48 protein-coding genes (1 of these 48 only partly in view) are annotated in these 57,671 nt (G+C 61.3%); 20 read left to right on the forward strand and 28 right to left on the reverse strand.

Annotation, left to right across the window (positions count from 1 at the left end; all coding sequences use genetic code 11):
• Positions 1 to 23: 23 nt before the first annotated feature.
• A complete protein-coding gene (gene copI / locus KHP07_RS00510; protein WP_078047443.1) occupies positions 24 to 536 on the reverse strand; it encodes a copper-resistant cuproprotein CopI in 513 nt (170 codons plus the stop codon).
• Positions 537 to 691: 155 nt separating this feature from the next.
• Between copI and KHP07_RS00515 the strand changes: the two genes are divergently transcribed.
• Complete coding sequence (locus tag KHP07_RS00515) at positions 692 to 1,372, forward strand: heavy metal response regulator transcription factor (protein WP_099494409.1); 681 nt, start codon at positions 692 to 694, stop codon at positions 1,370 to 1,372.
• A complete protein-coding gene (locus KHP07_RS00520; protein ID WP_214496420.1) occupies positions 1,369 to 2,715 on the forward strand; it encodes a heavy metal sensor histidine kinase in 1,347 nt (448 codons plus the stop codon). Before KHP07_RS00515 ends, KHP07_RS00520 begins: the two co-directional genes overlap by 4 nt.
• A 105-nt stretch (positions 2,716 to 2,820) precedes the next feature.
• On the opposite strand, the gene KHP07_RS00525 is transcribed toward KHP07_RS00520, so the two are convergent.
• The 3 genes from KHP07_RS00525 to KHP07_RS00535 all read right to left on the reverse strand — a co-directional run bounded on the left by KHP07_RS00525 (position 2,821) and on the right by KHP07_RS00535 (position 6,069).
• A complete protein-coding gene (locus KHP07_RS00525; RefSeq protein WP_214496421.1) occupies positions 2,821 to 4,065 on the reverse strand; it encodes a lipoprotein-releasing ABC transporter permease subunit in 1,245 nt (414 codons plus the stop codon).
• A gap of 62 nt (positions 4,066 to 4,127) precedes the next feature.
• Positions 4,128 to 4,811, reverse strand: a complete 684-nt coding sequence (gene lolD, locus KHP07_RS00530) for a lipoprotein-releasing ABC transporter ATP-binding protein LolD (RefSeq protein WP_177409467.1) — start codon at positions 4,809 to 4,811, stop codon at positions 4,128 to 4,130.
• 7 nt (positions 4,812 to 4,818) lie between these two features.
• A complete protein-coding gene (locus tag KHP07_RS00535) occupies positions 4,819 to 6,069 on the reverse strand; it encodes a lipoprotein-releasing ABC transporter permease subunit (protein WP_078047438.1) in 1,251 nt (416 codons plus the stop codon).
• 94 nt (positions 6,070 to 6,163) lie between these two features.
• Here KHP07_RS00535 and KHP07_RS00540 point away from each other — a divergent pair, with 94 nt between their 5' ends.
• Positions 6,164 to 6,748 (forward strand): PilZ domain-containing protein, encoded by a 585-nt coding sequence (locus KHP07_RS00540; protein WP_078047437.1) that lies wholly within the window; start codon positions 6,164 to 6,166, stop codon positions 6,746 to 6,748.
• 46 nt (positions 6,749 to 6,794) lie between these two features.
• Positions 6,795 to 7,517 (forward strand): glycerophosphodiester phosphodiesterase, encoded by a 723-nt coding sequence (locus KHP07_RS00545; RefSeq protein WP_025856983.1) that lies wholly within the window; start codon positions 6,795 to 6,797, stop codon positions 7,515 to 7,517.
• 42 nt (positions 7,518 to 7,559) lie between these two features.
• Here KHP07_RS00545 and sthA read toward each other — a convergent pair whose 3' ends face one another.
• On the reverse strand, positions 7,560 to 8,954 hold the full coding sequence (gene sthA, locus KHP07_RS00550) for a Si-specific NAD(P)(+) transhydrogenase (RefSeq protein WP_078047436.1): 1,395 nt from the start codon (positions 8,952 to 8,954) through the stop codon (positions 7,560 to 7,562).
• Between the two features lie 234 nt (positions 8,955 to 9,188).
• On the opposite strand from sthA, the gene KHP07_RS00555 reads away from it, so the two are divergent.
• Positions 9,189 to 9,722 (forward strand): chalcone isomerase family protein, encoded by a 534-nt coding sequence (locus KHP07_RS00555; RefSeq protein ID WP_078047435.1) that lies wholly within the window; start codon positions 9,189 to 9,191, stop codon positions 9,720 to 9,722.
• A 173-nt stretch (positions 9,723 to 9,895) separates the two neighbouring features.
• Here KHP07_RS00555 and KHP07_RS00560 read toward each other — a convergent pair whose 3' ends face one another.
• On the reverse strand, positions 9,896 to 11,359 hold the full coding sequence (locus tag KHP07_RS00560; RefSeq protein WP_214496422.1) for a glyceraldehyde-3-phosphate dehydrogenase: 1,464 nt from the start codon (positions 11,357 to 11,359) through the stop codon (positions 9,896 to 9,898).
• Positions 11,360 to 11,699: 340 nt separating this feature from the next.
• Here KHP07_RS00560 and mfd point away from each other — a divergent pair, with 340 nt between their 5' ends.
• Genes mfd through KHP07_RS00575 form a run of 3 tightly spaced genes read left to right on the forward strand, consistent with a single transcriptional unit; the run spans position 11,700 to position 18,430 of the window.
• Positions 11,700 to 15,149 carry a transcription-repair coupling factor gene (gene mfd, locus KHP07_RS00565; protein WP_078047433.1) on the forward strand — a complete coding sequence of 1,150 codons (3,450 nt, stop codon included), beginning with the start codon at positions 11,700 to 11,702 and terminating at the stop codon, positions 15,147 to 15,149.
• Positions 15,150 to 15,160: 11 nt separating this feature from the next.
• Positions 15,161 to 15,727: a CsiV family protein gene (locus KHP07_RS00570; protein ID WP_100491279.1), complete on the forward strand. Its 567-nt coding sequence runs from the start codon at positions 15,161 to 15,163 to the stop codon at positions 15,725 to 15,727.
• Positions 15,728 to 15,736: 9 nt separating this feature from the next.
• The gene (locus tag KHP07_RS00575) at positions 15,737 to 18,430 is read left to right on the forward strand and encodes a DEAD/DEAH box helicase (protein ID WP_100491280.1); all 2,694 of its coding nucleotides are present in this window, start codon (positions 15,737 to 15,739) and stop codon (positions 18,428 to 18,430) included.
• A 111-nt stretch (positions 18,431 to 18,541) separates the two neighbouring features.
• On the opposite strand, the gene nagZ is transcribed toward KHP07_RS00575, so the two are convergent.
• Together nagZ and KHP07_RS00585 are read right to left on the reverse strand one after the other, a co-directional pair.
• Complete coding sequence (nagZ, locus tag KHP07_RS00580; protein WP_214496423.1) at positions 18,542 to 19,552, reverse strand: beta-N-acetylhexosaminidase; 1,011 nt, start codon at positions 19,550 to 19,552, stop codon at positions 18,542 to 18,544.
• Positions 19,553 to 19,688: 136 nt separating this feature from the next.
• Complete coding sequence (locus tag KHP07_RS00585) at positions 19,689 to 20,396, reverse strand: TetR/AcrR family transcriptional regulator (RefSeq protein ID WP_025856990.1); 708 nt, start codon at positions 20,394 to 20,396, stop codon at positions 19,689 to 19,691.
• A gap of 263 nt (positions 20,397 to 20,659) precedes the next feature.
• Here KHP07_RS00585 and lexA point away from each other — a divergent pair, with 263 nt between their 5' ends.
• Together lexA and sulA are read left to right on the forward strand one after the other, a co-directional pair.
• Positions 20,660 to 21,268, forward strand: coding sequence for a transcriptional repressor LexA (gene lexA / locus KHP07_RS00590; RefSeq protein WP_003172575.1), 609 nt, complete (start codon positions 20,660 to 20,662; stop codon positions 21,266 to 21,268).
• 10 nt (positions 21,269 to 21,278) lie between these two features.
• On the forward strand, positions 21,279 to 21,752 hold the full coding sequence (gene sulA / locus KHP07_RS00595) for an SOS-induced cell division inhibitor SulA (RefSeq protein WP_012722849.1): 474 nt from the start codon (positions 21,279 to 21,281) through the stop codon (positions 21,750 to 21,752).
• Between the two features lie 285 nt (positions 21,753 to 22,037).
• On the opposite strand, the gene KHP07_RS00600 is transcribed toward sulA, so the two are convergent.
• From KHP07_RS00600 to KHP07_RS00630, 7 genes are all read right to left on the reverse strand, one after another.
• The gene (locus KHP07_RS00600; protein WP_014717511.1) at positions 22,038 to 22,271 is read right to left on the reverse strand and encodes a hypothetical protein; all 234 of its coding nucleotides are present in this window, start codon (positions 22,269 to 22,271) and stop codon (positions 22,038 to 22,040) included.
• Positions 22,272 to 22,449: 178 nt separating this feature from the next.
• Positions 22,450 to 22,971 carry a DUF6586 family protein gene (locus KHP07_RS00605; RefSeq protein ID WP_058425064.1) on the reverse strand — a complete coding sequence of 174 codons (522 nt, stop codon included), beginning with the start codon at positions 22,969 to 22,971 and terminating at the stop codon, positions 22,450 to 22,452.
• Positions 22,972 to 23,097: 126 nt separating this feature from the next.
• A complete protein-coding gene (topA, locus tag KHP07_RS00610) occupies positions 23,098 to 25,719 on the reverse strand; it encodes a type I DNA topoisomerase (RefSeq protein ID WP_099494401.1) in 2,622 nt (873 codons plus the stop codon).
• A 114-nt stretch (positions 25,720 to 25,833) separates the two neighbouring features.
• The gene (locus tag KHP07_RS00615; RefSeq protein WP_078047427.1) at positions 25,834 to 26,070 is read right to left on the reverse strand and encodes a DUF1653 domain-containing protein; all 237 of its coding nucleotides are present in this window, start codon (positions 26,068 to 26,070) and stop codon (positions 25,834 to 25,836) included.
• Between the two features lie 96 nt (positions 26,071 to 26,166).
• Complete coding sequence (fadA, locus tag KHP07_RS00620; protein WP_099494400.1) at positions 26,167 to 27,342, reverse strand: acetyl-CoA C-acyltransferase FadA; 1,176 nt, start codon at positions 27,340 to 27,342, stop codon at positions 26,167 to 26,169.
• 29 nt (positions 27,343 to 27,371) lie between these two features.
• Positions 27,372 to 29,519, reverse strand: coding sequence for a fatty acid oxidation complex subunit alpha FadB (fadB, locus tag KHP07_RS00625; protein ID WP_078047426.1), 2,148 nt, complete (start codon positions 29,517 to 29,519; stop codon positions 27,372 to 27,374).
• A gap of 619 nt (positions 29,520 to 30,138) precedes the next feature.
• Positions 30,139 to 30,576: a hypothetical protein gene (locus KHP07_RS00630; RefSeq protein WP_100491284.1), complete on the reverse strand. Its 438-nt coding sequence runs from the start codon at positions 30,574 to 30,576 to the stop codon at positions 30,139 to 30,141.
• A 105-nt stretch (positions 30,577 to 30,681) separates the two neighbouring features.
• Between KHP07_RS00630 and KHP07_RS00635 the strand changes: the two genes are divergently transcribed.
• Positions 30,682 to 31,122 carry a universal stress protein gene (locus KHP07_RS00635; protein ID WP_078047424.1) on the forward strand — a complete coding sequence of 147 codons (441 nt, stop codon included), beginning with the start codon at positions 30,682 to 30,684 and terminating at the stop codon, positions 31,120 to 31,122.
• Positions 31,123 to 31,281: 159 nt separating this feature from the next.
• Here KHP07_RS00635 and KHP07_RS00640 read toward each other — a convergent pair whose 3' ends face one another.
• On the reverse strand, positions 31,282 to 33,204 hold the full coding sequence (locus KHP07_RS00640) for an ATP-binding cassette domain-containing protein (protein WP_078047423.1): 1,923 nt from the start codon (positions 33,202 to 33,204) through the stop codon (positions 31,282 to 31,284).
• A 213-nt stretch (positions 33,205 to 33,417) separates the two neighbouring features.
• Here KHP07_RS00640 and KHP07_RS00645 point away from each other — a divergent pair, with 213 nt between their 5' ends.
• Positions 33,418 to 35,346 carry a transglycosylase SLT domain-containing protein gene (locus tag KHP07_RS00645; RefSeq protein WP_099494397.1) on the forward strand — a complete coding sequence of 643 codons (1,929 nt, stop codon included), beginning with the start codon at positions 33,418 to 33,420 and terminating at the stop codon, positions 35,344 to 35,346.
• A gap of 93 nt (positions 35,347 to 35,439) precedes the next feature.
• Here the strand turns inward: KHP07_RS00645 and KHP07_RS00650 are convergent, their stop codons facing one another.
• Complete coding sequence (locus KHP07_RS00650; protein WP_177409468.1) at positions 35,440 to 37,224, reverse strand: ABC transporter transmembrane domain-containing protein; 1,785 nt, start codon at positions 37,222 to 37,224, stop codon at positions 35,440 to 35,442.
• A 258-nt stretch (positions 37,225 to 37,482) separates the two neighbouring features.
• Between KHP07_RS00650 and KHP07_RS00655 the strand changes: the two genes are divergently transcribed.
• Positions 37,483 to 37,656 (forward strand): PA1571 family protein, encoded by a 174-nt coding sequence (locus KHP07_RS00655; protein ID WP_014717504.1) that lies wholly within the window; start codon positions 37,483 to 37,485, stop codon positions 37,654 to 37,656.
• 159 nt (positions 37,657 to 37,815) lie between these two features.
• Here the strand turns inward: KHP07_RS00655 and pdxB are convergent, their stop codons facing one another.
• Positions 37,816 to 38,958 (reverse strand): 4-phosphoerythronate dehydrogenase PdxB, encoded by a 1,143-nt coding sequence (pdxB, locus tag KHP07_RS00660; RefSeq protein ID WP_214496424.1) that lies wholly within the window; start codon positions 38,956 to 38,958, stop codon positions 37,816 to 37,818.
• Positions 38,959 to 39,098: 140 nt separating this feature from the next.
• On the opposite strand from pdxB, the gene KHP07_RS00665 reads away from it, so the two are divergent.
• On the forward strand, positions 39,099 to 40,493 hold the full coding sequence (locus tag KHP07_RS00665) for an MATE family efflux transporter (RefSeq protein WP_099494395.1): 1,395 nt from the start codon (positions 39,099 to 39,101) through the stop codon (positions 40,491 to 40,493).
• On the opposite strand, the gene tusA is transcribed toward KHP07_RS00665, so the two are convergent.
• Positions 40,490 to 40,741 (reverse strand): sulfurtransferase TusA, encoded by a 252-nt coding sequence (gene tusA / locus KHP07_RS00670; RefSeq protein WP_071483636.1) that lies wholly within the window; start codon positions 40,739 to 40,741, stop codon positions 40,490 to 40,492. The genes KHP07_RS00665 and tusA overlap by 4 nt on opposite strands.
• A gap of 27 nt (positions 40,742 to 40,768) precedes the next feature.
• Positions 40,769 to 41,845 (reverse strand): 23S rRNA (cytidine(2498)-2'-O)-methyltransferase RlmM, encoded by a 1,077-nt coding sequence (gene rlmM, locus KHP07_RS00675; RefSeq protein WP_078047417.1) that lies wholly within the window; start codon positions 41,843 to 41,845, stop codon positions 40,769 to 40,771.
• 191 nt (positions 41,846 to 42,036) lie between these two features.
• Here rlmM and acnA point away from each other — a divergent pair, with 191 nt between their 5' ends.
• Positions 42,037 to 44,778 (forward strand): aconitate hydratase AcnA, encoded by a 2,742-nt coding sequence (gene acnA / locus KHP07_RS00680; protein WP_078047416.1) that lies wholly within the window; start codon positions 42,037 to 42,039, stop codon positions 44,776 to 44,778.
• Positions 44,779 to 44,904: 126 nt separating this feature from the next.
• On the opposite strand, the gene KHP07_RS00685 is transcribed toward acnA, so the two are convergent.
• On the reverse strand, positions 44,905 to 45,843 hold the full coding sequence (locus KHP07_RS00685; RefSeq protein WP_028619405.1) for an aspartyl/asparaginyl beta-hydroxylase domain-containing protein: 939 nt from the start codon (positions 45,841 to 45,843) through the stop codon (positions 44,905 to 44,907).
• A gap of 176 nt (positions 45,844 to 46,019) precedes the next feature.
• A complete protein-coding gene (cysK, locus tag KHP07_RS00690; protein ID WP_214496425.1) occupies positions 46,020 to 46,994 on the reverse strand; it encodes a cysteine synthase A in 975 nt (324 codons plus the stop codon).
• A gap of 125 nt (positions 46,995 to 47,119) precedes the next feature.
• Between cysK and KHP07_RS00695 the strand changes: the two genes are divergently transcribed.
• The 3 genes from KHP07_RS00695 (at position 47,120) to KHP07_RS00705 (ending at position 50,319) form a co-directional block, all read left to right on the forward strand.
• The gene (locus tag KHP07_RS00695) at positions 47,120 to 48,196 is read left to right on the forward strand and encodes a DUF748 domain-containing protein (RefSeq protein WP_078047414.1); all 1,077 of its coding nucleotides are present in this window, start codon (positions 47,120 to 47,122) and stop codon (positions 48,194 to 48,196) included.
• 99 nt (positions 48,197 to 48,295) lie between these two features.
• Complete coding sequence (locus KHP07_RS00700) at positions 48,296 to 49,141, forward strand: AAA family ATPase (protein ID WP_003189627.1); 846 nt, start codon at positions 48,296 to 48,298, stop codon at positions 49,139 to 49,141.
• Positions 49,141 to 50,319 (forward strand): vWA domain-containing protein, encoded by a 1,179-nt coding sequence (locus tag KHP07_RS00705; protein WP_078047413.1) that lies wholly within the window; start codon positions 49,141 to 49,143, stop codon positions 50,317 to 50,319. The genes KHP07_RS00700 and KHP07_RS00705 overlap by 1 nt, the downstream gene beginning before the upstream one ends.
• 139 nt (positions 50,320 to 50,458) lie before the next feature.
• Here the strand turns inward: KHP07_RS00705 and KHP07_RS00710 are convergent, their stop codons facing one another.
• Genes KHP07_RS00710 through KHP07_RS00720 form a run of 3 tightly spaced genes read right to left on the reverse strand, consistent with a single transcriptional unit; the run spans position 50,459 to position 52,811 of the window.
• Positions 50,459 to 51,373: a 5-oxoprolinase subunit C family protein gene (locus KHP07_RS00710; RefSeq protein WP_100491288.1), complete on the reverse strand. Its 915-nt coding sequence runs from the start codon at positions 51,371 to 51,373 to the stop codon at positions 50,459 to 50,461.
• Complete coding sequence (gene pxpB, locus KHP07_RS00715; protein WP_099494391.1) at positions 51,370 to 52,074, reverse strand: 5-oxoprolinase subunit PxpB; 705 nt, start codon at positions 52,072 to 52,074, stop codon at positions 51,370 to 51,372. Before pxpB ends, KHP07_RS00710 begins: the two co-directional genes overlap by 4 nt.
• Positions 52,071 to 52,811 carry a 5-oxoprolinase subunit PxpA gene (locus KHP07_RS00720; RefSeq protein WP_099494390.1) on the reverse strand — a complete coding sequence of 247 codons (741 nt, stop codon included), beginning with the start codon at positions 52,809 to 52,811 and terminating at the stop codon, positions 52,071 to 52,073. The genes pxpB and KHP07_RS00720 overlap by 4 nt, the downstream gene beginning before the upstream one ends.
• A gap of 176 nt (positions 52,812 to 52,987) precedes the next feature.
• Between KHP07_RS00720 and KHP07_RS00725 the strand changes: the two genes are divergently transcribed.
• The gene (locus KHP07_RS00725) at positions 52,988 to 53,908 is read left to right on the forward strand and encodes a LysR family transcriptional regulator (RefSeq protein ID WP_100491289.1); all 921 of its coding nucleotides are present in this window, start codon (positions 52,988 to 52,990) and stop codon (positions 53,906 to 53,908) included.
• Positions 53,909 to 54,017: 109 nt separating this feature from the next.
• Here the strand turns inward: KHP07_RS00725 and KHP07_RS00730 are convergent, their stop codons facing one another.
• The 3 genes from KHP07_RS00730 to KHP07_RS00740 are packed head-to-tail and all read right to left on the reverse strand — an operon-like array spanning position 54,018 to position 55,915.
• Positions 54,018 to 54,560: a DUF2937 family protein gene (locus KHP07_RS00730; protein ID WP_032888750.1), complete on the reverse strand. Its 543-nt coding sequence runs from the start codon at positions 54,558 to 54,560 to the stop codon at positions 54,018 to 54,020.
• An 11-nt stretch (positions 54,561 to 54,571) separates the two neighbouring features.
• Positions 54,572 to 55,348, reverse strand: coding sequence for a class II glutamine amidotransferase (locus KHP07_RS00735; RefSeq protein ID WP_016975237.1), 777 nt, complete (start codon positions 55,346 to 55,348; stop codon positions 54,572 to 54,574).
• 30 nt (positions 55,349 to 55,378) lie between these two features.
• Complete coding sequence (locus KHP07_RS00740) at positions 55,379 to 55,915, reverse strand: MFS transporter (protein WP_078047407.1); 537 nt, start codon at positions 55,913 to 55,915, stop codon at positions 55,379 to 55,381.
• A 24-nt stretch (positions 55,916 to 55,939) separates the two neighbouring features.
• Here KHP07_RS00740 and KHP07_RS00745 point away from each other — a divergent pair, with 24 nt between their 5' ends.
• Positions 55,940 to 57,671, forward strand: partial view of a S9 family peptidase gene (locus KHP07_RS00745; protein ID WP_214496426.1) — the 5' portion only. Its footprint extends 311 nt past the window's final position; 1,732 of the gene's 2,043 nt are visible here — the first part of the coding sequence; its start codon is at positions 55,940 to 55,942; its stop codon lies beyond the right edge, outside the window.

Below are 57,671 nucleotides of genomic sequence, written 5' to 3' on the forward strand. Positions count from 1 at the left end.
CCTCGCGCCTAAGCGCCAGCGGATCAATCGACGTTAAGCGTGCCGACCATGCCCGCCTGGTAATGCCCTGGAAGGTTGCAGGCAAACTCCAGGCCCGTGGCCTTGGTGAACGTCCAGGTCAGCTCGGCGGTTTTGCCGGGTTCGACCAACACGCTATTGGGATCGTCGTGTTTCATCGCACCGTGGCCCATGGCGCTGTGGTCCATCTTGCCCATGCCTGTGGCGGTAAGCATGCCGCTGGCCTGCATCTGCAGCATTTCCTTCTGGTGCTCGGCATGCATCGCCGCGTCGCCCAGGTTGAATTCGTGCAATAACTGGCCTTTGTTGACGAGCACAAAGCGCACTGTCTCACCGGCTTTCACGTCAATGGACTTGGGCGAAAAGGCAATGTCCTGCAGGGTCACTTCTACGGTCCGCGTGGCCTGGCTGGCGGGCGCAGCTTCGCCGAACGCGTAGGTGTGTGCAGCATCGGCCACGGCATCAAAACTCAACGCCAGCAGGCAACCCGCGAGCAACAGGGGTGTACGCAATGCCATCTCTTCTCTCCAAAAATATCTGACTGACCTGGGGCACACTCTAAGAGTGCGCTGCTGCCAGCCAACTGACTGCTAGATTACAACTTTGTCAGGTTGTCCCCCTGCCCTGGCACCCAAGGTATAAAGCCGTCGTCACCCGTTGCCAAGAGCTGCCCATGAAACTGCTGATCGTCGAAGACCAACTCAAAACCGGCCAATACCTGCGCCAGGGCCTGACGGAGGCGGGTTTTACCACCGAACTGGTGGCCGACGGCACCAGCGGCCAGCACCTGGCACTGACCGGCGACTACGACCTGTTGATACTCGATGTGATGCTGCCTGGCCGTGATGGCTGGCAGATCCTCCAGGCCGTACGCACTGCCGGCCTGGACGTCCCGGTGCTGTTCCTGACCGCCCGCGACGCCGTGGAAGACCGTGTACACGGCCTGGAGCTGGGCGCCGACGACTACCTGGTCAAACCCTTCGCCTTCTCCGAGCTCTTGGCGCGCGTGCGCAGCCTGTTGCGCCGTGGCAGCAGCACGCCGCAGGAAACCGCGCTGCAACTGGCCGACCTGCGCCTGGACCTGATCCGTCGCCGTGTCGAGCGGGACGGCCAACGCATCGACCTGACGGCCAAGGAGTTCTCCCTGCTCGAACTGCTGCTGCGCCGCCAAGGCGAAGTGCTGCCCAAATCGCTGATCGCCTCCCAGGTGTGGGACATGAATTTCGACAGCGACACCAACATTATCGAAGTGGCGATCCGCCGCCTGCGCCTGAAAGTCGACGACAACTTCCCGAATAAACTGATCCACACCGTACGCGGCATGGGTTATGTGCTGGAGGAGCGCGTCAATTGATCAAGCGCCTGTCCCTGGCCAGCCGCCTGGCGTTGCTGTTTGCGGCCTGCACGGCGGTGGTCTCGCTGATCGCGGGCGTGCTGTTCAACCGGGCCAGCGAGGCCCACTTCATTGAGTTGGACCAGCAACAACTCGACAGCAAGCTGGTGAACCTGCGCAGCACCTTACAGGGTGTCGACTCGCCACAGGTGTTCGCGCAACGTGAAGCCCAACTGCGCGCCGAGCTCAATCGCCAACCTGACCTGGCGCTGCGCATCACCGCCCAAGGCCAGCGTTGGTTCGACGGTGCGCCCGGCGTCAATCTGCCCACCGCACCCGGCCTGCACAGCCTGCAAAACGCCGGCACCGACTACCGGGTCTACAACGCGCCGTTGCGGGCAAGCCAAGCGGACTCGCCACAGCTGACCCTGGTGCTGGATATCACCCACCACCAGCACTTCCTGCAGCGTATGCAGCATTTGATCTGGCTCACCGTCGGCCTGTCAGCCCTGGCCACCGCCCTGCTCGGCGCCTGGGCCGCCCGCAGTGGCTTGCGACCGTTACGGCGCATGGGGGAAGTGGCCGCGAGTGTGTCGGCCCATTCCTTGACCCAGCGCCTGCCCCAGCAACACATGCCCGTGGAACTGGCCGAACTGGCCCAAACCTTCAACGCCATGCTTGGCCGCCTGGACGATGCCTTCCAACGCCTTTCGGCCTTCTCCGCCGACATCGCCCACGAACTGCGCACGCCGTTGTCGAACCTGCTGACCCAGACCCAGGTGATCCTCACCCAGCCACGCCCGCTGGAGGATTATCGCGAGGCGCTGCACAGCAATCTGGAAGAGTTGCAATGGATGGCGCAGTTGGTCAATGACATGCTCTATCTGGCCAAGGCGGATCATGGGTTGCTGATGCCCAAGCGCGAGCCTTTGGCGCTGGCCGATGAAGTCGATGCGTTGCTGGAGTTTTTTGCGTTATTGGCCGACGACGCCCAAGTCAGCCTGGTGCGCGAAGGCACAGCCCACACGATGGGTGATCGCGGCATGTTGCGCCGGGCCTTGTCAAACTTGCTGGATAACGCGTTGCGGTTTACTCCGCCGGGTGGCGAAGTGCGTGTGCGAATAGAGGATGGGGTGAGGCTTTCAGTGGAGAACACCGGCGATGGTATTTCAGCGGAGTTGCTGCCCAGGTTGTTTGACCGATTCTACCGGGCAGACCCGGCGCGCCATGAAGGCAGCAGTGAACATGCGGGATTGGGACTGGCAATTACCCAGTCGATTGTGCGGGCGCATGGGGGGAGGATTTATGGTGAATCTGAGGCGGGGTGGACAAGATTTGTAATTGAGTTGCCTACCGGAGATTGATGCAAGGCGGGCCGGCCTCTTCGCGAGCAAGCCCGCTCCCACATTTTGATTTGTGAATACATTCAAATGTGGGAGCGGGCTTGCTCGCGAAAGCGGTGTTGAAGTCTACGAATATCTCAGGGCATGCGCCGGCTCAATCTTCGCCGCCCGATACGCCGGGTAAATCGTCGCCAGAAAGCTCAACACAAACCCGGCCGTGCAGATCAGCAGCACATCCCCACCCTGCAGTTCCGAAGGCAGGTTGCTGACAAAATACACATCCGAACTGAAGATATGTTGCCCGGTGACGCGCTCGACCCAGCCCACAAGCTCACTCACGTTCAGCGCCGCAATCACGCCCAGGATGCCGCCGATCAAGGTGCCAACGACACCAATCACCGTGCCCTGCACCATGAAAATCGCCATGATCTGCCGTGGTGTGGCGCCGATGGTGCGCAGGATCGCGATGTCCGCACCCTTATCGTTCACCACCATGATCAAGGTCGCGATGATGTTGAACGCGGCCACGGCGACGATCATCAGCAACAGCAGGCCGATCATGGTCTTTTCCATCTTCATCGCGCTGAACAGGCTGCCCTGGGTGTGGGTCCAGTCATCAGGCTTGTAGCCCGCGCCCAGGCTGGCGGCAATGTCCGCCGAGACCTTGGGCGCCGCGTACAGGTCTTTCACCGCCAGGCGCACGCTTTGCACCTGGTTCGGTTGCCAATGCTGGATCTCTGCGGCGTCGGCCATGTGGATCATGGCCATGGAGCCATCCAGCTCGGCGCCGACCTTGAAGATGCCGACCACGTTCAAGCGCTGCATGCGCGGGGTGATGCCACCCGGCGCCGTGCTGATTTCCGGCACGATCAGGGTCAGCTTGTCGCCCACATTCAGGCGGAAACGCCGGGCCGTGATTTCGCCGACCACCACGCCGAACTCGCCGGCCTTCAAGTCATCCAGTTTGCCGCGCACGATGTGCTGGGCCACGATCGACACCTTGCCTTCCTGCGCCGGGTCGATGCCGCTGATCTCAATCGGCTGCATGGCGCCCTTGTAGGAGAACATGCCGTCCATCTGCGTGAAAGGTACGGCGGCAGTCACTTCCGGATTCTTCATCGCGGCAGCAGCCACCGGCTGCCAATCGTCAATCGGGTTCACGCCGACGATGGTCGCGTGCGGCACCATGCCAAGAATGCGCGAGCTCATTTCGCGCTGGAAGCCATTCATCACCGACAACACCACGATCATCGCCAACACGCCCAGGGCGAGGCCGATCATCGAAGTCATCGAGATAAACGAGACAAAACGGTTGCGGCGCTTGGCGCGGGTATAGCGCGTGCCGATAAAAATCGATAACGGTCTGAACATTCGCGTGCACCGCCTGAAAAAATGAAAAAACCCGGCGCTTGAAGCACCGGGCTTGAAACGGGTCAGATGGCGACCAGATGACCTTCCTGCAGGTGCAACACGCGGTCCATCTGGCGGGCCATGCTCATGTCATGGGTCACCACCAGGAACGCGGTGCGCATCTGGGTGCTCAGTTCCAGCATCAAGTCCTTGATGCCCTGGGCGGTGTGGGAGTCGAGGTTGCCGGTGGGCTCGTCGAGCATCACCAGCCCTGGGTTGTTCACCAGGGCACGGGCAATCGCCACACGCTGGCGCTCGCCGCCGGACAGTTCCGCCGGCTTGTGCTGCAGGCGATGGCCGAGGCCAACGCGCTCCAACAGGGCCTGGGCACGCTGGCGGGCTTCCGGGATCGCGGTCTTGCCGATCAACAGCGGCATGCACACGTTCTCCAGGGCGGTGAACTCTGGCAACAGATGGTGAAACTGGTACACAAAGCCCAGCGAACGGTTGCGCAGTTGGCCACGGGCCTTTTCACCCAAGGCCGACAGTTCTTCACCGGCCAGCCACACGCTGCCCTGGGACGGGGTATCAAGGCCGCCCAACAGGTTCAGCAAGGTACTTTTGCCGGAGCCGGAACTGCCGACGATCGCCACGCGCTCGCCCGGATGCAGTTCAAGCTGCAGGTTGGACAACACCACCACCGATTCCGGGCCTTCCTCGTAGGATTTGCCCAGGTTGCGGCAGCTCAGGATTGCTTTTTCACTCATGCCCGATTCACTCATAACGTAAGGCCTGTGCTGGCTGGGTACGTGCCGCGCGCCAGGCTGGATACAGGGTGGCAAGGAAACTCAGGACCAACGCAGCGCCGCCTACCATCAACACGTCCTGGGCCTGAACCTGGGACGGCAAGTAGTCGATGAAGTAGACGTCGGCGTTGAGAAACTTGTGGCCGATCAGGGTTTCGAGGCCGGCGATGGCGGCACTGACGTTCAGCGCGGCCAGAATGCCCACGGCCGTGCCGATCAAGGTGCCGACTACGCCGATCACGGTACCCTGCACCATGAAGATCGCCATGATCTGCCCCGGCGTGGCGCCGAGGGTACGCAGGATGGCGATATCGCCCTTCTTGTCGTTCACCACCATCACCAGCGTGGAGATGATGTTGAAGGCGGCCACGGCGACGATCAGCAGCAACAGCAGGCCAATCATGGCTTTTTCCATGCGGATGGCCTGGTAGAGGTTGCCGTGGGTACGGGTCCAGTCGCGGGCGTAGTACTGGGACTCGCCCAAGTGCTGGGCGATTTCCCAGGCGCCGCGCGGCGCGTCGAACAGGTCGTTGAACTTCAGGCGCAGCCCCTGCACCTGGTCCGGCTGCCAGCGATGCAGGCGGGCCAGGTCGGTGAGGTTGGTCAGGCCGAGGTAGCCGTCGATCTCGCCGGCGCCCACGTGGAAGGTGCCCACCACGGTGAAGCGCTTCATGCGCGGGAACATGCCGGCCGGGGTCACGGTGACTTCCGGCGCGACGAAGGTCAGCTTGTCGCCGAGGCCCACGCCGAGCTTGGCCGCGGCCTTGTCACCGATGATGATGCCGAAACTGCCGGGCGCCAGGTCGTCAAGTTTGCCTTGCAGCATGAACTTGTCGATGATCGAGACGTTGCGCTCCTGGGCCGGGTCGATGGCATTGAGCAGGATCTTCTGCACCTTGCCGTCATTGGTCAGCAACCCCTGCATCTGGGTAAAAGGCGCAACCGCCAGCACCTTGGGGTTCTGCTTGACCTTGTCGGCCAGGCTTTGCCAGTCACTGATGGGCGCATCGCCCTCGATGGTCGCGTGGGGCACCATGCCCAGCACGCGGGTGCGCATCTCATGATCGAAGCCATTCATCACCGACAGCACCACGATCATCACGACCACGCCCAAGGCGAGCCCGATCATCGAGGTGAGGGAAATGAACGACACAAAATGATTGCGGCGCTTTGCACGGGTATAACGCGTGCCGATAAATACGAAGAGAGGTCTGAACATGTCGGGGCTTGTTCGGAGGAAAAGAAGACGTCCTGGTGGCGGGGTCTGGTAAGCAGCTTTACACTCAGACCATTACCGTTACCTGGGGTTCGCCATGTCGACATTAGATGAAGAAGAGCGCCGCGAATACTACCGTATCGACGACATGATCGCACTCCAAATCAAAAGCCTGTCTGCCCCCGAAGCAGCGAGCAAGGAAGTGTTGCTGGATGATTCACCGCTGTTCAATCTGCTCAGCGAACTGCACCTGAGCGAATTCGAAGCCCAGCACCTGCTGCGCCAGCTCAGTGAGAAGGACCGCACCCTCGCCGCCTTCCTGCGGGTGCAGAACAAACGCCTGGACCTGCTCAGCCAGATCATGGCGCGCGGCCTGTTGGATGAGGTCGGCGCACCGCAGCCGGTGATCATTTCCGAAGGCGGCATCGATTTCCAACACCCAACACCCCTGCCGGCCGGTGCCCACCTGGCGGTCAAGCTGGTGCTGATGCCCCAGGCACTCGGCCTGCTGCTGCGCGCGCGGGTCACCCATTGCGACCCCAAGGGCGGCGGCTTTGACGTCGGCACCGAATTCGAATCCATGACCGACGCCCAACGCCAACTGCTGGCGCGCTACATCCTGCAGAAACAGGCCCAGGAACGGCGCCTGGCGCGGGAACAGAGCGACGCCCAAGACACCTGAACTCTCGAATTCACCCTGCCGGACGACCTGGCATAAAGGAGCAACTGTGACCCTGATCTACGGCCACCGCGGTGCCAAAGGCGAAGCACCGGAAAACACCCTGACCAGCTTCCAGGAGTGCCTCAAGCACGGCGTACGCCGCTGCGAACTGGATTTGCACCTGTCCATGGACGGCGAGCTGATGGTCATCCACGACCCGACCCTCAAGCGCACCGCCGACCGACGCGGCAAAGTCGTCGAGTACTCGGCGGCCGACCTGGTGAAGATGGACGCGCGCAAAGGCGGCCCGGGCTGGGTCAAGCCGTGCCCGATCCCGCGCCTGGAGGAGCTGTTCGAAACGTGCGATTTCGATCACTGGCAGTTGGAAGTCAAAAGCGCTTCGCGCACCCGGGCCGCCACCACCGTGCTGGCGATCCGCGAAATGGCCGTGCGCTTTGGCCTGATGGACAAAGTCACCGTCACCTCAAGTTCGCGGGAAGTATTGAAAGCAGCGGTTGAGCTCACACCCGACTTGTCACGCGGGCTGGTCGCCGAATACGCCTGGCTCGACCCGCTGAAAGTCGCGCAGAACTATGGCTGTGAGATTCTGGCGTTGAACTGGACGTTGTGCACCCCTGAGCGACTGGAAAAAGCCCAGCGCCAGGGCTTGCACGTGTCCGTGTGGACAGTCAACGAACCCGCGCTGATGCGCAGGCTCGCCGACTTCGGCGTAGATAGCCTGATTACAGACTTTCCCGGTTTGGCCACTGCCACTCTCGGGAATTACTGAAATCGGTCTCCCCGGCCGGCTCAGGCCACCGGCCGGAGCCGCTCAAAAAAGCCGGTTGAGGCCGTCGTAGGCCGCTACCCGATAGGCTTCTGCCATGGTCGGGTAGTTGAACGTGGTGTTGACGAAGTACTTGAGGGTATTGAGCTCACCCGGCTGGCTCATGATCGCCTGGCCGATGTGCACGATCTCCGACGCCTGGTAGCCGAAGCAATGCACGCCGAGGACTTCCAGGGTTTCACGGTGGAACAGGATCTTCAGCATGCCTTGCGGCTCACCGGCGATCTGCGCACGCGCCATGCTCTTGAAGAATGCCTTGCCCACTTCGTAAGGCACCTTGGCCTTGGTCAGTTCGTGTTCGTTCTTGCCGATCGAGCTGATCTCGGGAATGGTGTAGATCCCGGTCGGCACGTCGTTCACGTAGCGCCAGCTGCCATTGTCGACAATGCTGCCAGCGGCTGAACGGCCCTGGTCATGAGCGGCACTGGCCAAGCTCGGCCAGCCGATCACGTCACCGGCACCGTAGATGTTGGTCACGCAGGTGCGGTAGTTCTCGTCCACCTCGATCTGGCCACGGCTGTTGACCTTGACCCCGATGTTTTCCATGCCCAGCTTGTCGGTGTTGCCGGTACGGCCGTTGCACCACAGCAAGGCGTCGGCCTTGATCTTCTTGCCGGACTTGAGGTGCAGGATCACACCGTTGTCCAGGCCTTCGACCCGCTCGTACTCTTCGTTGTGGCGCACGGTGATGTTGTTGTTGCTGAAGTGGTAGCTCAACGCCTGGGAGATTTCCGAGTCGAGGAAGCTCAGCAGCTGGTCGCGGTTGTCCACCAGTTCTACCAGTACACCCAGGCCACTGAAGATCGAGGCGTATTCACAGCCGATCACACCGGCGCCGTAGATGATCAGTTTGCGCGGGGTGTGGCCCAGGCTCAGGATGGTGTCGCTATCGTAGATACGCGGGTGGTGGAAATCGATATCCGCCGGGCGATACGGGCGCGAACCGGTGGCGATGATGATGTGCTTGGCCACCAGCTTCTCGACCACGCCATTGGCGCAGACCACTTCGACGGTTTGCTCGTCGGCGAAGCTGCCGGTGCCGAAGAACAGGTCGACGCGGTTACGGGCGTAGTAGCCAGTGCGCGAGGCGACTTGCTTGGAGATGACTTTCTCGGCGCTTTTGAGCACGTCCGGGAACGAGAACCAGCGCGGCTCACCAATGGCCCGGAACATCGGGTTGGTGTTGAACTGCATGATCTGGCGCACCGAGTGACGCAAAGCCTTGGACGGGATGGTGCCCAGGTGGGTGCAGTTACCGCCGACCTGGCGACGGCTATCGACCATCGCCACCTTGCGCCCTGCTTTCGCGGCGTTCATCGCCGCACCTTCTCCAGCCGGGCCGGAACCCAGTACCACCACGTCGTAGTTGTAGACAGCCATGCGTACTCCTCAGAACAGGCCAGGCGTACGGTTGGACGCCGGGCTAAATCATGCCGCGGCCAGCGGTCATGAAGGACAATTTGGCTCAAGTGTGTGAACCGGGGCACAGTCTATATAAGGCTCAACGCCGCGAACATTAACCCTTGGTCGCGTCGTAGGCCAGTCTTGCCTTTACTACACCATCAGGAAATTGCAATTACACTGCCAGCAAGCCCCTTTGCAGGACTGGCCATTATGCGACATGTCGCTTTCTGTTTATTGCTGATGCTGTCGATCACAGTGCACGCCAATGAGGCGGACCGTCTGAAACAAGCCGATTTCCCGGCGCAGTCACAGCAACTGACCCTGAAAAACCAGGCGGTGCTCACCTACCTCTGGGCGGATGTCTACGCGGCGGCGCTGTACGCCCCGTCCGACCTGAGCGCCAAGCAGGCTTGGGCGCAACAAAAAGCGCTGCGCCTGACGCTGTACTACTTCCGCGACATCGACCGCAATGATGTGATCAAAGCCGCCACTGCCACGCTGCAGCGCCAGCAGGCCAGCGCCCGGTTGAAGCCCGAGATAGACAAACTGCACGCCAGTTTTCGTGATATCCGCAGCGGCGATCGGTATGCCCTGGATTTTCATCCGGGACGTGGTTTGAACCTGGAGATCAATGGGCAGGTGGTGTTCAGCAGTCGTGACGATGAGCTTGCCAGGACCTACCTGAGCCTCTGGCTGGCGCCCAATGGGCTGTCCGAACGCTTGCGTACCCAGTTGCTCAATTGAAGATTTGCGCTGGCTGAACGACCGCCTTCGCGAGCAAGCCCGCTCCCACATTTAACCGCGCGCGCCCTGAAGACACCCGGTCGAATGTGGAAGCGGGCTTTCTCGCGAAGAGGCTTCTCACAACCATAAAAAAGCCCCGAACCAGTCGGGGCCTTCTCATTCAACGCTAATGCTTAGCGCGGAAACGCAGGCGGGTTGACCCCGGCCATGTCTTCCATCACGCGAACCACCTGGCAGCTGTAGCCGAACTCGTTGTCGTACCAGACGTACAGCACAACGCGGTTGTCCTGGGTAATGGTCGCTTCGGCGTCCACCACACCGGCGTGGCGCGAGCCAACGAAGTCGGTGGAAACCACTTCCTGAGAATTGACGAAGTCGATTTGCTTGTGCAGATCGGAGTGCAGCGCCATGTAGCGCAGGTACTCGTTCATCTCTTCACGGGTGGCGGCTTTCTCAAGGTTCAGGTTGAGGATGGCCATCGACACGTTTGGTGTCGGAACACGGATCGCGTTACCGGTCAGCTTGCCGGCCAGCTCAGGCAGGGCCTTGGCAGCAGCGGTGGCAGCACCGGTCTCGGTGATCACCATGTTCAACGCGGCGCTACGACCACGGCGATCGCCCTTGTGGAAGTTGTCGATCAGGTTCTGGTCGTTGGTGTACGAGTGAACGGTCTCGACGTGGCCGTTGACGATACCGAACTTGTCATTTACTGCCTTCAGCACCGGCACGATGGCGTTGGTGGTGCAGGAAGCGGCGGACACGATCTTGTCGTCGGCGGTGATTTCAGTGTGGTTGATGCCGTGAACGATGTTCTTCAGCTTGCCCTTGCCAGGCGCGGTGAGGACAACGCGATCAACACCTGGGCAGGCCAAGTGCTGGCCCAGGCCTTCGGCGTCACGCCATACGCCGGTGTTGTCCACCAGCAGGGCGTCCTTGATGCCGTATTGGGTGTAATCCACCTCGGACGGGCTCTTCGCGTAGATCACCTGGATCAGGTTACCGTTGGCGGTGATGGTGTTGTTTTCTTCGTCGATGACGATGGTGCCGTTGAACGGACCGTGTACCGAATCGCGGCGCAGCAGGCTGGCACGCTTGGTCAGGTCGTTCTCGGCGCCTTTGCGCACCACGATGGCACGCAGGCGCAGGCCGTCGCCGCCACCGGTTTTTTCGATCAGGATGCGTGCCAGCAGGCGGCCGATACGACCGAAGCCGTACAGCACCACGTCTGTGCCTTTGCGGGCGGCGGCGTTTTGCTGGCCAACCACATCGGCCATTTCTTCACGCACGAACTGCTCGGCGGTACGGCCGGCGCCTTCCTTGCGGAATTTGTAGGCCAGTTTGCCCAGGTCTACCGACGCCGCGCCGAGCTTGAGCTCGCTCATGGCCTTGAGCAGTGGGAATGTTTCGTGGACGGAGAGTTCGCTGTCGTCGGCAGAGCGATGGCGTGCAAAGCGGTGGGCTTTGAGAATCGCGATGACGGACTGGTTGATCAGGCTGCGGCCATAGATCGAGCTCACCACATTGTTATTGCGGTACAGCTGACCGATAAGCGGGATCATCGCTTCTGCGAGTGCTTCACGGTCGATCCATTCACCAAGACACTGGTCGGGCTTCTGAGTCACGGGAACCTTCCACATGTAGGGGCTGAAAAAAGGGGCTACATTATGCCGCCCGACCGCCCTCGGAGCAATGCGCGTCCTACAACAAAAACCCCTTGCCAAAAAATACCGCCCCGCTACAGCCCAGTAAATACGCGGGTTCCAGAAGGCCACTCGTTGGGGAAGGCTGTCGACTTGTCCGTAACCCTCCTAAACAATCGCGCATTTGGGCACTACATATTGAGTCAAAACACGCCATTGTTTGTCTTAGCCACTACATTTCATACAAACCGTAATAGGCTCAGTCAGAAACTGACAGGCGGCACCTTGGGCCGTTACAATTACCGACTTTGTCGCAACGCTTGGAGCTCAACCTTCCGTGCCCGTTCTGCGTCTACCGCTTCTCCCTGCCGCGGCAGGTAAACAGCACTGGGGCAACCTGCCCGGTGCCGCCCTGAGCCTGGCCATCGCCGAGGCTGCCAGCGCAGCCAAGCGCTTTACCCTGCTGCTCACCGCCGACAGCCAAAGCGCCGAACGGTTGGAGCAGGAGCTGAGCTTCTTCGCCCCCGATTTGCCGGTGCTGCATTTCCCCGATTGGGAAACCCTGCCCTACGACCTGTTCTCGCCGCACCAGGACATCATCTCCCAGCGCATCGCCAGCCTGTACCGCTTGCCGGAACTGGCCCACGGCGTGCTGGTGGTGCCGATCACCACGGCCCTGCATCGCCTGGCGCCGACCAAGTTCCTGCTGGGCAGCAGCCTGGTGCTGGATATCGGCCAGAAGCTCGATGTGGAGCAGATGCGCACGCGCCTGGAAGCCAGTGGCTACCGTTGCGTCGACACCGTGTACGAGCACGGCGAGTTTGCCGTGCGCGGTGCGCTGATCGACCTGTTCCCGATGGGCAGCAAGTTGCCCTACCGCATCGATCTGTTCGATGACGAAATCGAGACGCTGCGCACCTTCGATCCGGAAAACCAGCGTTCCATCGACAAGGTGGACTCGGTCAAGCTGCTGCCTGCGCGGGAATTCCCGCTGCAAAAAGACGCGGTCACCCGCTTCAAGGCGCGCTTCCGTGAACGCTTCGACGTGGACTTCCGCCGCTGCCCGATCTTCCAGGACCTGAGCAGCGGGATTACTCCCGCCGGTATCGAGTACTACCTGCCGTTGTTCTTCGACGAGACCTCCACTCTGTTTGATTACCTGCCCCAGGACACCCAAGTGTTCTCGCTGCCGGGTATCGAGCAAGCGGCGGAGAACTTCTGGAACGACGTGCGTAACCGTTATGAAGAACGCCGCGTCGACCCATCCCGTCCTCTATTGCCGCCCGCCGAACTGTTCCTGCCGGTGGAAGACTGCTTCGCACGCCTGAAAAACTGGCCGCGCGTGGTCGCCAGCCAGCAGGATGTCGACACCGGTGTCGGCCGCGAACGCTTCCCCGCGGGCACACTGCCCGACCTGGCGATCCAGGCCAAAGCCACGCAACCGCTGGAAGCGCTGTCCAACTTCCTCGGCGACTTCCCAGGCCGCGTGCTGTTTACCGCCGAGTCTGCCGGCCGTCGCGAGGTGTTGCTGGAGCTGCTGGAGCGCCTGAAGCTGCGACCGAAAACCGTCGACAGCTGGCCGGATTTCGTCAAGAGCAAAGAGCGCCTGGCAATCACCATCGCGCCGCTCGATGAAGGCCTGTTGCTGGATGATCCGGCCCTGGCGCTGATCGCCGAGAGCCCGCTGTTCGGCCAGCGCGTGATGCAACGTCGCCGCCGCGAAAAACGCGCCGACGCCAACAACGATGCCGTGATCAAGAACCTCACCGAGCTGCGTGAAGGCGCGCCGGTGGTGCACATCGATCACGGCGTCGGCCGCTACCTGGGCCTGCAGACCCTGGAGATCGACAACCAGGCCGCCGAATTCCTCACCATGGAATACGCCGAGGGCGCCAAGCTCTACGTGCCAGTGGCCAGCCTGCACCTGATCGCGCGCTACACCGGCAGCGACGACGCCCTGGCGCCGTTGCACCGCCTGGGTTCCGAGACCTGGCAGAAAGCCAAGCGCAAAGCCGCCGAGCAGGTGCGCGACGTCGCCGCCGAATTGCTCGACATCTATGCACGTCGCGCCGCCCGTGAGGGTTACGCCTTCGCCGACCCGAAAGCCGACTACGCCACCTTCAGCGCCGGCTTCGCCTTCGAAGAAACCCCGGACCAGCAAACCACCATCGAAGCGGTACGCGCCGACATGCTCGCGCCCAAGCCCATGGACCGCCTGGTGTGCGGCGACGTGGGCTTCGGCAAGACCGAAGTGGCGATGCGCGCCGCCTTTATTGCGGTGCACGGCGGCAAGCAAGTCGCGATCCTGGTGCCTACTACCCTGCTCGCCCAGCAGCACTACAACAGCTTCCGCGACCGCTTTGCCGACTGGCCAGTGACCGTGGAAGTCATGAGCCGCTTCAAATCGGCCAAGGAAGTGAATGCCGCCATCGCCGATTTGGCCGAAGGCAAGATCGATATCGTCATCGGCACCCACAAGCTGCTGTCGGACGATGTGAAGATCAAGAACCTGGGCTTGGTGATCATCGACGAAGAACACCGCTTTGGTGTGCGCCAGAAAGAACAGCTCAAGGCCCTGCGCAGCGAAGTCGACATCCTCACCCTCACCGCCACGCCGATTCCGCGCACGCTGAACATGGCGGTGTCGGGCATGCGCGACCTGTCGATCATCGCCACGCCGCCGGCACGCCGTTTGTCGGTGCGCACGTTTGTGATGGAGCAGAACAAAAGCACGGTCAAGGAAGCACTGCTGCGCGAATTGCTGCGCGGCGGCCAGGTGTATTACCTGCACAACGACGTGAAGACCATCGAGAAATGCGCCGCCGACCTCGCCGAACTGGTGCCGGAAGCGCGTATCGCCATCGGCCATGGGCAGATGCGCGAGCGCGAACTCGAACAGGTGATGAGCGACTTCTACCACAAGCGCTTCAACGTGCTGATTGCCTCGACCATTATCGAGACCGGCATCGACGTGCCGAGCGCCAACACCATCATCATCGAGCGCGCCGACAAGTTCGGCCTGGCGCAGCTGCACCAGTTGCGCGGCCGGGTCGGGCGCAGTCACCACCAAGCTTATGCCTACCTGCTGACGCCGCCGCGCCAGCAGATCACCTCCGACGCGGAAAAGCGCCTGGAAGCCATCGCCAACACCCAGGACCTGGGCGCCGGTTTTGTATTGGCCACCAACGACCTGGAAATCCGTGGTGCCGGCGAGCTGCTGGGCGACGGCCAGAGCGGGCAGATCCAGGCGGTGGGTTTCACGCTGTATATGGAGATGCTTGAGCGCGCGGTGAAAGCCATCCGCAAAGGCGAGCAGCCGAACCTCGATCAACCGCTGGGCGGCGGGCCAGAAATCAATCTGCGCTTGCCCGCGTTGATTCCCGAGGATTACCTGCCCGACGTGCATGCGCGACTGATCCTGTACAAACGCATCGCCTCGGCCACCGATGAGGAAGGCCTCAAGGACCTGCAGGTGGAGATGATCGACCGCTTCGGCCTGCTGCCGGAACCGACCAAGAACCTGGTGCGTCTGACCCTGCTCAAATTGCAGGCCGAGCAGTTGGGCATCAAGAAGGTCGACGCCGGGCCGCAAGGTGGGCGCATCGAGTTCGAAGCACAGACACCGGTGGACCCATTGGTGCTGATCAAGCTGATCCAGGGCCAGCCCAACCGCTACAAGTTCGAAGGGGCTACGCTGTTCAAGTTCATGGTGCCGATGGAACGTGCCGAAGAACGCTTTAATACATTGGAGGCGTTGTTCGAGCGCCTCATCCCGAAATCTGCTTGAAGGACGCCCCAATGCGCCTGTTCCGCATTTTGAGCCTGTTGTTGGTGGTAGCGGCACCTGCGGCGTTCGCCGACAGCCCGTACCAGGTTGAAATGATCCTGGTGCGCCAGAATGCGGAGCCGGTGATCAACAGCCGCCCCGCCCCGGAAAACTGGGATGCCGGCGCAGTGCGCCTGGGCGACAAGTTGAGCCCGCCGCGCCTGAGCAATATCGTCGACAAGCTGCGAGCCGACTCCAGCTACACCGTGCTGGCGCACAAGGCCTGGGAGCAAAACCTCGGCGAGCAACCGGTCAAAGTCGCCATCACCGACGGCCAGGAGCAGTTCGGTCAGTTTCCCATCGAGGGCGTGTTGAGCCTGCAATTGGGGCGCTTTACCGACATTGATGCAAACTTCTGGATCAACCAGTTCGACGCCAATGGCAGCGTGATCGCCAGCGAGCACTTGAGCCAGACCGACGTGCGCACCAAGAACAACCAGCTCAACTACCTGGACGGCGGCCACCTGGCGCTGCTGATCAAGATCACCTCGCTGACCGCCAAGCCCCCCAGCGCACCGCCGCCCGACATTCAGGACTGATCCAGCGCCATGCCCCTGACGTCGTCGCTGACCAAACCCCTGGCCCCTTCGTGGGCCAATCGCTTCAAAGAGCAAAGCCTGGAGCGCGGGCGACGTTATGCCCTGGAGAACCGCGTGCGCATCGTCGAGTCCGGCGACAGCACCATCGTCGCCAGTTGCGAAGGCTCGGGCGGCAACGTCTACCGGCAGACCATCTCGCTGCGCGAGTCGGCCAAGGGCACGCTGATCCTGGTGGACAGCCGCTGTACCTGCCCGGTGCACACCAACTGTAAACACATCGCGGCGGTGCTGCTCAAGGTCCAGGAAACCCTGGCTTACCCAGCCGCCGCACAGGATGCCGAGCTGCTGGAAAAACTCCAGGCCGTACTGGAAAACCGCGTGGCGTTGCCGCAGGTGGTCATGGAGGACGTGGTGCCCGTGCCACGCCTGTGGCTCGCCAGTGTCGAGTTCAGTGCATTTGAGCCACGCAACGGCAAGATGCAGCGCTACATCCAGCACCGCGCGGCGTTATCGTTCAACTACCTGGGCAACTATGTCAGCGGGCAGAAAAACGCCGACATCATAGTGCGCCAGGACACCCAAAGCCTGCGCATCAAGCGCCATCCGGAGCTTGAGCAGCCGTACCGAGAACAACTGCGCCTGTTGGGTTTCAAGATCGCCACGCGCCAGAGCAAGGCGCTGCCGGAAAGTGCTGGCGAGTTGTTCGAGATGGTCAATGACAGTGCCTGGCTGAACTTCACCCTCAATGCCTCGCCGACGTTGAGGGCCGAGGGCTGGGAGCTGCAGATCGATGAGGATTTCGGCTTCGACCTGAGCGCCGTCGATGACTGGTACGCCACCGTCGATGAAGGCCCGGAGCGCGACTGGTTCGACCTGGAGCTGGGCATTATCGTCAACGGTGAGCGGCTGAGCCTGTTGCCGATCCTGCTAAACCTGATGCGCTCCCACACTGAGATCCTCAACCCGGAAAAACTCGCACGTCGGCGCGATGATGAACTGATCCTGGTGAACATCCCCGGCCTGCCGAACGGCGGCCATGGTCCGCTGCAAGTCGCCCTGCCCTACGGCCGCCTCAAACCGGTGCTGGCTACCCTCGGCGAGTTCTACCTGCAGGACGCCGGCACCACCACGCTGCGCCTGGCCAAGGCCGATGCAATTCGGTTGAACCCACTCGAAGACCTGCCGCTGCAATGGGAAGGCGGCGAGAAGATTCGCAACTTTGCCCAGCGCCTGCGGGATATCAAGGACTTCACCTGCGTGGCGCCCGAGGGGCTGAACGCAACTTTGCGCCCGTACCAGCTGGAAGGCTTGAGCTGGATGCAGTCACTGCGCCAGCTTGATGTCGGCGGGATTCTCGCGGATGACATGGGCTTGGGTAAAACCCTGCAAACCCTGGCGCATATTCTTACGGAGAAAGCCGCCGGACGCCTGGACCGCCCGTGCATGGTGGTGATGCCCACCAGTCTGATTCCCAACTGGCTCGATGAGGCGGCGCACTTCACCCCGCAACTCAAGGTGTTGGCCCTGTATGGCGCGGCGCGTAAGAAACACTTTGCCAACCTGAACGACTACGACCTGCTGCTGACCACCTACGCGCTGCTGCCCAAGGACATCGAACACCTCGCGGCCGTGCCCCTGCATGTGCTGATCCTCGATGAGGCCCAGTACATCAAGAACCCGTCCAGCAAAGCGGCCCAGGCGGCGCGCGAGCTGAATGCACGGCAGCGCCTGTGCCTGAGTGGCACGCCACTGGAAAACCACTTGGGTGAGCTGTGGTCGTTGTTTCATTTCCTGCTGCCGGGCTGGCTGGGTGACGTGAAAAGCTTCAACCGCGATTACCGCGTGCCCATCGAAAAACGCGCCAGTGACGTGCGTTTGCAGCACCTCAACGGTCGGATCAAACCTTTCCTACTGCGCCGCACCAAGGAACAGGTCGCCACGGAATTGCCGCCCAAGACCGAGATTATTCACTGGGTCGACCTCAATGAAGCCCAGCGCGACGTATACGAAACCATGCGCCTGGCCATGGACAAGAAAGTGCGCGACGAGATCACCCGCAAGGGTGTCGCACGCAGCCAGATCATCATTCTTGAGGCGCTGCTGAAACTGCGTCAGGTGTGCTGCGACTTACGCCTGGTCAACGAAGCCACCCTGCCCGCCCGTGGCAGCAGCTCGGGCAAACTCGACAGCCTGATGGAAATGCTTGAAGAGCTGTTTGAAGAAGGACGGCGGATCCTGTTGTTTTCGCAGTTCACCTCGATGTTGAGCCTGATCGAAGTCGAGCTTAAAAAACGCGGAATTGCCTACGCGCTGCTGACCGGCCAGACCCGCGATCGGCGCACGCCGGTAAAGGACTTCCAGAGCGGCAAGCTGCAGATTTTTCTGATCAGCCTGAAGGCCGGCGGTGTGGGCTTGAACCTGACGGAAGCCGACACGGTGATCCACTACGACCCATGGTGGAACCCGGCCACGGAAAACCAGGCCACCGACCGTGCGTATCGCATCGGGCAAGAGAAGCCGGTGTTCGTCTACAAGATGATTGCCCGAGGCACGGTGGAGGAGAAAATCCAGCACCTGCAAAAGGAAAAATCCGACCTGGCGGCGGGTGTGCTGGATGGGCGGACGACGGGAGATTGGCAGTTGGGCAATGAGGACATCGAGGCGTTGTTTGCGCCGCTGCCGAATAAGCAAGAAAAGCGCTGACTGCCAGACCGCCTTCGCGAGCAAGCCCGCTCCCACATTTGACTGCATTCCAAAGCTGGAACTCGGTCGAATGTGGGAGCGGGCTTGCTCGCGAAGGCCGCGCCGCGGTGTTCAGTCAATCAGTTGAGCATCCCGCAACGTCGTCAGCGCCGCCAGCCAACGCGGATCCTGCTTGTAGTCCGTCGAAGACATTGCCTGCCCACGCATCCGCGCAATGCGCGCCGACGGTGCGACCTTCATCCGCTGTGCCGCACTCAACGCCAACTCAGCCGCCGCACGATCGTTGCACACCAGCCCCATATCGCAACCGGCCGTCAGCGCCGCTTCAATCCGGCTGGCTGCATCACCGACCACATGTGCACCCGCCATGGACAGGTCATCACTGAAAATCACCCCATCGAACTGCAACTCACCGCGCAGGATGTCCTGCAACCAGCGGCGCGAGAAGCCGGCAGGCTGGGCGTCGACTTGCGGGTAGATGACATGGGCGGGCATGACGGCGGCCAGTTGCCGGCTCAAGCGTGCGAAAGGCACCAGGTCGTTGGCACGAATCTCTTCCAGGCTGCGTTCGTCATTGGGAATCGCGACGTGGGAATCGGCCTCGGCCCAACCATGGCCCGGGAAGTGTTTACCGGTGGCGGCCATGCCGGCGCTGTTCATGCCACGGATGAATGCGCCCGCCAGCACGGCAGCACGCTCGGGGTCGCCTTCGAAGGCGCGGGTGCCGACTACGGCGCTGCGTTGATAGTCCAGATCGAGTACCGGGGCGAAGCTCAGGTCCAGGCCCACGGCCAGCACTTCAGTGGCCATGATCCAGCCGCACTGCTCGGCCAGGAATTGCGCGTTGGGGTTATCCGCCAGCGCACGCATGGCCGGCAGACGTACAAAGCCCTGGCGCAGGCGCTGCACGCGACCGCCTTCCTGGTCGACGGCCAACAGCAGGTCCGGGCGCACGGCACGAATCGCCGCGCTCAACTCCCGCACTTGGCGCGGATGCTCGATATTGCGCGCGAAAATGATCAGGCCACCCACTTCAGGCTGGCGCAGCAGGTGGCGATCCTCGGCCGTCAGCCAGGTACCGGCAACGTCGACCATCAAAGAGCCTTGCAGGGCAGCAGTCATAAAACTTCCTTATAGAACGCACACAACCCGTTGCCCTCACCAGGCACAGTGAGCACAACGGGTTGTGAGTAAATAGCTGAATTCGGCATGGGCCGCTAGCTTAGCGGATGCAAGCGGCTGCGCACACCCGGGTCGGTCAAACCTTGGCGGGGGCTGGCGCGGATTTGCTGCGCGGGCGCAATTGGGCTGCGGCCATGGCCGGGTCAGTCACGCCGGTCTCGGCACGCATGCCAGCCGCCAGGAACGGCACCATCAGGCGCATGACCTGCTCAATGGAGGTGTTCACGCCGAAATCGGTTTCGGCAATGGCCCGCAACGCCTTGATCCCGGACATGCTGAACGCGGCGGCACCAAGCATGAAGTGCACACGCCAGAACAGTTCGATAGGCGGAATACGCGGGGCGGCCTCGTTGACCAGCAACATGTAGCGACGAAATACCTTGCCGTACATGTCTTCCAGGTAACGCCGCAGGTGACCCTGGCTCTGGCTGAACGCCAGGCCTAGCAGGCGCATGAAGATCGACAGGTCGTTGCCGCTGCGGGGCTGAACCACCAAGGCTTGTTCGACGAGGATTTCCAGCAGGTCTTCCAGTGTCGGCTTGTGGTCGGCCTTGGCCTGGCGACGCTCGAGCTCACGGTCAAGGCTGGCGCAGAAGGGCCCCAGGAAGCGCGAGAACACCGCCTGGATCAGGGCTTTCTTCGAGCCGAAATGGTAGTTCACGGCAGCCAGGTTGACCCCAGCCTTGCTGGTGATCAGCCGCAATGAAGTTTCAGCAAATCCTTTTTCCGCGAACAACTGCTCGGCAGCATCGAGAATGCGTTCAACGGTTTCCGACTGGGCCATGGCTACTCCGCCTGACAAACACTTGTTTGAAACATACGTTTCAGGTTGTGTCTTGTCAAGCCTGCGGGTCCGCTTTCCGGCTGGGCAGTCATGTATTTCATCGCTATTTAATCACATCACCAGCGGTCTGTAGGCAGCGCTATCTCTACGTTGTAGGAAGCGCGTCCGATGACCGTCCAGCGGAGTCATGGAAAAGGATGATTGCCAAGCGCAGTTCACTGTATATAATCCCAGTCACTGTATAAAAAGACAGAGCGATCAACATGCTAAAACTGACGCCACGCCAAGCTGAGATTCTGGCTTTTATCAAGCGCTGCCTCGATGACAACGGCTACCCGCCGACGCGAGCGGAAATTGCGCTGGAACTGGGGTTCAAGTCCCCCAACGCCGCCGAGGAACACCTCAAGGCCCTCGCTCGCAAAGGCGCGATCGAGATGACCCCCGGTGCTTCTCGCGGTATTCGCATCCCTGGCTTCGAAGCCAAGGCCGACGAATCGACCCTGCCGATCATCGGCCGTGTCGCTGCCGGTGCGCCGATACTGGCGCAGCAGCATGTCGAGGAGTCCTGCAACATCAACCCCACCTTCTTCCACCCTCGCGCCGACTACCTGTTGCGGGTCCATGGCATGAGCATGAAGGACGTGGGCATCTTCGATGGCGACCTGCTGGCCGTCCACACCACCCGCGAAGCCCGTAATGGCCAGATCGTCGTTGCCCGTATCGGCGACGAAGTCACCGTCAAACGCTTCAAGCGCGAAGGCAGCAAGGTCTGGCTCCTGGCCGAGAACCCTGAGTTCGCCCCGATTGAAGTGAACCTGAAAGATCAGGACCTGGTGATCGAAGGCTTGAGCGTCGGCGTCATTCGCCGCTAAAGGAGGCATCATGCAGCTCGTGCACACCCCACAACACACACAACTGTCGCTGTTCGAGGCCTTCATGGCCCAACCTCTTGCGCCCATTCTCAAGGAAACGATCGAAGCGCCCTGGAGCGCCGAGCCTGAGGCGTTCAGTGAATTGTCGTTGCGCGGTGCAGCTGGGAGCTGCCTGAGCCTGCTGGCGCCGATCCTTCGCGAATTGAGCGAAGAGCAGGACGCCCGCTGGCTGACGCTGATCGCCCCACCCGCCAGCCTGACCCAGGCCTGGCTGCGGGACGCCGGCCTCAACCGTGAGCGTATCCTGCTGCTGCAACCACGCGGTGCGCAAAGTGCCCAGCAGTTGACCTGCGAAGCCCTGCGCCTGGGCCGTAGCCATACCGTGGTGAGCTGGTTGAATCCGCTGAACGCTGCGGCCAAGCAACAGCTGATCAGCGCCGCGCGTACGGGCGATGCTCAGAGCTTGAATATTCGATTGGGTTGAGTGCCTGATCGGCCGAAGTCCTGTGACATGCAGGCTTCTGTGGTGAGCGGGCTTGCCCCGCGCTGGGCTGCGAAACGGCCCCAAAACCAAGCACCGTGGAATACCTGATGTACTGCGTCAATCTATTTAGGGCTGCTGCGCAGCCCAGCGCGGGGCAAGCCCGCTCACCACAGCAAGCCCGCTCACCACAACAAGCCCACTGACCACAACAAGCCCGCTCACTACAAGCAAGCTAGCTCACCAGAGAAGCCTGTCTAACCACCCCAGACTCCTTCACCACAGGGCTCAGTGAAGAACCCGTGGCCCTTCGTCTTTCTCCGGCTCGCCTTCAGCCAGGCGACCTGCCATCTGCACACCTACGCTCAACATGGCTTTGGCCACTTCCACGTGCTGGCCCTGCAGGAACACTTTGGCGTCCTCGGAAAAATCCAGAATGACCAGAGAACCCTCGTCCTCAGCCCGGCGCAACTCGATTCGGCCGTCAGGCAACTCAACAATTTCCAGAAAGGACGTCGGCATAAAAGTCTGTTCTCCACGAAAGGCCGGGATTATATCAGTCATCCACCCAGCCCCGCAGAGGATCTGAACAGGTTTGTTGACAGCTTGATGAATGGTCGCCGGCTTCGATGGCTACAACGCGTTGCGCCTCACACTCCGAGATACCTGCATCGCCGGCAAGCCGGCTCCTACGAGGAGATCAGCATTCGTTCAGGCCTTCGCGAAAGCGCAGCGCCATCTTTTTCAGTTCCTGACGCCAGCCCTCCAGCTCTTCACGGCTCAACGGCTTGGGTTCTTCCTCTTCCACCGCAACCGCCACGATCAGCGGCTGCGTCACATCGCCCTTGGGCACATGCGGAATACGCGGTGGCTGGAACATATCCGCATGCGCCTTGAGCAAACGCGCCACCCAACTGTCAGGGCTTTGCGCCATTTCGACCAGCTCGGCCAGCTCAGGAATCGCCATCGAATCCAGCACTTCGCGATTCATGATCATTTCCGCACGCGGCGAACCGGCCTGGGGCAGGCGGTAAAACCCGGCGATTTCATGGCACAAGCCCAGCAAGGCGCCGTAAAGGTGGAACAGCGCCGCTTCACGCCCTGCCTGGACCAGCGCGATGGCGTTCATCTCCTTCCCTTCCTCGGCACGGCCAAGGGCTTCCAGGGACAAACCCGCGAAGTAAATTTTCTGATTGGTACGGGTATAGAGTTCGTTGGCCATGACGGCAATCTCCACAACGAATAAGCGTGATGCTGGCTTAACAGTGTCAAGGATCAGCCGAGCGCACTGCAAGCGCAAAAAAAGGCCGCCTATGCAGGCGGCCTTTGTATTTCGCAGATTAGTCGATCAAGCGCCCTGGCGCTTGTCCTCGACCTTCCACTTGCCACCGTCGTAGAACGCTTTCCAGCCAGTCGGCTTGCCGTCTACTTCGGACTGCACGTACTGCTCCTTGGTCTTGCGGCTGTAGCGGATCACGGCCGGGCGACCGTCCGGGTCTTTCTTCGGCGCTTCACACAGGAAGTGGTACTTCGGATCGATCTCGTCCTTGTGCGGCACGATTTCCAGCACCAGCGGTGCGCGGGTCTCGCGGTTTTTCGGGAACTGGCTGGCAGCCAGGAACAGCCCCGAAGCGCCATCACGCAGGATGTAGGTGTCGTTGACCTTCTCGCATTTGAGCTCGGGCATCTTCACCGGGTCCATCTTCGGCGGCGCCGCGTCACCGCTCTTCAGCAGTTTGCGGGTGTTCTTGCACGTCGGGTTGGTGCAGCCGAAGAACTTGCCGAACCGGCCGGTCTTGAGCTGCATCTCGCTGCCGCACTTGTCGCATTCCAGGCTTGGGCCTTCGTAGCCCTTGATGCGGTAGCTGCCTTCTTCGATCTCATAGCCGTCGCAATCCGGGTTGTTACCGCAGATGTGCAGTTTGTGCTTCTCATCGAGCAGGTAAGCATCCATCGCGGTGCTGCAGATCGGGCAGCGGTGCTTGCCACGCAGTACCAGCGACTCGGACTCACCCTCGTCGTCCGCAGCAATTTCATCGCCCGGCACCAGGTTGACCGTGGCCTTGCAGCGCTCTTTCGGCGGCAGGCTGTAACCCGAGCAACCGAGGAACACGCCGGTGGACGCGGTACGAATCTGCATCGGACGGCCGCAGGTCAGGCACGGGATGTCAGTCATCACCGGCTGGTTGGCGCGCATGCCGCTCTCTGGGCTTTCGGCCACTTCGAGTTTCTTCTTGAAGTCGCCGTAGAACTCGTCCAGCACGTTTTTCCAGTCGCGCTCGCCCTGAGCCACGTCATCGAGGTTCTCTTCCATGCCGGCGGTGAAGCCGTAGTCCATCAGGTTGGAGAAGCTCTCGGACAGTCGCTCTGTGACGATATCGCCCATCTTTTCCGAATAGAAACGACGGTTGTGCAGCGCCACGTAGCCGCGGTCCTGAATGGTCGAGATGATCGCCGCGTAGGTCGAAGGACGACCGATACCGCGCTTTTCCATCTCTTTGACCAGGCTGGCTTCCGAATAACGCGCCGGCGGCTTGGTGAAGTGCTGGGACGGGTCAAGCTTGATTAGCTTCAACGTATCGCCCTGGGCCATGTCCGGCAGCACGTCATCATCGCCTGGCTTGGCGATTTGCGGCATCACGCGGGTGTAGCCGTCGAACTTGAGGATGCGGCCCTTGGCACGCAGCTCGAAGTCGCCAGCGCCCACGCTCACCGTAGTGGACAGGTATTGCGCCGGCAGCATCTGGCAAGCCAGGAACTGGCGCCAGATCAGCTCGTAGAGGCGCTCAGCGTCGCGCTCCATGCCGCTCAGCTTGCTTGGCTCGGTGTTGGCGTCGGACGGACGAATCGCTTCGTGAGCCTCCTGTGCGCCTTCCTTGCTGCTGTAGACGTTTGGCTTCTCCGGCAGGTACTTCTTGCCGAACTCGCTTTCAATATAAGTACGCGCCATCGCGACTGCGTCCACCGACAGGTTGGTGGAGTCGGTACGCATGTAAGTGATGTAGCCGGCCTCGTACAAGCGCTGGGCCATCATCATGGTTTTCTTCACACCAAAGCCCAGGCGGTTACTCGCGGCCTGTTGCAGGGTGGACGTGATGAACGGCGCCGATGGCTTGCTGCTGGTCGGTTTGTCTTCACGCTTGACGATGCTGTAGCTGGAAGACTTGAGCTTCTCCAGCGCGGCCATGGCCTGGGCTTCGTTCAGCGGCTTGAAGGCCTCGCCTTTTTCGCGAGCCACTTCGAAGCGCACGTTGGCGCCCTTGGCGGTGCCGAGGTCGGCGTGGACTTCCCAATACTCTTCGGGGATGAACGCACGAATCTCGCGCTCACGCTCCACCACCAGCTTCACCGCAACCGATTGCACACGGCCGGCGGACAGGCCACGGGCGATCTTGGCCCACAGCAGTGGCGAAACCATGTAGCCCACGACGCGGTCGAGGAACCGCCGGGCCTGCTGGGCGTTGACGCGGTCGATGTCCAGTTCGCCCGGTTTGGAGAAGGCTTCCTGGATGGCTTTCTTGGTGATCTCGTTGAACACCACACGCTTGTAGCGGCTGTCATCACCGCCGATGGCTTCCCGCAGGTGCCAGGCAATGGCTTCCCCTTCGCGGTCCAAGTCCGTTGCGAGATAGATGGTGTCGGCATCTTTGGCGAGCCGGCGCAGCTCTTCGATGACCTTTTCCTTGCCTGGAAGGATTTCGTACTTGGCCTTCCAGCCATGATCCGGGTCCACCCCCATGCGCGAGACCAGCTGCTTGCGCGCTTTCTCTTTAGGGGTAAGTACCGGACCTTCGCCCGCAGCCGCCTTGCCGCGCTTGGCGGCTGGCTCCTTGCTGGCGCTAGCCGAACCGCTGGTGGGCAGGTCTCGGATATGGCCGATACTCGACTTCACCACGTACTCGTTGCCCAAGTACTTGTTGATGGTCTTGGCCTTAGCCGGGGATTCCACAATGACCAGCGATTTGCCCATGGATCGGAAAATTCCTGAATTCGAGAAGTGAAAGGCAGTTGGCGCCTGTCGCGGCAACGCTATATATAGTGGCAACAAGGTGAGGTCAAGCGCAGCATTCTGCGCGACCTGCCGTTATTGCCCTGAAAAAAGACTGGGTTCGGCCTGGACCAAAGCAAAGCGCGGGACCTGCTCGCCGTCAACTTCGACGGTCTCCACAAACATGCTCAATGGGCGCACCCAAAAGCCGTAATCGCCATACAGTGCTTGGTAAAACACCACTTCTTCTTCGGTCTCGGAGTGCCGCGCTACATTGAAAACACGGTACTGCGGACCTTTATAATGCTGGTAGAGCCCTGGTTCGACTTTCATGCTCTGGCCCTCTTACAAAATTTATTAAAAAAAAATTCAAAACTGCCCAAAAACAAAAACCGGGGCACTGGGCCCCGGCTTCCGTCAACCCAACGCTTAGACGCGTTCGAAGACGGTGGAAATGCCTTGGCCGAGACCAATGCACATGGTGGCTACCCCGAGGTTGCCGCCATTCTGCTTCATCACGTTAAGCAAAGTGCCAGAAATCCGTGCACCGGAGCAACCGAATGGGTGGCCCAGGGCAATCGCACCGCCGTGCAGGTTAACCTTCTCATTCATCTTGTCGAGCACTTTCAAATCTTTCAGCACGGGCAGGGCCTGCGCAGCGAAAGCTTCGTTGAGCTCGAAGAAGTCGATGTCGTTGATGGTCAGGCCTGCGCGCTTCAAAGCTTTTTGTGTGGCCGGTACTGGACCATAGCCCATGATTGCCGGGTCCACACCCGCCACGGCCATCGAACGGATCACGGCCAGCGGCTGGATACCCAGGTCTTGGGCACGCTGCGCCGACATCACGATCATGCACGAGGCACCGTCGGTGATTTGCGACGAAGTACCGGCTGTCACGGTGCCGCCCTTTGGATTGAAGGCCGGCTTGAGCGCCGCCAGGCTTTCCAGGGTGGTGTCCGGACGAATGGTTTCGTCGTAGTCGAACAGTTTCAGGAAACCGTTCTCGTCATAACCGTTCATCGGGATGATTTCATCCTTGAACTTGCCTTCCACGGTCGCCTTGTGGGCGAGCTGGTGGGAACGCAGGCCGAACGCGTCCTGGGCTTCGCGGGTAATGCCGTGCATTTTGCCGAGCATTTCCGCAGTCAGGCCCATCATGCCCGAGGCTTTAGCCGCATACAGCGACATGTGCGGGTTAGGGTCGACGCCGTGCATCATGCTGACGTGGCCCATGTGCTCCACGCCACCGACCACGAACACATCACCGTTGCCGGTCATGATCGCCTGGGCGGCCGTGTGCAGTGCGCTCATCGACGAACCGCACAGACGACTCACGGTCTGGCCGGCAGCGGTGTGCGGGATCTGGGTCATCAACGACGCCATGCGCGCGATGTTCCAGCCCTGCTCCAGGGTCTGGTTGACGCAGCCCCAGATCACGTCCTCGACTTCGGTCGGGTCGACCTTGACGTTGCGCTCCAGCAACTTGCTGATCAGGTGTGCCGACATGTCTTCGGCACGGGTGTTGCGGTGCATGCCGCCCTTGGAGCGGCCCATCGGTGTGCGACCGAAGTCGACAATCACCACGTCTCTTGGATTCAAGCTCATAAATATTCTCGCTCTAGTCGTCTGGGCGCTTAACCGAAGAAGCTCTGGCCGTTCTTGGCCATTTCACGCAGCTTCGCGGTCGGGTGGTACAGCGGGCCCAAATCAGCGTATTTGTCAGCCAGGGCAACGAACTCAGCCACACCGATCGAATCGATGTAACGCAGCGCACCACCACGGAATGGAGGGAAACCAATACCGTACACCAGGCCCATATCGGCTTCGGCAGCGGTCTCGACGATGCCGTCTTCCAGGCAACGTACGGTTTCCAGGCACAGGGCGATCATCATCCAGTTGATGATGTCTTCGTCCGACACCTCACGCTGTTCGTAGATGACCGGCGCCAGTACTTCGTGCACCGAAGGGTCGGCCACTTTCTTCTGCTTGCCCTTCTTGTCCGCCTCGTAGGCGTAGAAGCCCTTGCCGTTCTTCTGGCCCAGGCGCTTGGCCTCGTACAGCGCGTCGATCGCCGAACGGCGGTCGTCTTTCATGCGGTCCGGGAAGCCTTCAGCCATCACGTCACGACCATGGTGACCGGTGTCGATGCCAACCACGTCCATCAGGTACGCCGGGCCCATCGGCCAGCCGAATTTTTCCATGACCTTGTCGATGCGCACGAAGTCCACACCGGCACTGACCAGCTTGGCGAAACCGCCGAAGTACGGGAACAGAACGCGGTTGACCAGGAAGCCCGGGCAGTCATTGACCACGATCGGGTTCTTGCCCATTTTCTTGGCGTAGGCAACGGTGGTGGCAATGGCCAGCTCGCTGGACTTCTCACCCCGGATCACTTCCACCAGCGGCATCATGTGCACCGGGTTGAAGAAGTGCATGCCGACGAAGTTTTCCGGACGCTTGAGGGCCTTGGCCAGCAGCGAGATGGAAATGGTCGAGGTGTTGGAGGCCAGGATGGTGTCGTCTTTGACCTGGGCTTCGACTTCAGCCAGTACCGCCTGCTTGACCTTCGGGTTCTCGACAACCGCTTCGACCACCAGGTCGACGTGGCCGAAATCACCGTAGGACAGCGTAGGACGAATGCCGTTAAGCACTTCAGCCATTTTCGCGGCAGTCATGCGACCTTTGTCCACACGACCGACCAGCAGCTTGGCGGCTTCTGCCAGGCCTTGCTCGATACCGTGCTCGTTGATGTCCTTCATCAGGATCGGCGTGCCTTTGGACGCCGACTGATAGGCGATACCGCCGCCCATGATACCGGCGCCGAGTACGGCAGCCTGTTTCACGTCGCGGGCAATCTCGTCGTAGGCCTTGGCCTTTTTCTTCAGCTCCTGATCGTTCAGGAACAGGCCGATCAGGCTTTGGGCCGCCGAGGTTTTCGCCAGTTTGACGAAGCCAGCAGCTTCTACTTCCAGGGCTTTGTCGCGACCGAAGTTCGCGGCTTTCTGGATAGTCTTGATCGCTTCAACCGGCGCCGGGTAGTTCGGGCCGGCCTGGCCAGCCACGAAACCCTTGGCGGTTTCGAACGACATCATTTGTTCGATGGCGTTGAGCTTGAGTTTTTCCAGCTTCGGCTGACGCTTGGCCTTGTAGTCAAATTCGCCACTGATGGCGCCCTTGATCAGGTTCAGTGCGGCTTCGGCCAGTTTGTCCGGGGCAACCACAGCGTCGACGGCACCGACTTTCAGGGCGTCTTCAGCTTTGTTTTCCTTGCCAGCGGCAATCCACTCGATGGCGTTGTCGGCACCGATCAGGCGCGGCAAGCGCACGGTGCCGCCGAAGCCTGGGTAGATGCCCAGCTTGACTTCGGGCAGGCCGATCTTGGCTGTGGCCGACATGACGCGGAAGTCTGCAGCCAGGCACATTTCCAGGCCGCCGCCCAGCGCGATGCCATTGATGGCAGCCACGGTGGGAACATTGAGGTCTTCGAAATCGCTGAAAATCTTGTTGGCTTCGAGGTTGCCAGCCACCAGCTCGGCATCGGGCAGCTTGAAGTTGTCGACGAATTCGGTGATGTCAGCGCCGACGATAAACACGTCCTTGCCGCTGGAAACGATCACGCCCTTGACCGAAGCATCTGCTTTGATGGCGTCTACGGCCTGACGCAATTCATTCAGGGTTAGACGGTTGAACTTGTTGACGGACTCACCCTTGAGGTCGAACTTCAGTTCGACGATGCCACTTTCAAGAGCCTTAACCGTGATGGCTTTACCTTCGTAAATCATCAACTGATCTCCACGATATGGAAGCTGAACAGTACACATTGGACGCTGGCCTCTGGTTGGACACTGACCGTTGCGTCAATGCTCATGCCAATCCGCCAGGCACACCCGCCAATGCGATAGTCGGGGTTCTGTATGAGCAGTCTGACAGACAAACGCTCAATTCATACGCCCGTTTGATTTGGGTACGCCACCTTCATCCAATTCCGGACAATTGTCAATCGCTCGAAAGGCTAGGAAAAACGCGACTTTCCAGTCATTTCAGAACCCCGGCCCTAAGCCCGTGATTCATCAATATTCAAATATTCACGAAATCAATAATAGAAAAGATGCGGGAAAAAGCTGTACAGAAGCGGATATGCCGCTAGGCTAGCGACAACCGTAACGCGCCTGGATGAACATCCGACGCGGGTACCACAGGTTTACCGGCCTGCCTGGCCAACTCCAGCCCGATGATGATGTCGGGCTTTTTATTGCCTGCCGCTTTCCATGATTTGCACGCCCTTTGTAGGAGCCCGGCTTGCCGACGATGGGGCCCGCAAACATTGCGCCAATCTTGAGAATGCCATCGCCGGCAAGCCGGGCTCCTACAGGGTGTTGTTGCAGGCCGCCAGGGTCGGTGTCAGGCCAAGGCCTTGAGCAGCGTATCGATAGCCTTCAACACGCTCGCCTCACCCTTCTCGCCCCAATACAAGGCGATCATCTGCTTGTCGGCCTCGACCTTGTAGACGTTGGCCGGCAGCGTTGCAAAATGCGGCAACAACTTCTCATCCACGCACACTTCGCGCCACTGATTGACCCACACCCCCGGCTCCAACTGCCAGTAACTCCAGATCGCCGGGGTGCTGCCCCGCCGTGGCCGGCAGTACTGAGCGCAGGGGCTCGGCGGCTCTGGCTTGAGCCAGTGCGGCCACTCCTGAGGTGCCAATTGCATAGCCAGGCCGATGCGGCGTGCCTCCATGCGCAGGGCCATGCGCCCGCTCTGGTGGCGCGACGGGCGCAGCCATGCCAGGGGGCTCAGAACCACCACAAGGATTGACACCACTATCCAGACCGTCATATGTGTACTCCCGAATTTCTAGATGAGCGGATTTGACCTGACGCAACCCCATCCGCTTGAAAGCAGCCATACTGAACATATTGCAGTCCCTTGGAGGAACGCCTCATGCCCTACCAACATATTCTGGTCGCTGTCGATCTGACCGAAGAGTGCGATCCGGTGATCAAGCGCGCGCAGGAATCTGCATTGGCCAATGGCGCCATACTGTCGCTGGTGCATATCGTCGAGCCCATGGCCATGGCCTTTGGTGGCGACGTGCCCATGGACCTTTCCCAGTTGCAGCAACAACAATTTGACCAGGCCAAGGAGCGCCTGGACCGTTTGATTCTCAAATACCCGCACCTGAAAAAGGAAGACTGCCACCTGACGTACGGCCAACCGCGCCAGGAAATCCACCATCTGGCCAAGGAAAAGGCTTGCGACTTGATCGTGGTGGGTAGCCATGGTCGTCACGGTTTGGCGTTGTTGCTGGGTTCTACAGCCAATGATGTGCTGCACGGTGCGCCGTGCGATGTGCTGGCCGTCAAACTGATCAAAAACGCATAACCCCTTGTAGGAGCTGGCTTGCCAGCGATAGCGGACTGTCAGCCACCAGATGTATGGCCTGACAGAATGCAATCGCGGGCAAGCCGGCTCCTACAGGTTCCTATAAAAAACCCGGTGTTCATCAGATGAACACCGGGTTTTTTAATGCACTGGAATCACTCAGGCATCCAGCTCAGCCCAACGCTCAACCAACGCTTCCAGCTCCTGGTTCAATGTTTCCAGGGAGGCGATGACCTTGGCGGTTTCCGCCGCAGGACGCAGGTAGAAGCCCGCGTCAGCCATTTGCGCCTCTACCGCAGCGATCTGCTGTTCCTTGGCGTCGATATCACCCGGCAAGGCTTCCAGTTCACGCTGCAGCTTGTAGCTGAGCTTTTTCTTGGCCGCCGGTGCAGCGTCCTGGACCGGTGCAGCCTCGGCAACAACTGGCGCCACGACTGCCGAGGTCAAGTCAGCCTTGCCGGACTTGCTTTCGGTCACACCCAGCAAACGCGGCGAACCACCCTGGCGCAGCCAGTCCTGGTAACCACCGACGTATTCACGCACCTTGCCTTCACCTTCGAAGACCAGGGTGCTGGTGACCACGTTGTCGAGGAATGCCCGGTCGTGGCTGACCATGAGCACAGTGCCGTTGAAGGTCAGCAGCACTTCTTCAAGCAGTTCGAGGGTTTCCACGTCGAGGTCGTTGGTCGGTTCATCGAGTACCAGCAGGTTGGCCGGCTTGCTGAACAGCTTGGCCAGCAGCAGGCGCGCACGCTCGCCACCGGACAAGGCTTTCACCGGTGTACGTGCACGTTGCGGGCTGAACAGGAAGTCGCCCAGGTAGCTCAGCACGTGGCGACTCTGGCCGTCGATGTCGATAAAGTCGCGGCCTTCGGCGACGTTGTCGATCACGGTTTTTTCCAAGTCCAGCTGGTGGCGCAGCTGGTCGAAGTAGGCCACATCGATGCGCGTGCCTTCTTCCACGGTGCCGCTGGTCGGTTGCAGACCGCTGAGCATCAGCTTGAGCAAGGTGGTCTTGCCGGTACCGTTGGCGCCCAGCAGGCCGATACGGTCGCCGCGCTGCAGGACCATGGAGAAGTCCTTGATCAGGAACGGGCCATCCGGGTGGTGGAAGCTGACGTTCTCCAGCACCATCACCTGCTTGCCCGACTTGTCGGCGGTGTCCAGCTGGATATTGGCCTTGCCGGTGCGCTCACGACGCTCGCTGCGCTCTACACGCAGGGCCTTCAGGGCACGCACGCGGCCTTCGTTACGGGTGCGACGGGCCTTGATGCCCTGGCGGATCCAGACTTCTTCCTGGGCCAGCTTCTTGTCGAACAGCGCGTTGGCGGTTTCTTCGGCAGCCAGGGCGGCTTCCTTGTGCACCAGGAAGCTGGCGTAGTCGCCGTTCCAGTCGATCAGGCCGCCACGATCAAGTTCAAGGATGCGGGTCGCCAGGTTCTGCAGGAAGGAACGGTCGTGCGTGATGAACAGCACGGCGCCCTGGAAGTCCTTGAGGGCTTCTTCCAGCCAGGCAATCGCGCCGATATCCAAGTGGTTGGTCGGCTCGTCGAGCAGCAGCAGGTCGGGCTCGGACACCAGGGCCTGGGCCAGCAGCACGCGACGACGCCAGCCGCCGGACAACTCGGCGAGGGTCTTGTCGGCCGGCAGTTGCAGGCGGCTCAGGGTGCTGTCGACCAGTTGCTGCAGGCGCCAGCCATCACGGGCTTCGAGGTCCTGCTGGACGTGCATCAGCTTGTCCAGGTCTTCTTCGGTGACGCAGTTCTGCGCCAGGTGATGGTATTGCGCAAGCAGCTCACCCACGCCGTCCAGGCCTTCGGCAACCACGTCGAACACTGTCCGTCCGTCGGCCACCGGCAATTCTTGCGGCAATTCGCCAATCTTGAGGCCCGGGGCACGCCATACAGAGCCGTCGTCGGGCTTCTGGTCGCCTTTTACCAGCTTCATCATGCTGGATTTGCCGGTGCCGTTGCGGCCGATGATGCACACCCGCTCACCACGGGCGATCTGCCAGGACACCTTGTCCAACAACGGCATAGCGCCGAAAGCAAGGGACACATCGCTGAATTTGAGCAGGGTCATACGCTTCTCCAAAAACTGGGCGCGCATTCTACCTGAGTTAGGGGTGGGATGCGGCTGGCATTTTCGCTGTCGACACGTTCTGTAGGACATTTCCAGCGAACTTGAACGAACCGGCCGGCAAAGCTTTCGTAGGCTGCGGGCAAAAGGCTAAGCTAGGGGCAATCAGTGTCGGCGGTGCCGGTGCTAGTCGTGATTTCTCTGCACGGACGTCTCATGCGCAGTCGCCTTTTTAATCTTTTATCTTGTCTGCTTCTCTCTGCCACCGCCGTTCAATCCGCCCAGGCCGTGGACCTCACCACCCAACGTCAATATTACGATGAAGCCAAACGCGCGCTGGCCAAGGGCGATACCGGCCCGTACATGCAATACAGCCAGGCCCTCGCCGACTACCCGCTGACGCCCTACCTGGCCTACGACGAGCTGACCGCCCGCCTGAAAACCGCGAGCAACCAGGAAATCGAGCAGTTCCTCGCCAAAAACGGCGACCTGCCCCAGGCCAACTGGATGAAACTGCGCTGGTTGCGCTGGCTGGCCGAGCGTGGCGATTGGCAGACTTTTGAAAAGTACTACGACGCCAAGCTCAATTTCGTCGAGCTGGACTGCCTGCATGGCCAGTACCAACTCACCCACAACTTGAAGGCGGAAGGCTATAAGACCGCCGAAAAACTCTGGATGACTGGCAAGTCCCAACCGGCGGCCTGCGATGTCACCTTCGGCCAGTGGGCGGCAGACGGCCAACTCACCGAACAGAAGATCTGGGACCGCGCCAAGCTCGCCGCCGAAGCGCGCAACTACGCCCTGGCCAACAGCCTGGTGAAAACCCTGCCCACCCTCGGCGCCCAAGGTCGCTTGATGGTGGACGTGGCGCAGAAGCCCGACATGCTCAGCGACCCGTCACGCTTCCTGCCGGCCACTGAGGCCATGTCTGACGCCGTGGGCCTCGGCTTGCGTCGCCTGGCACGCCAGGATCCGGACAAGGCCATGGCCCTGCTCGACGGCTACGCCAGCAGCATGCACTTCTCGCGTGACGAAAAAGTGTCGATCGCCCGCGAAATCGGCCTCACCCTGGCCAAGCGCTATGACCCGCGCGCCCTCGAGGTGATGACCAAGTACGACCCTGAACTGCGTGACAACACCGTCTCCGAGTGGCGCCTGCGCCTGCTGTTGCGCCTGGCCCGCTGGGAAGATGCCTATCAGTTGACGCGCAAACTCCCACAAGACCTGGCCACCACCAACCGCTGGCGCTACTGGCAGGCCCGCAGCCTGGAACTGGCCGAGCCGAAAAACCCGCAAGCGCTGGTCCTGTACAAGCACCTGTCGCAAGAACGCGACTTCTACGGCTTCCTCGCGGCGGATCGCTCCAAGGCCCCGTACCAGTTGAAGAACAAACCGCTGCCGATGAGCCAGGCGCTGCTCAACAAGGTGCGCAACACCCCCGGCGTGCGCCGTGCCCTGGAGTTCTACGCCCGAGGCCAGATCGTGGATGGCCGCCGCGAGTGGTACCACGTCAGCCGTCACTTCAACCGCGACGAGATGGTCGCCCAGGCCAAGCTGGCCTACGATATGAAGTGGTACTTCCCCGCGATCCGCACCATCAGCCAGGCGCAGTATTGGGACGACTTGGACATCCGCTTCCCGATGGCCCACCGCGACACGCTGGTGCGTGAAGCCAAGGTACGCGGCCTGCATTCCAGCTGGGTGTTTGCAATCACCCGCCAGGAAAGCGCCTTCATGGACGACGCCCGCTCCGGCGTCGGCGCCAGCGGCCTGATGCAACTCATGCCCGGCACTGCCAAGGAAACCGCGCGCAAGTTCAGCATCCCCCTGGCCTCCCCCGCCCAGGTGCTGGACCCGGACAAAAACATCCAGCTCGGCGCCGCTTACCTTAGCCAGGTGCACAGCCAGTTCAACGGCAACCGCGTGCTCGCCTCCGCCGCCTACAACGCCGGCCCAGGCCGTGTGCGCCAGTGGCTGCGCGGCGCGGATCATCTGAGTTTCGACGTATGGGTGGAAAGTATCCCGTTCGACGAAACCCGCCAATATGTGCAAAACGTGCTGTCTTATTCGGTGATCTACGGCCAGAAGCTCAATTCACCGCAGCCGTTGGTGGATTGGCATGAGCGGTATTTTGATGATCAGTAGTAAAGGCAGCCTTGAGCGTCAAGCTTGAAGCTTCAAGCTCAATAAAAATGCCCGCATTTCTCAATGCGGGCATTTTTTTATGGGCAGTGAGCGTTAGTGTGTGGCGCTTTCCTCTACCCCATCACTGAACTGCAACGCTGCCAACCGCGCATACAACGGATTGCTCGCAATAAGTTGTTGATGCGTGCCTACCGCCACCAACTTGCCCTGGTCCATTACGGCGATGCGGTCAGCGTTCTTCACCGTGGCCAGTCGATGGGCGATGACCAGCGTGGTGCGCCCTTGCATCAGTTGCGGCAGCGCTTGCTGGATCAGGTGTTCGCTCTGGGCATCGAGGGCGCTGGTGGCCTCGTCCAGCAGCAGGATCGGCGCGTCTACAAGCAAGGCGCGGGCGATGGCCAGGCGTTGGCGTTGGCCGCCGGAGAGGCCCATGCCGCCGTCGCCGAGGTGTGTCCGGTAGCCGTCAGGCATTTGCAGGATGAAGTCATGGGCGTGGGCAATGCGCGCGGCGGCTTCGACCTGTTCGAGGGTGGCCGTCGGATTGCCGTAGCGGATGTTCTCTTCGACGCTGCCGAAAAACAGCGCCGGGCTCTGGGACACCAGGGCGAAGTGGCGGCGCAGGTCCATGGGGTCGAGTTCGGTCAGCGGGTGGCCTTCGAGCAGGATGCGGCCATGCTGGGGGTCGTAGAAGCGCAGCAGCAGGTCAAAAATAGTCGACTTGCCCGCACCGGACGGCCCCACCAGCGCCAGGGTTTCACCGGGGTTGATGGTCAGGTTCAGGCCGTCGATGGCGTAGCTGTCGGGCCGTGAAGGGTAGGAAAAGCGCAGGTCTTGCAGCGCCATGCGGCCACTGACCCGTTCCGGCAGTTGCACGGTCCCGGCGGCGGGCGCCTGGATTTCGTTGCTCGACTGCAACAATTCGCCAATCCGCTCGGCGGCACCGGCAGCGCGCTGCAGCTCGCCGAGCACTTCGCTCAGGGTACCGACCGCGCTGCCGACGATCAGGCTATAGAACACAAACGCCGCCAGCTCACCGCCGGAAATGCGCCCGTTGATCACATCCATGCCACCAACCCACAGCATCACACCCACGGCGCCGAGCACCAGCATGATCACCAGGGTAATCAGCCAGGCGCGTTGGGTGATGCGTTTGCGCGCAGTGGTGAAGGCGTCTTCCACGGTCACGGCGAAGCGCTGTTCGTCCTGCACTTGATGGTTGTAGGCCTGCACGGTCTTGATCTGCCCGAGGGTCTCGGACACATAGCTGCCCACGTCGGCGATGCGGTCCTGGCTTTGGCGCGACAGGCTGCGTACGCGCCGGCCGAAGATGAGGATCGGCGCCAATACCAGCGGCAGCGCCACCACCACGATACTGGTGAGCTTGGGGTTAGTGACAAACAGCAGCACGATGCCACCGATGACCATCAAGGCATTGCGCAGGAACAGTGACAGCGACGAGCCGATCACCGACTGCAGCAAGGTGGTGTCGGTGGTCAGTCGCGATTGGATTTCCGAACTGCGATTGTTCTCGTAGAAGCCCGGATGCAGGTAGATCAGGTGGTTGAACACTTGCCGACGAATATCCGCCACCACCCGTTCGCCGATCCACGACACCAGGTAAAACCGTGCAAAGGTGCCCACTGCCAGGCCCAGCACCAGCACCATGAACAGGCCGATGGACTGATTGAGCAGGTGCGGTGATTGGGTCATAAAGCCCTGGTCCACCAGCAGGCGAATACCCTGCCCCATGGACAAGGTAATGCCTGCGGTGACGATGAGCGCCAACAGGGCACCGAGGGCGTGCCAGCGGTAGGGCGCAATGAAGCGGCTGGCCAGGCGGATCGCACGGCGTTGACGGACGGAGAACATGGAGGGCATCACCTGCGCAAGGGAGATAAGTATCTACACCACAACATTGGGGGAACTTGGGTAAATAACAATGAGTCAGGTTAATTATGCCCGCCGATGCTGATCCCTAGAGGCTATCGGTCTAACCCCAGGCTGGAAATGTGTAGCGGTTTCTGATGGACTGGGTGTTCGAACCGGTGACTTTGCAGGGAGTTGTAACAGCCTCGTCACGCGGGCGGCTTAGAGTGATAAGCAGAATAGGGACACAACCTGATGAGGAGACAGGCCATGACCTTGCAAAATAGCAGCGATGCCAAGATTGAAGTGATCCGCCAGCCGCAGCAGTTGCCTTGCTCGTACATCGACGCCAAGGGCCGCGAAGTGCAGATTACCGAAGAGATGATCCAGCAAGCGTGCAGCGAACTGGAACAGCGACTGGTCAAGCCTGCCCAGCAAGGCTGAAACGCCTACGCTCTTTCTGACCCGGCCCTGGTGGCCGGGTTTTTTATGCCCGAAACACACCCCGCGCGGGAGACGGCTTGCCGGCGAGCGGCCCTGAGCCGCGCGGTGATCTTGCGGGCGCCATCGCCGGCACGCCGGCTCCTACAAGGAGTCATACAGTTAGTGCACCTCGGCACCGAGGGCTGTGGCTATAGAGGCTAGCGCGGCGGATTCCCCGTGGATACGCACCTTCAAGCCATCAATTTCACGGCGCTCCGGGTAATGCTTGCGCAGCAGGTCAAACGCCTTGCGCTGCTCTTGCACGGTGCCCACCAGGCTGCGACGGAAATCCGCGTCGTCACGACGCGGGTCATACACGCTGCGGCACAGGGTCGCCAAGGCCCAGGCCGGATCGGTGGAGGCATTCAGGTGCACCTCGGCCAACCAGGGTGGCGGCAGCAAATCACTCAATTGAAGGCTTGGCTCCTGACCCAGGTGCGCGCAGAACGCCTGATAGATCTGCGCCGTGCCGCGCTGCTTGCCGTCCAGGCTGTAGCCGGCGATATGCGGCGTGGCCAGTACGCACAGGTCAGCCAGGTCGACGTCCACTTCCGGCTCGCCTTCCCACACATCCAGCACCGCTTGCAGGTCTTCGCGGTCCAGCAGCACCTCGCGCAGGGCGGCGTTGTCGACCACCGGGCCACGGCTGGCGTTGATCAGCCAGGTGCCGTGCTTGAGTTGCTCAAGGCGCTGGCGGTCGAACAGGTGCCAGGTGGAGCCGTTGCCGGACTTGGTCAGCGGCGTGTGCAAGCTGATCACGTCGCACTGCTCGATGATCTGCGCCAGGCTGACGTAATCCCCGTCCTCGGCGATCTGGCGTGGCGGGTCGCAGACCAGCACATTCCAGCCCAGGCCCTTGAGCACCTTGACCAGCCGCCCGCCCACTTCACCGGCGCCGACCACGCCGTAGGTGCGCTGATTGAGGTCGGCACCTTCGATCTCGGCCAGGGTCTGCAGGCTGCCCAGCACGTAGTCCACCACGCCACGGGCGTTACAGCCTGGGGCGCTGGACCACTGGATGCCGGCCTGCTGGAAGTAGTCGAGGTCCAGGTGATCGGTGCCGATAGTGCAAGTGCCGACGAAGCGCACCTTCGTGCCCTCCAGCAGCGCACGGTTGACGTTGGTCACCGAGCGCACCAGCAACACATCAGCCTGCTCGACCGTGGCGCGGTCAATGGAACGGCCGGGCACGCGGCGAATCTCGCCAAATCCCTGGAAAAATGCATCGAGCAGCGGAATATTTTCGTCGGCAACAATCAGCATGGCAGGCTCCTTTGGCGGACCCGCAGTGTACAGGGATCGCAGCCCTCGCTTACAAATCGCTAACACTGGTTTTTTCCTGACCGATGCGTCAAGGCGTAGAATCCGCCGTCCTTGCGCCTCCTTCTACGGGACACCTGTACGTGAACACTGCCACCGCCACCCTCACCCGCCCCGCCCGCATCAGCCGGGAAGTGCGCGGCCTGCTGACGCTCGCCCTGCCGATCATGATCGGCCAACTGGCGACCACCGCGATGAGTTTTGTCGATGCGGTGATGGCCGGGCGCGTCAGCCCCCAGGACCTGGCGGCCGTGGGCCTGGGCAACTCGATCTGGATCCCGGTATACCTGCTGATGACCGGCACGCTGTTGGCCACCACGCCCAAAGTCGCGCAGCGTTACGGGGCCGGGCAGTTCAGCGAGATCGGCCCGCTGGTGCGTCAATCCTTGTGGCTGGCCGTGGTGGTCGGTATCACCGCCTCGCTGTTGCTGCTCTGCGCCGAACCGATCCTGCAGGCGATGAAGGTGGAACCGGACCTGATCGAACCTTCCATGGGCTACCTGCACGGCATCGCCGCCGGTATGCCGGCCATTGCGCTGTATTACGTGCTGCGCTGTTTCAGTGACGGCCTGGGCCGCACGCGGCCGAGCATGGTGATGGGCCTGTGTGGCCTGGCGCTGAACATCCCGCTGAACTACATCTTCATCTACGGCCACCTGGGCGTGCCGGCCATGGGCGGCGTCGGTTGCGGCTGGGCCACGGCCATTGCGATGTGGGTGATGATGCTCGGCCTGGCGGTCTGGACCCGCTGGGGCCCGGCTTACCAGAGCAGCGAACTGTTCAAGCGTTTCGACTGGCCGCAATGGGCCGTGATCAAGCGTGTGTTGGGGATTGGCCTGCCCATCGGCATCGCGATCTTTGCCGAATCGAGCATCTTCGCGGTCATCGCCCTGCTGATCGGCAGCCTCGGCGCCACCGTGGTCTCGGGCCATCAGATCGCGCTGAACGTCAGCTCGCTGGTGTTCATGATCCCCTACTCCCTGAGCATGGCCGTGACCGTGCGCGTCGGCCAGGCCCTCGGCCGTGGCGAGCCGCGCGAAGCACGCTTCGCGGCGGGTGTCGGCATGGGCACTGCGCTGGCGTATGCCTGCCTGTCCTGCAGCCTGATGCTGGTGTTTCGCGAGCAGATTGCGGCGATCTACACCCCGGACCCGGTGGTCATTCACCTGGCGTCGATGTTGATCGTGTTCTCGGCGCTGTTCCAGTTCAGCGACTCGATCCAGGTCACGGCGGCGGGCGCATTGCGTGGCTACCAGGACACCCGCGTGACCATGGTGCTAACCCTGTTCGCGTACTGGGGCGTGGGCCTGCCGGTGGGGTATGCCTTGGGGCTGACCGACTGGCTCGGCGAACCCAGCGGCCCAAGCGGCTTGTGGCAAGGGCTGATCGTGGGCCTCAGCTGTGCGGCGGGGATGTTGCTGGTGCGCCTGGCGCGCAGTGCACGCCGGCGCATTCGCGCCGACAAGGCGCGGGTTTAAGCGGACTTCTTGCGGATCCAGTACAGGTACGTACCGGCCTGCTCCTGCTGATCCACCAGTTCGTGGTCGAGAAACACGCAGAACTTGGGAATATCGCGGCGCGTGGACGGGTCGGTCGCGATCACCTTGAGCAAGCCGCCTGGTGGCAAGTCGCGGATGTGCTGGTGCAGCATCATCACGGGCTCTGGGCAATTCAAGCCTGTTGCATCTAGGGTGCCGTCGACGGCGGTGTCGAAAATATCGCTCATGATCTACTCCTGGAACTGGCCGCCAGTCTACCGGGCCTTGGTTTTCTTCACATCCACCAACCGACGCAGGTGGCAGGTCACTTCCTCTCGGTCGTGGTACAGCTGCTTGCAGCCGATCTCCACCCGAATGCCACGGGCTTTGAAGCCGTCTTCGATGCGCTCCAGCAAACGCTTCACTTCGGCATACCGCTGCTTCATCGGCAACTTCAGGTTCACCACCGCCTCGCGGCAATGCCCCTCGCCGATCCAGGTTTCCAGCAGCGCGGCGTTACGCGCCGGCTTTTCGACGATGTCGCAGACCATCCAGTCCACCGGCTGCTTGGGCACAAAGGTGAAACCGTCGGCCATCAAGTGTTGCACCAGGCCGGTGTCCATCAGGCTTTCGGCCATCGGGCCGTTGTCGATGGCGGTCACCAGCATGCCACGGTTGACCAACTGCCAGGTCCAGCCGCCCGGCGCCGCGCCGAGGTCGACGCCGGTCATGTCGCCATGCAGGCGCTCGTCCCACTGGTCGCGGGGGATGAAGTGGTGCCAGGCCTCTTCCAGCTTCAGGGTCGAGCGGCTGGGGGCTTCGCGGGGGAACTTGAGACGTGGAATACCCATCGGCCACATCGCCGAGTTGTTCGACTCGGCCAGGCCCATGAACACTTCACGGCCACTCTTGAAGGTCAGCAGCAGTCGCGGCTTGCTGGGGTCGTCCACCAGCTTGCCGGCGTTCAGCAGGGCTTTGCGCAGGTGCACTTCGAATTTCTTGCAGAAGTTCGACAGTTCCTTGCCGTCGTTGGTGTCGACCATCTCCAGCCACAGGCTGCCGCACACCGGGAATTCGCGCAGGTGGGCGAGGATCACGCTGATGCGGTCGGTTTCCGGCAGGTCGATGAATACCCCGCGCGCCCACTGCCGCGGGAAGATCAGCTCGGCAAAGCGCTGGCCGTGCATCAGGCGCTGGGCGCCGTCTTCTTCGGTGCAGACAAATTCGGCGCAGGCGCTACCGGTCTTGGCCTTGGCGTAGCCGGAAACGTTCAGGCGCGCGGCGTGTTCCGCGATCTCGGAACAGACTTCGCCTTCAAAACCCGGGCGGCAGTGCATAAAAAGGGTGTTCATTGAATCTCCTGGCAACTGGGCTTGCTGCAGCGCAAGTCCTGTCATGAAAACGCGCGCATGATAGCCGAGTTCGGAACCTTGGACTTAACGATAGAGTCCAGTTATTAGCCTGCTAATGAAAACAGGGCTAAGTTGAAAGCTCTGTTCGTCCCGTCAGGTCCGTAGCCGTGCGGACCATAAGGAGTCATGTAATGTCATCCCTTGATAGCCTGAGAACCCTTAAAACCCTGCAGATCGACGACAAGACCTATCACTACTTCAGCTTGCCCGAAGCCGCCAAGAGCCTGGGCGACCTGGATAGACTGCCGATGTCCCTCAAGGTGCTGCTGGAAAACCTGCTGCGCTGGGAGGACGACAAGACCGTCACCGGCGCCGACCTCAAGGCCATCGCCGCCTGGCTCAAAGAGCGCCAGTCCGACCGCGAGATCCAGTACCGCCCGGCCCGGGTATTGATGCAAGACTTTACCGGCGTGCCTGCCGTGGTCGACCTGGCCGCCATGCGCGCCGCCGTGGCCAAGGCCGGGGGCGACCCACAGCGCATCAACCCGCTCTCGCCCGTGGACCTGGTGATCGACCACTCGGTGATGGTCGACAAGTTCGGGACCACCAGCGCCTTCGAGCAGAACGTCGACATCGAGATGCAGCGCAACGGCGAACGCTACGCCTTCCTGCGCTGGGGCCAGAGCGCATTCGACAACTTCAGCGTGGTGCCGCCGGGCACCGGTATCTGCCACCAGGTCAACCTCGAATACCTCGGCCGCACAGTCTGGACCAAAGACGAAGACGGCCGCACCTACGCCTTCCCGGACACCTTGGTCGGCACCGACTCCCACACCACCATGATCAACGGCCTCGGCGTACTCGGCTGGGGCGTGGGCGGGATCGAAGCGGAAGCGGCGATGCTCGGCCAGCCGGTGTCGATGCTGATCCCGGAAGTGATCGGCTTCAAGCTCACCGGCAAACTCAAAGAAGGCATCACCGCCACCGACCTGGTGCTGACCGTGACCCAGATGCTGCGCAAAAAAGGCGTCGTGGGTAAATTCGTCGAGTTCTATGGCGACGGCCTCGCCGACCTGCCGCTGGCCGACCGCGCCACCATCGCCAACATGGCCCCGGAATACGGCGCCACCTGCGGCTTTTTCCCGGTGGATGAGGTAACGCTGGACTACCTGCGCCTGTCCGGCCGTCCGGCAGAAACCGTGAAGCTGGTCGAGGCGTACACCAAAGCCCAGGGCCTGTGGCGCATCGCCGGCCAAGAGCCGGTGTTCACCGATAGCCTGGCCCTGGACATGGGCAGCGTCGAAGCCAGCCTGGCCGGGCCGAAACGCCCACAGGACCGCGTGGCCCTGCCGAATGTCGGCCAGGCGTTCAGCGACTTCCTCGACCTGCAATTCAAACCCACCAACAAGGAAGAAGGCCGCCTCGAAAGCGAAGGCGGCGGCGGGGTTGCCGTGGGCAACGCCGACCTGGTGGGCGAAACCGACTACGAATACGACGGCCAGACCTATCGCCTGAAGAACGGCGCGGTGGTGATCGCCGCAATCACCTCTTGCACCAACACCTCCAACCCCAGCGTGATGATGGCGGCCGGGCTGGTGGCGAAAAAGGCCGTGGAAAAGGGCCTGACCCGCAAACCCTGGGTAAAAACCTCGCTGGCCCCTGGCTCCAAAGTGGTCACCGACTATTACAAGGCTGCGGGCCTGACCCAGTACTTGGACAAACTGGGCTTCGACCTGGTGGGCTATGGCTGCACCACCTGCATCGGCAACTCCGGGCCGTTGCCCGAGCCGATCGAGAAAGCCATCCAAAAGGCTGACCTCGCGGTGGCGTCGGTGCTGTCCGGTAACCGCAACTTCGAAGGCCGCGTGCATCCCCTGGTGAAAACCAACTGGCTGGCCTCGCCACCGCTGGTGGTGGCCTATGCCCTGGCGGGAACCGTGCGCATCGATATCAGCAGTGAGCCGCTGGGTAACGACCAGGCCGGTAACCCGGTGTACCTCAAGGACATCTGGCCGAGCAGCAAAGAAATCGCCGACGCAGTGGCCCAAGTCAGCACCGGTATGTTCCACAAGGAATACGCCGAAGTGTTTGCCGGTGACGAGCAATGGCAAGCCATTGAAGTGCCACAGGCCGCCACCTACGTGTGGCAGAAAGACTCCACCTACATCCAGCACCCACCATTCTTCGACGACATTGCAGGCCCACTGCCGGTCATCAAGGACGTCAAAGGCGCCAACGTGCTGGCGCTGCTGGGCGACTCGGTCACCACCGACCACATCTCCCCTGCCGGCAATATCAAGACCGACAGCCCGGCCGGCCGCTACCTGCGCGAACAGGGCGTGGAGCCACGGGACTTCAACTCCTACGGCTCACGCCGCGGCAACCATGAAGTGATGATGCGCGGCACCTTTGCCAACATCCGTATCCGCAATGAAATGCTCGGCGGCGAAGAAGGCGGCAATACGCTGTACATCCCCACTGGCGAGAAAATGCCGATCTACGATGCGTCGATGAAATACCAGGCGTCGGGCACGCCGCTGGTGGTGGTGGCCGGCCAGGAATATGGCACCGGCTCCAGCCGCGACTGGGCAGCCAAGGGCACCAACCTGCTGGGCGTCAAGGCGGTGATCGCCGAGAGTTTCGAGCGGATTCACCGCTCCAACCTGGTGGGCATGGGTGTGTTGCCATTGCAGTTCAAGCTGGATCAGAACCGCAAGTCGCTCAAGCTCACCGGCAAGGAGAAGATCGACATTCTCGGTCTGACCGACGTGGAGATCGTGCCACGCATGAACCTGACGCTGGTGATTACCCGGGAGGATGGCAGCAGCGAGAAGGTCGAGGTGCTGTGCCGGATCGATACGCTCAATGAGGTGGAATACTTCAAGTCGGGCGGGATCTTGCACTACGTGCTGCGCCAGTTGATCGCCTCTTAAGCAACACTGCAAAACCAATGTGGGAGCGGGCTTGCTCGCGAATGCGGTGGATCAGTCAAGAATGCATCGACTGACACTCCGCATTCGCGAGCAAGCCCGCTCCCACAGTTTTGACTGCATTTCAAATCAGCCGAACAACCACTTCCACAGCAGCACCAGCACCACCACCGCCAGCACCGGCCGCGCAATGCGGTACGCCTTCGGATGCTTGCGCTTCCACTGCTTGACCACACCGCTGAACTTGTCGCTGAAGGTCTTGCTCCAGGCATAGGCCTGGTTGATCCCGCCAACACGCTCGTCGTCGAGGTTCTGCGGCGCGGTCGCGCGGCCCAGTTGCTTGCTGACCCAGCGGTTGACGCGGGTCATCACGCGGTTGCTCAGGGGGCGTTCGATGTCGCAGAACAGGATCACGCGGGTCTGCTCGGTTTCGTTCTTGACCCAGTGCACGTAGGTCTCGTCGAACATCACGTCTTCACCGTCGCGCCAGGCGTACACCTGGCCGTCGACAAAGATGCGACAGTCGTCGGAGTTCGGTGTGGACAGGCCCAAGTGATAACGCAGGGAACCGGCGAACGGGTCGCGGTGCGGGTTGAGGTGGCTGCCACCCGGCAACAGCGCGAACATTGCGCCCTTGACGTTGGGGATGCTGCTCACCAGCGCCACGGTTTTCGGGCACAGGGCCTCGGCCGATGGCAGCGGTTTGTCGTACCACTTGAGGTAGAAACGCTTCCAGCCCTTCTTGAAGAACGAACCGAAGCCGGCATCGTTGTTCTTTTCCGCCGCGCGGATGTAACCCTCGTCGAACAGGTGCATGGCCTCTTCGCGGATCACTTCCCAGTTGTCCTTGAGTACATCCAGTTCCGGGAACTTGCTGCGGTCCAGGTACGGCTTGGACGGCACGGCCGAGAACAGGTACATCAGGGCGTTATAGGGGGCGAACAGTGCCGAATGGTTGACGAACTGGCGCAACAGCGGCAAACGCGCCTTGCCGCGCAGGTGCACATACAACGTGCTGCCGATAAACAGCGCCAGTACCGACAGTTTGGCGGCCAAAGAAAAGGTCATGCAGCAACTCCTGGAAATAAGCGCCTGGCCAACAGCAGACGTAGCAGCCGGCCATGATAAACAGTTGGGCCATTATGCAGAAGGCCTAGCTTAGTAACGCTGACTCACATCAACCCCCTGTGGTGAGCAGGATTGTTGGGGTGAGCGGGCTTGCCCCGCTCCCCCCAAGACATACATCAAGCCTGGTTTTCTTGATCGGTAAACAAATCGCTGAACAGCATGCTCGACAGGTAGCGCTCACCGGAGTCCGGCAGGATCACCACGATGGTCTTGCCCTGCATCTCCGGTTTCTCGGCCAAGCGTACCGCCACGGCCATCGCGGCGCCGCAGGAGATACCGCACAGAATCCCCTCTTCCTGCATCAGGCGCAGGGCCATGGCCTTGGATTCGTCGTCGGTCACCAGTTCCACGCGGTCGACCATCGACAAGTCCAGGTTCTTGGGGACGAAACCCGCGCCAATACCCTGGATCTTGTGCGGGCTGGGCTTGATCTCTTCACCCGCCAGCGCCTGGGTAATCACCGGCGAGACCATTGGCTCGACGGCCACCGACAGGATCGGCTTGCCCGCGATGTTCTTAATGTAGCGCGACACGCCAGTGATGGTACCGCCGGTGCCCACGCCCGCGACCAGTACGTCCACGGCGCCATCGGTGTCGTTCCAGATTTCCGGGCCGGTGGTTTTCTCGTGGATGGCTGGGTTGGCCGGGTTTTCGAATTGGGCCGGCATAAAGTAAGTGGCCGGATCGCTGGCGACGATTTCGCCGGCTTTTTCGATTGCGCCCTTCATGCCTTTGGCCGGCTCGGTCAGCACCAATTCGGCGCCGAGGGCCTTGAGTACCTTGCGCCGCTCGATGCTCATGGACGCCGGCATGGTCAACAGCAGCTTGTAGCCACGGGCGGCAGCGACAAATGCCAGGCCGATGCCGGTGTTGCCGGAGGTCGGTTCGACAATGGTCATGCCCGGCTTGAGCTTGCCGGTGCTTTCGGCGTCCCAGATCATGTTTGCGCCAATGCGGCACTTCACCGAGTAACCCGGATTACGCCCTTCGATCTTGGCCAGGATAGTCACGCCACGCGGTGCGATCCGGTTAATCTGAACCAGGGGCGTATTACCGATGGAGTGCGCGTTGTCTGCAAAGATACGGCTCATGACGGGTCCTATTGCTCGATTTCTGGAAGGTCCCAAGGGTATGCCTCGTGCTGCAAGGCGTCCAGTCAGAGGAACGTTGCGCACTTGATCGTAGTCAATCTCCTACGAGCAAAGAGGACTGCCCCATGAAACGTCGCTACAGCTGGCCACTATGGACTGTCGCCGGGCTGGTGGTGGTGCTGGTCGCCATGGCCATCGCCCTGCCCTATCTGGTGCGTAACTACCTGAATGACAAACTCGCCGACATGGGCGACTACCGCGGCCACGTCACGGATGTCGACCTGGCCCTGTGGCGCGGCGCCTACAAGATCAACGGCCTGGAGATCATCAAGGTAGATGGCAAGGTGCCAGTACCGTTCGTCAAGGCGCCAATGATCGACCTAGCGGTGAGCTGGCACGCGCTGTGGTACGACCATGCAGTGGTCGCCAAGGTGCTGTTTATCAACCCAGAAGTGAACTTTGTCGACGGCGGCGCCAACAAGCAGGCGTCCCAGACCGGTAAGGGCACCGACTGGCGCGAGCAATTGAGCAAGCTGGCGCCCATCACCCTCGATGAAGTGCGGATCCAAGACGGCAAGATCAGCTTCCGTAACTTCAACTCCAAACCCCCAGTGAACATCAATGCCACTTCGGTCAACGCCAGCTTTTACAACCTGACCAATGTGGTGGACGTCGAAGGCAAGCGTGATGCGCGCTTCGACGGCAAGGCCTTGCTCCAGGGCCAGGCGCCGCTGGAAGCCACCGCTACCTTCGACCCGTTGAGCGATTTCGAAAACTTTGAATTCCGTTTCCGCGCCAGGGACTTGCAGCTCAAGCGCATGAATGACTTCGCCTCGGCCTATGGCAAGTTTGACTTCAAGGCCGGCACCGGCGACGTAGTGATCGAAGCCCAGGCCGAGAAAGGCCAATTGACCGGCTACATCAAGCCGCTGCTGCGCGATGTCGAGGTGTTTGATTGGCAGCAGGACGTGGAAAACAAAGACAAGAACATCTTCCGTTCGATCTGGGAAGCCGTGGTGGGCGCCAGTGAGACCGTGCTGAAAAACCAGAGCAAGAACCAGTTCGCCACGCGCGTGGAACTCAGTGGCAGCGTGCACCAGCAAAATGTCAGCGCGTTTTCGGCGTTTTTGTCGATTTTGCGTAACGGGTTCATCCAGGCGTTCAACGCACGGTATGAACAGCCCAAGCCCTCGGCGGATTGAACGTGACCGGTCATTCAGAGACTGAATAACCCGCCTGCGTTCACAGTCGCCGGGGCTGCGCGGTATAGTCCCGGCATTGATGAATTCGAGGAAACACCGATGAAGTTCGAAGGCACCCAGGCCTATGTTGCCACCGATGACCTGAAACTGGCCGTCAACGCTGCCATCACCCTGGAGCGTCCGCTGCTGGTCAAGGGCGAACCGGGCACCGGCAAGACGATGCTCGCCGAGCAACTGGCCGAATCCTTCGGCGCCCGGCTGATCACCTGGCACATCAAGTCCACCACCAAGGCCCACCAGGGCCTGTACGAGTACGACGCGGTCAGCCGCCTGCGCGACTCGCAACTGGGCGTGGACAAGGTGCACGACGTGCGCAATTACTTGAAGAAGGGCAAGCTTTGGGAAGCCTTCGAGTCCGAAGAGCGGGTGATCCTGCTGATCGACGAAATCGACAAGGCCGACATCGAGTTCCCCAACGACCTGCTGCAAGAACTCGATAAGATGGAGTTCTACGTCTACGAAATCGACGAGACCATCAAGGCGAAGAAACGCCCGATCATCATCATTACCTCCAACAACGAAAAAGAACTGCCGGACGCGTTCCTGCGCCGCTGCTTCTTCCATTACATCGCCTTCCCCGACCGCACCACCCTGCAAAAGATCGTGGATGTGCACTACCCGGACATCAAGAAAGACCTGGTCAGCGAAGCGCTGGACGTGTTCTTCGATGTACGCAAAGTACCGGGCCTCAAGAAAAAACCGTCCACCTCCGAGCTGGTCGACTGGCTCAAGTTGCTGATGGCCGACAACATCGGCGAAGCCGTGCTGCGCGAGCGCGACCCGACCAAGGCTATCCCGCCGCTGGCCGGCGCCCTGGTCAAGAACGAGCAAGACGTGCAATTGCTGGAACGTCTGGCGTTCATGAGCCGTCGCGGTAATCGCTGATGTTGCTCAACCTGTTCAATGAAATGCGTGCAGCCAAGGTGCCGGTGTCGGTGCGTGAGCTGCTCGACCTGATCAACGCGTTGAAACAGCGCGTCACCTTCGCCGACATGGACGAGTTCTACTACTTGTCCCGGGCGATCCTGGTGAAGGACGAGCGGCATTACGACAAGTTCGACCGAGCTTTCGGCGCCTATTTCAACGGCCTGGAAAAACTCGACGACCACCTGCAGGCGCTGATCCCCGAAGAGTGGCTGCGCAAGGAGTTCGAGCGCTCGCTGACCGATGAGGAGCGCGCGCAGATCCAGTCCCTCGGCGGACTCGACAAGCTGATCGAGGAATTCAAGAAGCGCCTGGAGGAACAAAAGGAACGCCACGCCGGCGGCAACAAGTGGATCGGCACCGGCGGCACCAGCCCATTTGGCTCCGGCGGCTATAACCCCGAAGGCATTCGCGTCGGCGACGCCGGCAAGCGTCAGGGCAAGGCCGTGAAGGTCTGGGACCAGCGCGAGTACAAGAACCTCGACGACCAGGTGGAACTGGGCACGCGCAATATCAAGGTGGCCCTGCGGCGCCTGCGCAAGTTTGCGCGCCAGGGCGCGGCGGAAGAGCTGGATATCGACGGCACCATCGACCACACCGCCCGCGATGCCGGCTTATTGAATATCCAGATGCGACCGGAGCGGCGCAACACCATCAAGCTGCTGTTGCTGTTCGATATCGGCGGCTCGATGGACGCCCACGTGAAGATCTGCGAAGAGCTGTTCTCCGCGTGCAAGACCGAGTTCAAGCACTTGGAGTACTTCTACTTCCACAACTTCGTGTACGAGTCGGTGTGGAAGAACAACCAGCGCCGCACCTCGGAGCGCACCTCTACCCAGGACCTGCTGCACAAGTACGGCGCAGATTACAAAGTGATCTTTATCGGCGACGCATCGATGGCGCCCTATGAGATCACCCAGGCCGGCGGCAGCGTCGAGCACTGGAACGAAGAGCCGGGCTATGTGTGGATGCAGCGCTTCATGGCCAAGTACAAGAAGCTGATCTGGATTAATCCGTATCCGAAGGACACTTGGGGTTATACGGCGTCGACGGGGATCGTGCGGGAACTGGTGGAGGATCAGATGTATCCGCTGACCTTGCGCGGGCTTGAAGAAGGGATGCGCTTCCTCTCCAAATAAACGCCCCCCCCCTAATACTGTGGGAGATCCAATGTGGGAGGGGGCTTGCGCCCGATAGCAGAGGCCCAGTCACTGATGTGTTGACTGAGACACTGCCATCGGGGGCAAGCCCCGTCCCACATTTTGACCTCAGTGTTTTTCAGGTCGTGGTGAACCGCTTTAGAAAGTCGATGTGCTGCTGGTGGGCTGTCTGTTGTACGACCGGCGCCAAGCGCACCGTCTCCCCCGGCAAGCACTGCGCCAGCCGCGCCAGCGACAGCGGCGTCAACGCGCCCAGGCGCGGATAGCCACCGATGGTCTGCCGGTCATTGAGCAACACGATCGGCTGACCGTCCGGCGGCACCTGGATCGCCCCCAGCGGAATGCCCTCGGAAATCAGCGACGGCCCTTGATACTGCAACGGCGTGCCCAGCAGGCGCATGCCCATGCGGTCGGCGCGGCTGTCGAGGGCCCAGTCGGTGTTGAAGGCATCGAACAGGCTTTGGCCGCTGAACTGGCCGATCTGCGCGCCCACGATCACGTCCAATGCTGCCTTGGCCGGCAGGCCTGGATCGTTCAGCCCTTTCAGTGCACCGCCCACACCGGAATACGCCAGGCGCCCGCCCTCGGCCAACGCCTTGCCGAAACCGTCCACCCCGCCCAGTTCTTCCCGCACCACCGTGGCGCAACTGCCGAGTACATCCGGCGCATCAAACCCGCCCGGTGCTGCCAGGTAGGCACGCGCACCGCTGAACGGCTGGGTGAAACGCAAGCGCTGGCCCTTTTGCAGGATGAAACTGCGGCCGGGGCTGATGGCGCGCTCGTCGATGTAGGCACCCAGGTCCGCACCGGCCAGGGCCAGCAGGCAATACGCCTCGGCTTGCACGGTGAAACCGCCCAGGGTGATTTCCACCACCGGCGCGTCCAGTGCATTGCCCAGCAGCCAGTTGGCCCAGGACATCGACACCCAATCCAGCGCCCCGCCCTGGGTCACGCCCAGGTGGCGCACGCCAAAGCGACCGGCGTCCTGCAACAGGCACAGCGGCGTGCTGGCCTCGATGATCAAGCGGCTCATGCCTGCGCCTCCAACGGCGTGTCATCGCCACCCAGTTTGATGAATTCAGCGTGACCGACCGGCGCGAAGCGCACGGTGTCGCCCGGTTGCATCAGGCTGTAGCCGTCGCGCTCGCGGTCGAAGAGTTTGGCCGGCGTGCGACCGATCAGGTTCCAGCCGCCGGGCGACACCACCGGGTAGGCGGCGGTCTGGCGTTCGGCGATGCCGACGCTACCAGCCGCCACGCGTTTGCGTGGGGTGTTGAGGCGCGGGGTGGCGAGGCTTTCATCCACCAGGCCCATAAAGGCAAAACCGGGGGCGAAGCCGAGGGCGAATACCTGGTATTCGTGGGCGCTGTGGCGCCGGATCACGTCATCGACAGACAGGCCACTGCGCTGGCTGAGCAAGCTCAACTCGGGGCCGACACTCAGGTCATACCACACCGGCAGCACATGGCACTGGCCGCTGCCCTGGGCTTGGGGCTGCAGGTCGATGAGGGCCTGGTCGATCCATTCCCGTGCCTGGGCCGGGCTCACTGCGGTGAGGTCGTAATGCACCATCAAGGTGGTGTAGGACGGCACCAGGTCCACCAATGCGGCACCAAAACCACTGCGCAGGCGCTGGGTAGCGGCCAGCATCCACGGCATATTGGTTTCGGCGATTGCATCAAACAGACGCACCATCAGGCAGTCGATGGCGACCACTTCAATCCGTGCCTTCATACTGGCTTCAATGCCTCGCGGATGCGCTGCACGGCGGCGACCGAACTGGCGTTGTCGCCGTGCACGCATAGCGTGTTGGCCTGCAGCACCAGCGGGCTGCCGTCGCTGGCGATCAGCGCTTCGCGGCGCGAAATGGTCAGGGCTTGCTGCACGATGGTGTCGCAATCGTGGTGCACGGCGCCGGGTAACTGGCGGGAGACCAAGTGCCCCTTGTGGTCGTAGGCACGGTCAGCGAAGGCTTCGAACCACAGCGTGACACCGTATTCGTCGCCCAGGGCCTGGGCCGCGCTGTTGTCGCGGGTGGCGAGCAGCATCAACGGCAGTTCGCCGTAGGCCGCAACGGCCTGGATCACCGCACGCAACTGCGCGGGGTTGGCCATCATGTCGTTGTACATCGCACCGTGGGGCTTCACGTAGCTGACACGCCCGCCCTGGGCGCGGCAGATGCCGTCGAGGGCACCAATCTGGTAGTGCAACAGGTCCTGGATTTCTTGAGGGGTGTAGGCCATGGAGCGACGGCCAAAGCCTTGCAGGTCCTGGTACGCCGGGTGCGCGCCGACTTGCACGCCGTGCTTGAGCGCCAGGCTGACGGTCTTGCGCATGATGCTGGGGTCGCCGGCATGAAAGCCACAGGCCACGTTGGCGCAATCAATGAACGGCATGACCTCGGCGTCCAGACCCATGGTCCAGTTGCCAAAGCTTTCGCCAATGTCGCAATTGAGTAAAAGACGGCTCACGGGCTGTTGCTCCTGTAGGCTTTATTTTTTTGTAGTGTGGGATTTTTTACACAGAACTCGCAACTTGTCCTGGCACCCCAACGGCGCTTATCGTGGAATGGCTCGATTTTTGGCGCGGGCCCGGTGCGGCGTCCAACTAATAAAAACCGATCCATGCATAAGAAAAAGTTGATCCCATGAATTTGAAGTTCCTCGAAACCTTCGTCTGGGTGGCCAAGCTCAAGAGTTTCCGCCTGACCGCCGAGAAGTTGTTCACCACCCAGGCGTCGATCTCCAGCCGCATCGCGGTGCTGGAAAGCGAGCTGGGGGTGAAGCTGTTTCTGCGCGACTCCCGTGGTGTGAGCCTGACCCCGGAAGGCTTGAAGGTGCTCGACTATGCCGAGCAGATGATGGTGACCATGCAGGGCTTGAAGCAGTCCCTGGAGACCACCAGCAGCAAGGTCGGGCGCATTCGGATCGGCGCCATGGACACGGTGATCCACACCTGGCTCAGCCCCTTGGTCGCCGAACTGATGGACCACTTCCCCCTGGTGGAAATCGAGTTGGTCGCCGATACCGCGTTGAACCTCAGCGATCAGCTGCAAAAAGGCTTTCTCGACCTGATTCTGCAAACCGACCTGCTGCGCCTCGAAACCGTGCGCAGCCTGGAGCTGGCCAGCCACCCCATGGCCTGGATCGTTGCCAGCCAATCGATCTACAACCGTGACTACGCTTCCCTGGCCGAACTGGCCCAGGAGCGCATCATCACCTACTCGAAAAACTCCCACCCGCACCAGGACGTTATCCGCCTGATGCAGGCCAACGGCGTGGCCGCGCCCCGCATGAACTGTGTGAACTCGGTGTCGGCGATTACCCGCCTGCTGCGCGATGGCTTTGGCATTGGCGCGCTGCCGCCGGTGCTGGTCAGCGAAGAACTGGCGCGCGGCGAACTGGTGATGCTGCCGATGGCGCAGAAACTGCCGAACTTGCAGGTGGTGGTGTCGTGGCGCGTGGGGGTGGAGTTGGTGGAGGAGATTGTGGGGTTGTGTCAGAAAGTCGTTGCCCGCTATGCCGGGGAAGTCGGTGAAGACAGAATGTTACTGACGAAACCCGGTTAAAACTGTGGGAGCTGGCTTGCCTGCGATAGCGGTGTATCAGTCACTGATGCATTAACTGATAAATAGCTATCGCAGGCAAGCCAGCTCCCACAGTTGACCGCGTCGGTCTTTAGAGGCCTTTGAGGTCGCGCTCTTCAATCGGCCGGCTCTGGCGCAGGCGCTTGCCGCCCAACACCACCCAGTCGATCAGGCGGAACAGGCACTCCAGGCCAAACGACAGCAGCATCGCCCCGCCCAGGCCCCAGCCCATTGCCTCAGGCGTCAGCAGGATCTGGTAGCTGTAGCCATTCCAGGTTTCCTGGCGGATATCCGGGTCGGCGGCCACCGCTACTTGCAGGGCGCGGATGTACCACGGGCCTTGCATGGCCTGGAATTGCTTGTCCAACGCCACCTGGCGGTCAAGCATGGCGCCCAGGCTGTTGGCGTCGCTCTGGAACACCGGGTCGTCACTGGCACGGTAATGCGCCACCAACGCCTTCAAATCGCCGTTGAAGAACTGCCGTGCGGTGGTTTCAAACCCGCTGAGGCCGGTCTGGGCCTCGATCAGGTGGGCTTCGACACGCTTGGCGTAATCATTGATGAAGCCCGGCACTTGCACACCGACCAACAGGCCAATGGCAAACAGCACCAACCGCAGATAACTGAGCAACATGGGCGATATCCTTACTCGGTGATGCCCTGGCTGACGCATTCACCGCGTCGCCACAGGCTCCATTGGCCCGGTTCGTAGCGGGTCCAGTTTTCGTTGTCGGTCAAAGGTTCGGTGGCAATCACCGTTACCACATCATTGGGCGTGGTTTCGGCCTGAAAATCGACGATCACGTCGACATCTTTCAAGCGTGCAGGACCAAAGGGTGCGCGACGGGTGATCTGCGCCAATTTGGTCGAGCAGTAGCAAAACAGCCAGTCGCCGTCGCTGAGCAGGCAGTTGAACACGCCTTTGCTGCGGTATTCGGAACAGGCGGCGATCAGGTCGGGCAGCACCTTTTCGATGTCCACCGGCTCAGGGAACGCTTCGCGCACGCGGTTGAGCAGGTCGCAGAAGGCCGCTTCGCTGTCGGTGTCACCCACCGGGCGGTAAAAGGTGGCGCGGGGGTTGAAGTCCGCCAACTGGCCGTTGTGCGCAAAGCACCAGTTGCGGCCCCACAGTTCGCGCACGAACGGGTGGGTGTTGGCCAGGCTGACCTTGCCGACATTGGCCTGGCGGATATGGCCAATCACCACTTCACTTTTGATCGGGTAACGTTGCACCAGCAGCGCGACTTCCGATTCGCTGCTGGCGGCCGGGTCCTGGAACAGACGCAGACCACGGCCTTCATAGAAGGCGATGCCCCAACCGTCACGGTGGGGGCCGGTGCGCCCACCGCGCTGCATCAGCCCGGTAAAGCTGAACACGATGTCGGTGGGGACGTTGGCACTCATGCCCAATAATTCACACATGCCAGGGCTCTCGCTGCAGGGCGGACGACGTTAAAGGCGCGGTTCTACGCGCATACCGCTCACAGGTGCAGGACGGCGAAAAGGCACGTCGTCTTCATCTTGATCCGGCTCGGCAGCCAGGGCTGCATCGGCAGCCGCCTTGCGCTCACGGCGGGCGTTGGCGGCGCGCTCGATGGGCCAGCGGATCAGCACAAACACGAGGTACACGCCAAAGGCGATCATGGTGTACATGAACAGATCGGAAATGGCCCGCCAGGCGTTGTTGCCGACCTTGAGCACCAGGTCGAGGGCGGTGATAGCCACGGCCGGGGCGAACTGGGTCTTGACCGGGTCGACGATGGTCGGGCTGAACAGCAGCACCGCCATCAGCAGTTGCAGCGGCTCGCGCAGCCAGCGCCAGATCCAGCGGGTCATGCGCCACCACACCAACAGGCAGCCCAAAGCGGCGAAGGCGTAAAGGCCCCAAGCGGTCAGATAGTCGTTCTCGGTCATGGTGTCCATGGCAAGGTTGGCAAACAGGCGGCTATGATAACGGCTTTTGCGTGTCGCGGCTGCAATGGCTGCCACCGTCCGCCAGATAGAGATTAATCCATGCCTACATCGACCACTCCGATTGCCCGCAAGGCCCCAGGCCCAGACCCGTACGCCTGGCTGCAGGAGCGTGACAGCGCTGAGGTGCTCGACTACCTCAAGGCCGAAAACGCCTGGCAGGACGTCCAACTCGCCGACCAGGCGGCGCTGCGCGAAAGCCTGTTCGAGGAGATCAAGGGTCGCATTCTCGAAACCGATTTGTCCCTGCCCTCGCCGTGGGGCCCGTACCTGTACTACACCCGCACCACCGCCGGTGACGAGTACGCCCGCCACTACCGCTGCCGCCGTCCGGCCGACGACAGCAACCAAGTGGATGACAGCAGCGAAGAATTGTTGCTGGACCCGAACGTGCTGGCCAATGGCGGTTTCTTTTCCCTCGGCGCATTCAGCATCAGCCCCGATCACCAGCGCCTGGCCTACAGCCTCGACACCAGCGGTGAAGAGATCTACACCCTGTACGTGAAGGAAATCGCGACCGGCAAAGTCAGCGAACTGGAGTTCCAGGACTGCGACGGCAGCATGACCTGGGCCAACGACAGCCTGACCCTGTTCTTCGGCGAACTGGACGACACCCACCGCCCGCACAAACTCTATCGCTATCGCCTGGACGGCACGGCCGCGCAGGAAGTGTTCCACGAGCCAGACGGCCGATTCTTCCTGCATTGCTACCGTTCCAGTTCCGAGCGCCAGCTGCTGCTGTCACTGGGCAGCAAGACCACCAGCGAAATCTGGGCGCTGGATGCCAACCAGCCACACCTGGAGTTCACCTGCCTGGCGCCACGGGTCGAGGACCATGAATACGATGTCGACCATGGCCAGTTGAATGGCGCGTGGACCTGGTTTATCCGCAGCAACCGCGACGGCATCAACTACGCGTTGTTCGTTGCCACCGATATTGGCGACATCCCAACCGAGGATGAATGGCAGAACCTGATCCCCCACAGCGACGACGTGATGCTCGACGGAGTGAGCCTGAATGCCAGCGCCATGACCCTGAGCCTGCGCATCGGCGGCCTGCCGGTGATCGAGGTGCACCCGGAAGGCCTGTCGGCGTATCGCGTGGAATTGCCGGACGCCGCCTACAGCCTCTACGTCCAGAACAGCCTGGAATTTACCAGCGACAAAATTCGACTGCGCTATGAAGCCCTGAACCGCCCGGCCCAAGTCCGCCAGCTGGAGCTGGCCAACGGTGCGCAACAGGTGCTCAAGGAAACCCCGGTGCTCGGTGTATTCAATGCCGATGACTATGTGAGCCAGCGCCTGTGGGCCACCTCGGCGGACGGCACCCAGGTGCCGATCAGCCTGGTGGTCAGGCGCGATCAGTTGGGCAAGCCAACGCCGCTGTACCTGTACGGCTACGGGGCCTACGGTTCGAGCCTGGACCCCTGGTTTTCCCACGCACGCCTGAGCCTGCTGGACCGAGGCGTGGCCTTCGCCATTGCGCATGTGCGCGGCGGTGGCGAACTGGGCGAAGCCTGGTACCGCGCGGGCAAGCAGGAACACAAGCAGAACACCTTCAGCGACTTTATCGCCTGCGCCGAACACCTGATCGCCCAAGGCCTGACCACTTCCAAGCAACTGGCCATCAGCGGCGGCAGTGCCGGCGGCCTGTTGATCGGCGCGGTACTCAACCAGCGCCCCGAGCTGTTCCAGGCGGCGATTGCCGAAGTGCCGTTCGTCGACGTGCTCAACACCATGCTCGACCCGGAACTGCCGTTGACCATCACCGAGT

This window comes from Pseudomonas sp. VS40, from assembly GCF_018587885.1.
Classification (GTDB): domain Bacteria; phylum Pseudomonadota; class Gammaproteobacteria; order Pseudomonadales; family Pseudomonadaceae; genus Aquipseudomonas; species Aquipseudomonas pergaminensis.

Coding starts and splice junctions, on each gene's coding strand:
- copI (WP_078047443.1), bottom strand. CDS start 536: ATGGCATTGCGTACACCCCTGTTGCTCGCGGGTTGCCTGCTGGCGTTG.
- KHP07_RS00515 (WP_099494409.1), top strand. CDS start 692: ATGAAACTGCTGATCGTCGAAGACCAACTCAAAACCGGCCAATACCTG.
- KHP07_RS00525 (WP_214496421.1), bottom strand. CDS start 4,065: ATGTTCAGACCGTTATCGATTTTTATCGGCACGCGCTATACCCGCGCC.
- lolD (WP_177409467.1), bottom strand. CDS start 4,811: ATGAGTGAAAAAGCAATCCTGAGCTGCCGCAACCTGGGCAAATCCTAC.
- KHP07_RS00535 (WP_078047438.1), bottom strand. CDS start 6,069: ATGTTCAGACCTCTCTTCGTATTTATCGGCACGCGTTATACCCGTGCA.
- KHP07_RS00540 (WP_078047437.1), top strand. CDS start 6,164: ATGTCGACATTAGATGAAGAAGAGCGCCGCGAATACTACCGTATCGAC.
- sthA (WP_078047436.1), bottom strand. CDS start 8,954: ATGGCTGTCTACAACTACGACGTGGTGGTACTGGGTTCCGGCCCGGCT.
- KHP07_RS00555 (WP_078047435.1), top strand. CDS start 9,189: ATGCGACATGTCGCTTTCTGTTTATTGCTGATGCTGTCGATCACAGTG.
- KHP07_RS00560 (WP_214496422.1), bottom strand. CDS start 11,359: ATGTGGAAGGTTCCCGTGACTCAGAAGCCCGACCAGTGTCTTGGTGAA.
- KHP07_RS00570 (WP_100491279.1), top strand. CDS start 15,161: ATGCGCCTGTTCCGCATTTTGAGCCTGTTGTTGGTGGTAGCGGCACCT.
- KHP07_RS00575 (WP_100491280.1), top strand. CDS start 15,737: ATGCCCCTGACGTCGTCGCTGACCAAACCCCTGGCCCCTTCGTGGGCC.
- nagZ (WP_214496423.1), bottom strand. CDS start 19,552: ATGACTGCTGCCCTGCAAGGCTCTTTGATGGTCGACGTTGCCGGTACC.
- KHP07_RS00585 (WP_025856990.1), bottom strand. CDS start 20,396: ATGGCCCAGTCGGAAACCGTTGAACGCATTCTCGATGCTGCCGAGCAG.
- lexA (WP_003172575.1), top strand. CDS start 20,660: ATGCTAAAACTGACGCCACGCCAAGCTGAGATTCTGGCTTTTATCAAG.
- sulA (WP_012722849.1), top strand. CDS start 21,279: ATGCAGCTCGTGCACACCCCACAACACACACAACTGTCGCTGTTCGAG.
- KHP07_RS00600 (WP_014717511.1), bottom strand. CDS start 22,271: ATGCCGACGTCCTTTCTGGAAATTGTTGAGTTGCCTGACGGCCGAATC.
- KHP07_RS00605 (WP_058425064.1), bottom strand. CDS start 22,971: ATGGCCAACGAACTCTATACCCGTACCAATCAGAAAATTTACTTCGCG.
- topA (WP_099494401.1), bottom strand. CDS start 25,719: ATGGGCAAATCGCTGGTCATTGTGGAATCCCCGGCTAAGGCCAAGACC.
- KHP07_RS00615 (WP_078047427.1), bottom strand. CDS start 26,070: ATGAAAGTCGAACCAGGGCTCTACCAGCATTATAAAGGTCCGCAGTAC.
- fadA (WP_099494400.1), bottom strand. CDS start 27,342: ATGAGCTTGAATCCAAGAGACGTGGTGATTGTCGACTTCGGTCGCACA.
- fadB (WP_078047426.1), bottom strand. CDS start 29,519: ATGATTTACGAAGGTAAAGCCATCACGGTTAAGGCTCTTGAAAGTGGC.
- KHP07_RS00630 (WP_100491284.1), bottom strand. CDS start 30,576: ATGACGGTCTGGATAGTGGTGTCAATCCTTGTGGTGGTTCTGAGCCCC.
- KHP07_RS00635 (WP_078047424.1), top strand. CDS start 30,682: ATGCCCTACCAACATATTCTGGTCGCTGTCGATCTGACCGAAGAGTGC.
- KHP07_RS00640 (WP_078047423.1), bottom strand. CDS start 33,204: ATGACCCTGCTCAAATTCAGCGATGTGTCCCTTGCTTTCGGCGCTATG.
- KHP07_RS00645 (WP_099494397.1), top strand. CDS start 33,418: ATGCGCAGTCGCCTTTTTAATCTTTTATCTTGTCTGCTTCTCTCTGCC.
- KHP07_RS00650 (WP_177409468.1), bottom strand. CDS start 37,224: ATGCCCTCCATGTTCTCCGTCCGTCAACGCCGTGCGATCCGCCTGGCC.
- KHP07_RS00655 (WP_014717504.1), top strand. CDS start 37,483: ATGACCTTGCAAAATAGCAGCGATGCCAAGATTGAAGTGATCCGCCAG.
- pdxB (WP_214496424.1), bottom strand. CDS start 38,958: ATGCTGATTGTTGCCGACGAAAATATTCCGCTGCTCGATGCATTTTTC.
- tusA (WP_071483636.1), bottom strand. CDS start 40,741: ATGAGCGATATTTTCGACACCGCCGTCGACGGCACCCTAGATGCAACA.
- rlmM (WP_078047417.1), bottom strand. CDS start 41,845: ATGAACACCCTTTTTATGCACTGCCGCCCGGGTTTTGAAGGCGAAGTC.
- acnA (WP_078047416.1), top strand. CDS start 42,037: ATGTCATCCCTTGATAGCCTGAGAACCCTTAAAACCCTGCAGATCGAC.
- KHP07_RS00685 (WP_028619405.1), bottom strand. CDS start 45,843: ATGACCTTTTCTTTGGCCGCCAAACTGTCGGTACTGGCGCTGTTTATC.
- cysK (WP_214496425.1), bottom strand. CDS start 46,994: ATGAGCCGTATCTTTGCAGACAACGCGCACTCCATCGGTAATACGCCC.
- KHP07_RS00695 (WP_078047414.1), top strand. CDS start 47,120: ATGAAACGTCGCTACAGCTGGCCACTATGGACTGTCGCCGGGCTGGTG.
- KHP07_RS00700 (WP_003189627.1), top strand. CDS start 48,296: ATGAAGTTCGAAGGCACCCAGGCCTATGTTGCCACCGATGACCTGAAA.
- KHP07_RS00705 (WP_078047413.1), top strand. CDS start 49,141: ATGTTGCTCAACCTGTTCAATGAAATGCGTGCAGCCAAGGTGCCGGTG.
- KHP07_RS00710 (WP_100491288.1), bottom strand. CDS start 51,373: ATGAGCCGCTTGATCATCGAGGCCAGCACGCCGCTGTGCCTGTTGCAG.
- pxpB (WP_099494391.1), bottom strand. CDS start 52,074: ATGAAGGCACGGATTGAAGTGGTCGCCATCGACTGCCTGATGGTGCGT.
- KHP07_RS00725 (WP_100491289.1), top strand. CDS start 52,988: ATGAATTTGAAGTTCCTCGAAACCTTCGTCTGGGTGGCCAAGCTCAAG.
- KHP07_RS00730 (WP_032888750.1), bottom strand. CDS start 54,560: ATGTTGCTCAGTTATCTGCGGTTGGTGCTGTTTGCCATTGGCCTGTTG.
- KHP07_RS00735 (WP_016975237.1), bottom strand. CDS start 55,348: ATGTGTGAATTATTGGGCATGAGTGCCAACGTCCCCACCGACATCGTG.